The following is a 57,671-nucleotide window of genomic DNA, read 5'->3' on the forward strand; positions in this document are numbered from 1 at the left end:
AGACTTTAACTTAGACCAGTGTTGATCATTTAACATTGTACGAGGCATAGTGAGTAGTGAATTAAGTTTGGCGATTTAATTTTACTATCTCGCTATTTTTTATACAGTAAATGTCAACAGACTCTAATAATTGAATTTAAATTGAATGATAAAACTCATCTTAGCCTAACGGGCAAAGAAGATGATGCGGTCATTCATTTTGAAAAAATAAACTAATAAAAAAGCCCAAAATATTTTAATTATTTTAGGCTCCCTTACGACAATAACTTTTATTCCGCCGCTTCATTGGCTACACGCAAAATCTCTTAAACATTCAAGATCCATGCCCACCAAAACATGACCTTCCTTCTTTAAATTTAGAAGCCATACAAAAACACTTATTCCGAGCGCCATCAACATTTCCCTTATAAGTGCCTAGACAGCTTCTATAACACTGTTCACGTTCAGGCTCTTCAAACTTAACTTTTGACTGTGTGGCAGTATTCTGACAACCGAAGAGCGCTACAAATAGAAAACCAAACGTGAATAATAATTTCATCACTCCTCGGCTTCATTCGTCACGCGAAGCACTTCTTCCAGCGTCGTTTTACCTGCCAGCACTTTACGCAAGCCATCATCACGAATGGAACCCGAATGCTGACGTGCATAAGCTTCCACTTCAAACTCGGCCGCATTGCCGTGAATCAGGCGGCGCATCGGTTCATCTACAGGCACAATTTCATAAATGGCGGTACGGCCATTAAAACCTGTATGTGAACACTGCTCACAGCCTTTGGGTTTAGGCAGTTTTAACGCCGTATCATGCTGAATGTTTGCAAATAATTTAGTTTCAAAATCATCGGCTTCATGCCACGTCGCGCAATGTGCGCATAAAGTACGCACCAAACGCTGTGCAATCACCCCAATGAGAGAGCTGGACAATAAAAACGGCTCAATACCCATATCTTTTAGACGGGTTACGGCGCCAATGGCTGTATTGGTATGCAGGGTCGATAACACCAAGTGACCTGTCAACGATGCTTGCACCGCAATTTCTGCAGTTTCCAAATCACGGATCTCACCCACCATGACCACATCCGGATCTTGACGCAGCATGGCTTTTAAAGCGCGGGCAAAGGTCATATCCACTTTGGTATTTACTTGCGTCTGACCAATACCTTCCAATTGATATTCAATCGGATCTTCGGCAGTCAAAATATTTTTAGAACCGTCATTTAAGTCTGACAATGCCGCGTATAAGGTTGTGGTTTTGCCCGAACCTGTAGGCCCCGTAACCAAAATAATGCCGTGCGGACGATGCACTAAAACTTTTAAGCGCTCATAGTCATTGTTCATGAGACCCAAATGCGTCATGTTCAAACGGCCGGCCTGCTTGTCCAGCAAACGCATCACCACCCGCTCGCCATAAGACGACGGCAAGGTTGATACACGCACATCCACTTCACGGCCTGCTAAGCGCAGAGAGATGCGGCCATCTTGCGGAATACGTTTTTCGGCAATATCCAGTTTGGCCATGACTTTAATACGAGACACCAACAAAGGTGCAAGTTCACGGCGCGGCTGCACAATTTCGCGCAGCTGGCCATCAACACGCAGGCGCACTGAAAGTTTTTTTTCAAAGGATTCAATATGAATATCCGATGCGCCGACACGGATCGCTTCGGACAGCAAGGCATTGATCAAACGCACAATCGGCGCGTCATCTTCCTGATCCATCAAATCTTCCGCTTCAGGCACTGAATCTGCGAGGCTGAGCAAATCAGGATGATCTTCCAGACCCGCCGCGACCTGCTGCGATTCACCGGTATCGCCGGCAAAACTGGAACTGAGCAGCTGATGGAATTCCTGATCCGTGCACAGCTGATATTGCGCAGCATGCCCCAAATAGCGCCGGGCTTCCTGCAGCGCCAGCAAAGGTGTGCTTTCCCGGCGCACAATAAATGCCTGATTCCCTTCATAACGGAGCAATACGCCATGCCGTTTAGCAAAACTATATGGTATTTGTAATTGTTTGAGTACTTGCATCAAAGTTTATAATGATGAAAAAAGTATTTTGAGTGTACTCTAAGCATATGACAGCGTGAAGTCTGTTTTTTCAGGTTTTAATGATATAGGGAAAATACCATTGTCTTTAATAAGCGATGCTCTGCCGGCAGAAACGCCTAAACTCAAATGGTGGGGCGAGCAGCATTTTGAACTGAACCGTCCGAAATCCTGGCAATTCGGCTCTTTGCTGTTCCGCCTGACCCGCGGCCTGCAGGAATGGCGTCTGGAATATCACCGCCCAGCGGTGCAGTATGATTATGAACAGCAGTGGCGCAGCATTGACGATCCTGAATTCGCCTTTCCGCCGCCAGTGCATATTGAACGCTACATGTTTAAAAATACCCATGAAAATATTCAAATCATGCCGCGGCTGGCAGACCGGTCTGTGGTGATCCGTCCGGTCGATCCGATTTATATTCCGGCAGGTCAGCGCGGCACGCTGTATATCAGCACACCCTTATGGATTTCGGGTTTTGTTGAAGGTCAAAAAGATCCGCTGTTTGATATTCCAGTCATTTTACCCAAAGACACTTGGTTTGGCCCCAATAAGCGCATGGGCGAAATCTGCTATGCCACTGCGGTGGATGGCCGCACAGAGCTGCATCAGCTGAAAGTCCGCGCTTTTCGCGCCATTACCCCCATTGAATTTCACAACACCAGCCATGAGCAGCTGCGCTTTGACCGCATGAATGTGCCGATTCCGGCGTTGCCGCTGTTTTACAGCGAAAGTACCGGGCGCTTATGGACGTCGCAAATCAAAGTCCTGCATGAAGGCGCTGACCGCCCGCCGCGCATCCGCATTGAAAACCGCACCCCGCCGCATGCCGGTGAGGTCAGTTATGTGCATCCGCCGCGGGAATCGGCTGGAGCGCTGTTTAATATGTTTGATTCATTCTTCTAAGGGGCAGTCATGGCGAATACCAATATTTCGACGGAAATTACCAGCAGCCTCATGGGGATTGTGAAAAATATCAATACCGACCGCCTGACTGAAATTATTGTCGCAATCATTCTGGCCTTTATCGGTTTCTTAACCGCGCGTTTTGTTTCCAATGCCTTTATCCGCACCATTGGCGCGCGCTTCAATGCGCACCAGCGCCTGGTCTGGCGCCGCGGCATTTTTTATTTTATTTTTATGATTTTTGTGATGGCCAGCTTAAAAGAAGCCGGCTTTAAGCTCAGCGTCTTCTTAGGCGCTGCGGGCATCTTAACGGTGGCACTGGGTTTTGCATCGCAAACATCGGCCTCCAACTTAATCAGCGGGATCTTCTTGATCGGCGAAGGCTCTTTTGAAATTGGCGATACCATTCAAATCACTCTGATCCGCGGCCATACCATTGAAGGTGAAGTGATTTCCATTGACCTGCTGTCGGTGAAGCTGCTGACGCAGGACAATGTCTATGTGCGCCTGCCGAATGAGCAGCTGATCCGCGCTCCCGTGCACAATCTGTCGAAATTTCCGATACGGCGCATCCCGATTACCCTCGCCATCAACTTTCATGAAGACATTATTAAAGTCCGTGAAGTGCTGCTGGATGTCGCCAGCAAATATCCGCTGGTATTGGCTGATCCTAAACCCGCGGTCACCGTGACGGCATTCCGCGAATCATCCATTGAACTGCTGTTTGCGGTGTGGTGCCAGCAGGAAAACTTCCTCCGCGTGCGTGATGAAATGCAGGAACGCATCCGCAATGGCTTTGTGGATAATCAAATTGAAATCCCTGTACCGAAGATGGGCTTTGTCGACCGCCCTGCGGCGGCGGCGGTGCAGAATGAGGAACTGGATCAGTACGCCAATGCGCAAGAAATCAAGCGCGAACCGACCTTAAAATAATGCTGCAGATCTGAAATTCAGTGCTGAATGATGTTTTCAAGGCCCGCTCTGCTGCGGGCCTTTTAATGCACAATGCTCAAAGCAGATCGATTGGCCCAATCCATGCAGCCCATCATCCGCCATGTGCATCATCATTTTATTCACACAATGCCTGGCCTGTTCATGCCGCTTAATCGGAGTATTTCTGCGCCTCTGCTTCAGGCATCGGCGCAATATAGGCGATAATCAGCATGGCAAAACCGGCGCCTAAGAAGGAAATGACCCGGGTCAATGTGCCAATATGCGACAAATCGAACAGCACCAGTTTCAGCGTGACCAAGACCAAAATGCTGGCGCCGAAAATCCATAAGGAACGCAAATAGCGTTTGGCCGCCGTCAGCATGCAGACAAAGGCCAAGCTGACCCACAGCAAGGTAAAGCTCAGCTGCACCGCGGCGTTTTCCCACATCTCCCACACATTATAGGGCGTGTCCAGATAGACATGCAGGGCGCGCAAAACCACATAGCTGCTGAGCCAAAGCAGCCCCAGCATCATCAAAATGGCGCCGAGGCTTTTTTCCAAACCGGCTTTCATCTGCAGATTCAGCATCCAGATAAATCCCGCCAGCATGGCAATGCTCACCAGATCAAAAGGATTCAGCAGCGGCAGCCAGTACATTTGAAATGCCTGCCGGCTGAAGATTTGCGAAAAAATAATCCATAGCAGCATCAGCAGCAGCGTATTGCGCGACTGCCAAAACATTTGCCACGCTGTTTGGGGCTGCCGATAGCACCATGCGGCGAACAGCAGCGGCAAGATCACCACGCTGAAATACGGCATGCCGGGAATCAGCGTCAGACTGGTCAGCGCCAAACTCAGCATCACGCCCAAACTGACCCATTCTTTTTCCGCTTTCACCCCCAGCAGCGGCCGCAGCCACAGAACTGTCAGCAGCACGCCGCTCAAGGCATACAGCAGCCGGTCCTGCGGATGATGCCAAAGCATCACGCCCTCATGGCTTAAACTGACCGCCATATACAGCGCAATGCCGTACACAGGCATAAGGCCAATCCATTTCGGCAGCAGCCATGACCATTCCGCCCCGCAGCGCAGCAGCCATTCATTGAACAGGCTGTACACCGCTGCAATAATCAGCAGGCACCAAAATGCTTGACTGGGACTGTCAATTTTATCCATCAGCAGCACAAACAGCATGACCGTGGCCGAAAGCATCTGCATGCATTGAAAGGCGACCGTAGAGCTGCTCAGCTGTTTTTGAAAGGCCGTGCTGCTGTTGGCGATCAGCACCGCCAACAGATAACTGATGCACAGCAGCCAATAGGCATTGCTCGGAAAAATATTTTTGACTGAAAAATAATACAGGCTGGAAAAGCCCGCCATCATCATCAGCCCCATGCCCACATAGCGGCTCAGCGCAGAATGCCGGTATAGGCCATAGCTGAAGATCGCCGCACCCTCTACAGCCCAGCCTGCCACGCTCCACTGCTCATGCAATAAGATCGGCGGAATAAACGCAAAAAAGATCAGCATTAAACTGAAATAGCTTTGCGCGATGAACTGAATAGCCTGGCTGCGTTTAGACAGCAGATGCAGCGCCGCATAGATGCCGGCAAAGCTGAAGCTGAACAGCGCCTGTTGTTTCGGCTCATCAAAATACATCAGATATAAAAAGCCATAGCTGATGATCGGCGCGCCAAAAATCAGCGCCAAATCCAGCGCCGGTTTCAGCTGAAAACGGCTCAGGCTTTCTTTGGCCAGCAGCTGGCTAAAGCGGAATCCCAGCCAAATAAAGATGGCGGCATGCGCATAGACCAGCACGCTGAGCATCGCCTTGTCTTGCGCCTCGCCGCGATAAAAAGCATAAGCGCCGCCCACCAGCACGGTCATTAAAAATGAAATCTGATTCAGGACTTTCCACGGCCGGAAAGTGCTGAGCACCGCCACCGCCGCATTAATGCACAGATAATAAGCAATAAACTCCACCGCAGTGGCATTGCGCACCGGCAGAGTAAAAGGCGCAATATAGGCAATGCTCATCGCCATCAATGCCAATTCAATGCTTTGCTGCTTCAGGCTCAGCCAAACCGCCAGCGCAATGATGGCCGCAAAACAGATGCTTGCCAGCACGATGTTTGGAATCACCAGATTGTAATAGGCAAAAAACAGCGTCAGTGAAAGGCTGGCCAGGCCCAATCCTTCCAGCGCCAAGGCGAAACCGCGGTTGCGCTGCTGCAGCCCATAGCCCAGCAGCGTCACGCCAGCGCTGACCGCGGCCACAACCGCCAATTTCAGCGCGAGACTGAGCTGCCAATGCTCGGTGGCAAAACGCAGCAGCAGAATCACCCCGACGACCAGAACAGCAATGGCGGCTTTGAGTACCGGATTCCCTTGAAACAGCCACAGTTTCAGCTGATCGGTCAGGCTGACTGAAGTATCCGCGGCATTCTGAAGCACAGATTGCGTGTCGTCTGTTTCAGCCTTTTGCACCCGATGAGGATGCGCATGCAGCTGATGCTGCAAAGACAGCACATTGCGCTCGATGCGTTTCAGCCAGCGCAGAAAAAAGTAAATCCAAACTGAAATTCCCGCGCCGGTGAGGATGCCGATATGGCTGAAGCCGCCCACCAAAACCATGACCGATGAGATATACAGCGGAATTTTCGAGGTCGGTACCAAAGGCAAGCCCGCTTCCGCCGCCAGCTGATCAACCGGCTTCTGCAAATCATCGGCGTAGTGCATGACACTGACGGCAAAGGCGAATCCGCACAAATAGCTGAAAATTTTCCAATCCGAAAACCAGCATCCGACCGCGGCAATAATCAGCGCCATCAGCCAGATCATTCTGATTTCATTGTTGGGGGGATTCGCGTTATTTTGCCCGTTCAGCATGCCTGCTCTTCATGTCCTTTTCATATGATGATACCGCAGCGCGCGGCGGATATTTGGCTGCTTTATCAGATATTCCGTAACGGCGCCAAAAACCAGCCTTGCCAAAGCGCTTTTCTCCCTCAAATCCGCCGAGGGCAAGGTAAAGCGCCAAGCATGCAATCAAGCATCAGCGCGGAACGGAAAAATCACGTACAATGAAACCGTTCTCTGGATTAGGAATTTTTCAATGCCGCCATTTGTCTTGGTCGATGGGTCATATTTTTTATTTCGCGCCTTTCACGCATTACCCCCTTTAACCACGTCAACTGGATTGCATACCAATGCCATCCGCGGTGCGATTTCCGCCATTCAAAAACTGATGCGCCGCACGCAGCCGACACATATGGCGGTGATTTTTGATACGCCGGAACCAACCTTCCGTCATGAGCTGTCGCCAATTTACAAAGGCGACCGTCCAAGCATGCCGGAAGAGCTGGCTGAACAGATTCCTTATCTGCATGCGCTGATCCGCGCGCTGGGCATCCCGTTGCATATGCTGCCGGGCGCAGAAGCCGATGACATCATTGGCACCTTGGCCAAACGCGCAGAAGCCAAAGGCTATCAAGTGCTGATTTCCACCGGCGATAAAGACATGGCGCAGCTGGTGACGGACAAAGTGACGCTGGAAGACAGCTTTAAAGATAAGCCGATGGATGTGAACGGCGTCTTTGAAAAATTCGGCGTTTGGCCGAATCAGATTATTGATTACCTGACCCTGATGGGCGATGCTTCTGACGGCATTATGGGCGTGCCGGGTGTCGGCGCAAAAACCGCAGCCAAACTGCTGACTGAATACGGTTCAATTGGCGGCATTTTGGAAAATGTCGATAAGATTAAAGGCAAAGTCGGTCAAAATATTAAAGACAATGTCGAAGGCATTGCGCTGGATCATCAATTGGCCAGCATTGTATGCGATCTCGACATGGGCCTGACCTATGATGACCTGAAATTGGCTGATCCCAATATCGAACAGCTGCGCAGCCTGTATACCGAACTCGAATTCCGCAATCAGCTGCAGTCGCTGGATCACCCGAATAATCCAAATGGCGCAACCTACAAGCAAAATTCCAAAGCGATTATCAAAGAAGCCCGTGCAGAAGAAAAAACCGTTACTGAAGATCAAGCTTCTGTAACCAGTACCGATGATGTGCTGGGTCAAGCCAATTACCACACCGTTTTAGCGCAAACGGACTGGGACAATTTATTTAAACGCCTCAGCACTGAAAAGCGCTTTGCCTTTGATACGGAAACCACCAGCCTGGATTACCGCATCGCAGAAATTGTCGGTTTCTCGGTGGCTTTTGATGCGCATGATGCCTATTACGTGCCGCTGGCGCATGACTATGAGGGCGCGCCTGAACAGCTGAACCGCGACGCCATTTTGGCGCAGATCAAACCGATTTTAGAAGATAAAAGCGTCGAGAAGATTGGCCATCATTTAAAATACGATGCGCATGTACTGGAAAATCACGGCATTGAACTGCAAGGCTGGTATTTCGATACCATGCTGGCATCGTATGTACTGAACTCCGTGGCCACCCGTCACGGCATGGATGATGTGGCGCGCTTATATCTCAGCCACCTGACCACAACCTATGAACAAGTGGCTGGCAAAGGTGCGAAGCAAAAGACCTTCAATCAAATTGAATTAGAAACTGCCTCGCATTATGCCGCTGAAGATGCGCATGTGACCTTCCGCCTGTACGAAGTCTTGGATGCCAAACTGCACAAACATCCTGAACTGGTGAATATTCTGCACAATGTGGAAATGCCGGTGGCGCGTGTGCTGACCATGATGGAAGAAAACGGCATCGAGCTGAATTTGGACTTTTTGGATCAGCTGAGCAGCGAATTTGCCAAGACCATGCAGGATTTGGAAAACCAGATCACTGAATTGGCTGGCCAATCCTTCAATGTCAGCTCACCGAAACAGGTCGGTGAAGTTCTGTTTGATAAGCTCGGCTTAAAAGGCGGCAAAAAAACCTCAACGGGCCAATACAGCACCAGTGAAAGTGTCTTGGAAAAAATCGAACACCCGATTACGGATCTGATTTTGCAATACCGCGGCCTGTCGAAGCTGAAAAGCACCTATACCGATGGCCTGCTGAAACAAGCCAACAATGAGACGCACCGCGTACATACCAGTTACCATCAAGCGCTTACTGCGACTGGCCGCCTATCATCCACCGATCCGAACCTGCAGAATATTCCTGTACGTGAAGATATCGGCCGTCAAATCCGTAAAGCCTTTATTGCGCCTAAAGGCCGCATCTTGCTGGCAGCCGATTACTCGCAAATTGAACTGCGCTTAATGGCGCACTTCTCACAAGACCATGCCTTGGTTGATGCCTTTAAGCACGGTCAGGACGTGCACCGCCGCACCGCTGCAGAAGTTCTGGGCATTGCCTTGGAAGATGTCACCAGCAATCAGCGCCGCCAAGCCAAAGCCGTCAACTTTGGTCTGCTCTATGGCATGTCTGAATTTGGCCTGACCCGCCAGCTGGGCTTCAGCCGAGAAGAATCACGCAGCTATATCGGCAAATATTTCCAGCGCTATCCGGGCGTACTGGAATATATGGAGCGCACCCGCCAAGTGGCGCGTGAACAAGGTTTTGTCGAAACTATTTTAGGCCGCCGTCTGTATACACCGGATATCAATGCCAGCAATAAAATGATCAAGCAAGGTGCGGAACGTGCGGCCATTAATGCGCCGCTGCAAGGCTCAGCTGCTGACATCATTAAAATGGCGATGATTGAAGTAGAAAAAATGCTGCCGAAAGATCAAGCCAAAATGCTGCTGCAAGTGCACGATGAATTGGTCTTTGAAGTGGATGAAGCCATTGCGGATGATTTAGCGGTGAAACTGGCTGATGTCATGCAGTCGGTGCTGAAAATTTCGGTGCCGCTGGTGGTTGAAGTCGGCAAAGGCAATAACTGGGATGAAGCCCACTAAGGTATTTGCTCCGTCCTCCTTCAAGGAGGAAGGCTGGGATGGAGGCCATGTGCCTCCTAGAAGAAACATCAACCGCTTTACCTAAAAATCTCAGCCGTAAAAAAAAGGACTCAATAGAGTCCTTTTTTAATATCTCAAGAAAGCGCTTATAGGCCAGTCAGCAGCACAATCGCCACTTCTTTCATAATGGTTTCCGCCAGCAGCAAAGCGAAGATCGCCACGATCGGCGATAAGTCAATCATGCCCATATTCGGCAGAATCCGGCGGAACGGCGCCAACAGCGGCTCTGCCAATTCCTGAATCACCTCAATATACGGCGAACGTGATTGGCTGAACATCACCACCCAGCTCAAAATAATTGAAGCGAAAATCAAGTAACGGCAGAAACGGATCAAATCCTGAATCATGGTCACAAAAGTCATGATGATGAGATGCACCGGGCTGTTTACCGCTGCGCCAGACAAATGCATCACGCCAAACATCTTCAAAATATACAGCACCACCAATAAAATTAATGCTGCCGTATTAACCCGGCCCTTACCGACGGTAGGGAAAATCCGGCTGAACATATCAACAATCTTTGTGGCCTTTGCCGTAGAAAGCACCACAGGATTGTAGGGACTGACTGCAGCCAATTGCATTAAAAACCGGAAAAACACGAGCAAAATTGCCACGTTAATAATAATGCCAAAAATCAGCGCAGAATTTGCACCCATACCAGATTATTCCTCAATAAAAACCAATTACTTGATGCTGTCACTTAAATCTTGCGCCAGCTCTTGGCTGCGTTTTTGCGCAGCAGCCAAAGCCGCCTGAATATTTTGCGAGATCTGCGCATGATCAAACACTTCAATCGCCGCCTGTGTCGTGCCGTTCGGTGAAGTCACATTTTTACGCAATTCCGCTGGGCTGCTTGAGCTGGTAATCGCCATTTGCGCTGCGCCCAAAGCGGTTTGCAACGTTAACGCCGTCGCCACTTTCTCATCCAGACCTAGATTTTTGCCTGCACGGATCATGCTTTCCATCATATAGAAGAAATACGCTGGCCCCGAACCGGAAACTGCGGTTACTGCATCAATTTGCGCTTCAGAGTTTACCCAAATTGTCAGGCCAGTTGAAGCCAAAACCTGACTGGCCAGCTCGCGGTCTTGCGCATTCACGGCATCCGATGCAAATAAGCCGTGCGCGCCGGTTTGCACCAATGCAGGCGTATTTGGCATGACGCGCACAATGCGGTCCGTTTCCAGAATCTTCGCAATCGTGGCAATTTCTGCACCCGCAACTATCGAAATCACCAGCTTGCCTTCCAGCTTGCCTTGCAGCGGTTTTAAAATATTGGCAAAAACCTGCGGCTTCACAGCAAACAGCACAATATCGGCATCACGGATGGCAGCGGTATTGTCATCCGTCACATGCACGTCTTTTGCAGCCAAAAACTCACGGACTTTCTCAACAGGATCTGAAACTGTAATGCGTGTTGCAGGCAAACCGCGTGCAATTAAGCCGCCAATTAAGGCTTGAGCCATATTGCCGCCGCCGATAAAAGTGATATTACAATTTAGAACTGCGCTCATGATGAAGATCCGATCTTACTGTTATCTGAAGAAACTAATTTTGGCTGCCACCCCGCCTTAACGCAATAGGGCGACTCGGCCAGCCAGAAGCCGTTTGGCGTAAAAGCGCCTAGCATAACATTATCTATGCTTAATATTTGAATTCGATGACGCAGCCACGGAAAAATTTGCGCCTGCTGAATGGCCTTTTTTAACGGCCATGAACCTGAACGCCCATGCAGATGAAGCCTCTCTCCGCCTTGGCGCTGCGTCAGCAGCAGATCCTTGTCCAATAATTCAAAAGACAGGCCAAAGCCGTCCTCGGCCTGGATCTGAAAACGGCCCGCCAAGGCATTGAAAATCTGATTCAGCTGGATTTTCACACACTGCGGCGCGGCCTGTTCATGCTGAGACGCGGCATATGCCGATGCCGCCAAGCGGTGCAAACCGCCCGCAAAACGCAGGTAATAATAACCATTCCAATGCAGGGCCGCCTGCGCATCGGTTTTAGATTCCATCACTTCATCAATCAGGCGCTGCACCATCTCAAAGGCTGGCCGGTATTGATCCTGCCCTTTCATCCAGGCCGACAGCAGCTGCCGCTGTCTAGACTTCGACAGCGCCTGCAGTCTATCCAGCTGCAGCCTGTCCGAGGTTCCACATGAAACCAGATCCTGCGCCAGCACATCTGCCAGAATATCTTCAGCATCCTGCATTAAATAGCTGCTGCGGCTCATGGCCTGCTGCATTTTCGGGTAGCGGGACTGCAGCATCGGCCACAGTTCCGCTCTGGCCCACGCGCGGTCATATTCGGTATTCAAGTTGCTCGGGTCCTGAATATTTTGCACATTCAATTCGGCGGCCCATTGGCAAATCTGCTCACGGGAAAGATTCAGCAGCGGACGCCAGATTGTCATGCCAGCACGCTGATCCAGCTGGCGCATGGCCGCCAAGCCGTGAATGCCCGCACCAGACAATAGGCGCAGCATCAGCGTTTCCGCCTGATCCTGCTGATGATGCGCCAGCACCAAAACCTCATGCGGCAACAGATGCTGCTGATAGGCTTGATAGCGGGCGGAACGCGCCTGATTTTCCAGATTGCCTTCGGCAACCGCCACCTTTTGCACAATGCAGGGAACATTCAGCGCAGTGCAGGACGCGGCCACAAAGCGGCCCCACTCTGCACTCGGTTGCTGCAATTGGTGGTCAATATAAATCGCGCGGATTTTTTGCGGGTACAGCAAAGACATCAGGCGCAGAAGCAGCATGGAATCCACGCCGCCGCTGCACCCGATTAAGAAGGAAGCCTGTTCAGAAAAATCTTCTGATTGGCTTAAGCAGTCAGACCTAAATTGTCGCTGCCAAATTTCATTAAACGCTGATAACGCGCTTCGCATCGTTCTTTTGCATCCATTGGCGTTAATTCATCCAAAGCCTGTTTCAATACAGCTTTCAAATTCTGCATCACTTGTTCAGGATTCAAATGCGCGCCTTCGCCTTCATCAACTACATATTCAACAATGCCGATTTTTTGCAGTTTGTCCGCAGTCAATGCCAGCGCTTCGCTCGCCTGTTCCGCTTTTTCTGCAGTTTTCCACAGAATAGACGCACAGCCTTCCGGTGAAATCACTGAATAAATACTGTGAGACAGCATCACGACACGGTCAGCAACACCAATACCCAATGCGCCGCCTGAACCGCCCTCACCCAGCACAGTCGCAATCACCGGCACTTTCAGGCTCGACATTTGCGCCAAACTGGTCGCAATCGCTTCGGCCTGGCCGCGCTCTTCCGCGCCAACGCCTGGGTATGCGCCCATGGTATCAATAAAAGTGAAGACCGGCAGATTAAAGCGTTCCGCCATATCCATCAGGCGCTGCGCTTTGCGGTAGCCTTCCGGGTTGCTCATGCCGAAATTGTGCTGCAGCTTTTCACGTGTGCTGCGGCCGCGGTGCTGACCCACAACCATCACAGGCTGACCATCCAAACGCGCTAAGCCGCCAATCATTGCGCCATCATCACCAAATAAGCGATCACCATGCAAAGCGTCAAATTCAGTGAAGATTTCACTGACATAATCCAAATATTGCGGACGGTCCGGGTGACGTGCAATTTGAACTGTAGTCCAAGCTTTAGACTGCGCTGCTTTATTTTTCATAGGTCGACCATTATCCCTGAATTAACCAATGTGTTAATCGATAAACTGTTCCGACTGGATATTCAACTCAATATCCCAATGCTTGAACTGCAGCTGTTCATCATGCAAGTCCGCCACAAGCAAAGGCCATTGTTTGGCATCGCCAGAAACACTAAGCTGCCATTGTTGCGCATTGTCAACACTCAATTCAATGGCAGGAAGCATCTCATCGCTGCGGCTGTGATTCAGCAAAACTGCTAAACGAAGCAATAGACATAAGTGCACAAGTTTGCTACCGCCGACTTTCATCACATCCACGCGGGCATCGCTGCGCAGCTTGCGGCGGTGATGCGCGACCAAATGTGACAAATGGTTCTGATCAATTTGCGAGAAACCCGGAATATCCGAATGCTGCAGCAAATATGCGCCATGGCGGTGATAGCCGCTATGGCTGATCGCCAAGCCGATTTCATGCAAATAGGCAGCGCGGCGCAGCAAGTCACTGTCATCACTGTTTAAATTCAGCTTTTGCGCGACATTGTCAAACAGCTGCTGGGCTGTTGCAACAACCCGTTCAGCCTGTTTCGCGTCGGCATTGTAACGGCCGAGCAAAGCATGCACCGAACGGTCGCGGATATCTTCATGCTGGAAACGGCCCAGCAGGTCGTACATCACCCCTTCACGCAATGCGCCGTCTGAATACACCAGCCTATCAATCCCCAAGACATCAAAAACGGTGAATAAAATGGCAATACCGGCTGGCAAAACTGCTCGGCGGTCTTCTTTTAAGCCATCAAATTCCATTTCTGAGACATGCTTATATTTAAGCAATTTATCTTTGAGCTTTTCCAGGCCGTCCCGGGTCAGCTCTTCTTTGTCATTGCTCCAGCCCATATTCACCGTGATCTGGCGGCACGCTTTAATGGTGCCGCTGGAACCGACAACGGTATCCCAGCCTGCCGCTTTATAAGTATTGGCAATGCCGGACAGCTCTTTGCGGACAGCATTGACCGCTTTATCAAAACTTTTTTGACTGATTTCACCATCGGTAAAAAAGGCTTTGGTAAAGGCCACGCAGCCCATCTGCACAGATTCTGTATGAATCGGCTCAAACTCTTCACCGATAATCAGCTCTGTCGAGCCGCCGCCAATATCAATCACTAAACGGCGGCCGCTGTTGGCCATGGTGTGCGATACGCCTAAATAAATCAGCCGCGCTTCTTCGCGGCCCGCGATAATTTCAATCGGTTTTGGTAAAATTTCTGCCGCTTTTTGAATGAATTCCTGTCCGTTTTTGGCTTGGCGCAACGCATTGGTCGCCACAATGCGCAGCCGGTTCGGCTGCACCGAACCCAAACGGCCGACAAAACGCGCCAAACAGGCCAAACCGCGCTGCTGGGCGGCTTCAGTTAAATTTTTATTTTCATCCAGTCCTGCTGCCAGCTGAACTTTTTCTGACATTGAAGCGACTTTTTTGACTTCGCCATGATCAACGCGCGCAATCGCCAAGTGAAAGCTGTTTGATCCCATATCAATGGCAGCAAGCAATTCTTCATCAATCAAAAAATCAGACATGATTCAAACAACCTATACAGAATTGTGCTTAGAGTAATTCACAACCATTCAATTTAAAAGCCATTTATGTGTCAGAGATATAGACAAGCTGAAATTCCAGCATAGATGACAATTGTGTTACACGATCACAGCCATCGTGAGCATCAATTAGACAATTCCGCATTAAAAGCTGAAAATTTACATAACCCTCTACATTGTTCAAGATGGCTATGTAATACTTATCAGTATAGAGTCATCTTAAAAATTATTTTGGAGCAGAATCCATGTCAGGCAATATTGTAAATACAACTGATGAAAACTTTGAAACAGACGTACTGAAATCTGAAGTGCCAGTATTGGTCGACTTCTGGGCTGGCTGGTGCGCACCTTGTAAAGCTATTGCGCCAGTGCTGGAAGTGCTTTCTGCTGAATACGAAGGCAAAGTTAAAGTTGTGAAAGTAGATGTGACGTCATGCGAAGCGACTGCTGTAAACTACAATATCCGCAACATTCCTGCTTTGCTTATGTTCAAAAATGGCGAAGTGGTTGCCACTCAAGTGGGCGCTGCGCCAAAATCTAAATTGACTGCGTTCATTGAAGAAAATATCTGATTCAGCCGCAGCCGAAGCTTCAGAAAATACGCTATTCAATAGCGTATTTTTTTTGCTGATAAATTGACAAACCCTTGATTCTCTCTTATATTGCTAGCTCAAGGAATAAAGGATCTTAAATCCTGCCATTTTCTTACAAGACACAACACATAAGATCGCCGCTCGGCAATAGAAATTGTTTTTACACACTTTTCTTCGAACAATGACTCAGTCCTCTGAATTGTTATTGTGCAAATACAATCGCGTAATTTAATTGTTTGCATGCGGCTCAATGTTGCTCCCTTTCCATCCCGTACCCTAGAATTTTTGATTCTTATCTGACACCTATGAATTTAACCGAACTCAAGAAAAAACCGATTGGCGAACTCATCAAAATTGCCGAGTTTATGGGCCTTGAAGGAATGGCGCGTAACCGCAAGCAAGACATTATTTTTGCCATCTTAAAACGCCATGCAATGAATGGCGAAGAGATCTTTGGTGATGGCGTTTTGGAAATTCTGTCAGATGGTTTTGGCTTCCTGCGCTCTGCAGCCGGCTCTTATCTTGCGGGCCCTGACGACATTTATGTCAGCCCTTCGCAAATCCGCCGCTTCAACCTGCGCACAGGCGATACCATCACGGGAACCATCCGCCCGCCGAAAGAAGGCGAACGCTATTTTGCCCTATTAAAAGTTAATCAAATTAACTACGACACACCAGAAAACTCACGCAACAAAATTCTGTTTGAAAACTTAACGCCATTATTCCCAACTGAGCAATTGGTGATGGAACTGGGTAACGGTACTACAGAAGATTTAACAGCACGTGTGGTTGACTTGGTTGCGCCGATTGGTAAAGGCCAGCGTTCTATTATTGTTGCACCGCCCAAAGCGGGTAAAACCATGCTGCTGCAAAATATTGCGCAGTCGATTGTCCGCAATAACCCAGAATGCTTCCTGATTGTTCTTCTGATTGATGAACGTCCTGAAGAAGTAACTGAAATGGAACGCACCGTCCGCGGTGAAGTGATTGCCTCTACATTTGATGAATCGCCAGCGCGCCACGTGCAAGTGGCTGAAATGGTCATCGAAAAAGCGAAACGCTTGGTAGAGCACAAAAAAGATGTGGTGATTCTGCTGGATTCGATTACCCGTTTGGCCCGTGCTTACAACACTGTTATTCCTTCATCAGGCAAAGTGCTGACCGGCGGTGTGGATGCGCATGCGCTGGAACGCCCAAAACGTTTCTTCGGTGCTGCACGTAATATTGAAGAAGGCGGCTCATTGACCATCATTTCTACTGCATTGATTGAAACCGGCAGTAAAATGGATGAAGTGATCTACGAAGAATTCAAAGGTACCGGTAACCAAGAGATCACGCTTGACCGCCGCATTGCGGAAAAACGCGTGTTTCCTGCCATGAACATCAAGAAATCCGGCACACGCCGTGAAGAGCGCCTGATGTCAGAAGACAATCTGCGCAAAGTATGGATTCTGCGCAAGCTGCTTCATACGCAAGATGAATTGGCTGCAATGGAATTCCTGCTTGACCGCATGAAAGAAACCAAAACCAATGATGATTTCTTTGATCAAATGAAGCGTAAAGCCACAAATAACTGATCATTGTCCATATTTAAAATGAAGAGCCATCTATAACGATGGCTCTTTTTATTTGGTTGACAGCGTTTACACATTAAAACAATTGCCGCCCCAGTTTGTTAACTTTTTTTCAAGTAAATGATTATAAATATTTTTTAAGGAAAAACCTGAGCAGTTTTAGGGGCTTATTTAGCGTTTATCCAATATATTCCTTTTGATTGATTGTTATTTTCTGTTAAAAAAAGCGATTTTTTAACCACTTTTTTGCATTTTAACGCATGGAGACAGTAGAAATTCAAAATGCGCAGTGATAGCATATCGGCATACCAGTTAGGCTGCATCTGCATTGTTATTTCCTAATAAGAATTAGGCATGATAAAAGCATCAAACAGTGCTAACTCAGGTTTTTTTTAATCTCATATTTAGAGAGTGATGCCATGTTATTCAAAAAAATCGCTATTGCTGCTGCAGTTGCTACTACTTTAGCTTTCGTTGGTTGCGCTAAAAAAACTGAAGAAGCTCCTGCTGCATCTGAAGCTGCTGCATCTGAAGTAGTTGCTGCTTCTGAAGCTACTACTGCTGCTGCTTCTGAAGCTACTGCTGCTGCTTCTGAAGCTACTGCTGCTGCATCTGAAGCTACAGGCGCTGCTTCTGAAGCTGCTGCTGCTTCTGAAGCTAAATAATCTAACTGATTATTCAGCACAAAAAGAGGGCCTTTCGGCTCTCTTTTTTATTGCCTGCGATTTCTGACCGCTGCCAGCCTTTAAATGCAACAGCACTTTTAAACATGCAGCTGATCTAAAGCCCGCGACTCCATAGCATGAACTGATTCATAAGCGCCCTATTCATTTCCACAAGCGATCCTATCAGCACGATGACATGTCAGCGCGTTCTTATACCCTTTAAATCAATCATAAGCACAAAAACACATATCTCAGGCGCACAGATCAGCCTCAGTCAATTCAAGGCAAAAAAAAGCAGATCAATCGATCTGCTCATTTCCTACGCGCTGACGGAATTTCTGTCCTGCGCGGAAGGTCACTACACGGCGGGCAGAAATCGGAATTTCTTCACCCGTTTTAGGATTTCGGCCTGGACGCTGACGCTTATCACGCAGTTCAAAGTTGCCAAAACCTGATAATTTAACCTGTTCTCCGGAGATCAGCGCTTGGCTGATCTCATCGAAGAATAGCTCGACCATTTGTTTCGCTTCACGACGGTTTAAACTCGTGAGCTCACTTAAATGATCAGCCATTTCTGCTTTTGTTAATGCTGTCATGAAGCCCTCAATGTCGCCTGATAAGTGTTTTCCAACACCTGAAGAATGTTATCCATTCCGGATTTAATTTCAGCATCTTCCAATGTACGCGATGGGTGCTGCCAAAGCAGTGCAAATGCCAATGAGCGCTTGCCTTCTTCAACACCTTGACCTGTATACACATCGAACAGCCAAACGGAATCTAAAAGCTCACCGCCGGTTTTTTCGATAAGTTGCTGAATTTCGCTAACATTAATCTTATCACTAATTAAAAGCGCAATATCACGTCTAACCGATGGAAAACGTGATAATTCTGTAAAATTAGATACATAAGTTTGCAAAACAGCCGATTGATCCAGTTCAGCCACCCAAGTTGCGCCTAAATCCAGCTCATCTTCCAGCGATGGATGCAGGCGGCCGAGATAACCGATTGATTTTCCATCGGCTAAAATCTCTGCAGATTGCCCTGGATGCAGCCAAGCGCGCTCAGAACGCACATATTCAACTTTCACACGGCCAGCAGCCAAGACTTCTTCAACATCGCCTTTAAAGTCAAAGAAATCCATTGGCGCCGCTTTGCCATGCCAAGTTTCAGCGCTGCGCGCACCGGTGGCAATCATGGCAAAGGTTGGAATCTGCTTCAGATCATGAATGCTTGCTGCACCTTTATAATCAAAGCGCAAGCCCAGCTCATAAAAACGCACGCGGCTTTGCTGACGGTTGACGTTGTACTGCACGCATGGAATCAGGCTGGATAACAATGTTGAACGCATCACAGCAAGATCGCTTGAAATTGGGTTTGCCAATGCCAGCGGCTGACCTTGCGGATTCAACTGTTTTTCAAGCTTCGCATCGGCAAAGCTGAAGCTGATTGCTTCCTGATAGCCTAAAGTCACCGCAGTTTGACGCAATTGAGCCAATTCAAACTGATCTTGGTATTTCGCCAGTTTCACATCAATCACCGGCAGGCTCATTTGGATATTGTCATAGCCGTGAATACGCGCGACTTCTTCAATCAAGTCTTGGTAAATCGCCATATCAAAACGGTGAGATGGCGGAACAACCGTCCACTCGCCTTCAGCTTTGACTGCAACCTTGCAGCCTAAACGGGTTAACGCATCAGTGATGAAGTCGCTTTCCACTTTATAGCCAAGCAATTGATCTACTTGCGCTTGATTGAGTTCAATGGCTTCACGTTTCGGCAGCAATTCCACTTTTTCAGCCACTGTAATTGGACCAAACTCACCGCCGGCCAAATCAGCAATGAGCTGAGAAGCACGGTGCATGGCCGTCATCGGCAATTCAAAATCCACACCGCGTTCATAACGCTGTGAGGCATCGGTATGCAGGCCAAAGCTGCGGGCGCGGCCAGCAATATGCAATTGGTCAAAGAATGCAGATTCGAGGAAAATTTCAGTGGTTTCATCGGATACCGCTGAAGACAGACCGCCCATAATGCCGGCAATCGCTAATGCTTTGTCGTTATCCGCAATCACCATGACATTTTCAGAAAGTTCAACTTCCTGTTCATTCAGCAAAGTTAGTTTTTCTGCAGCTGCGGCCTGACGGACATGCACCGAACCATTCACTTTACCGCCGTCAAATGCGTGTAAAGGCTGGCCCAATTCCATCAAGACATAGTTGGTAATATCGACCAGAATGCTGTGCTGACGAATGCCAGCACGCACTAAAGCGCGCTCCATCCATTCCGGTGTCGGCGCTTTAGTATTGACGTTTTTAATCACACGGCCCAGATAGCGCGGGCAGCCATCGGTTTCCAATACCACTTGTTTGGCATCAGTAATAGTCGCTGCCACTTCTTTAATTTCAGGTGCAGTCACTGGCAGCTGGTTAATCACGCCAATTTCACGCGCAACACCGCGAATGCTGAAACAGTCGCCGCGGTTTGGCGTGATGCTGATATCAATCACATTATCGTCAAGATCAAGATATTCACGGACATTCACGCCGACTGGCGCATCTGCTGGCAGTTCCAGCAGGCCGTCAATTTTATCTTCCAAATCAATTTCAGACGCGCCGCACAGCATGCCTTGAGATTCAACACCGCGCAATTTGCCTTTTTTAATTTTGAAATCGCCCGGCAGCACAGCACCAATAGTCGCGACCGGCGCTTTCATGCCTGCACGCACATTGGGCGCGCCGCAGACAATTTGCAATGGCTCGCCTGAGCCGATATTGACCGTGGTTACACGCAGACGGTCTGCATCCGGATGCTGAACGACTGTCAGCACTTCACCGACTACGACACCTGTAAACGGTTTCGCCGCCGGATCCATATCATCGACTTCTAAACCGAGCATAGTCAGCTGTTCAGACAATGTTTCGCTGTCAATTGCCGGGTTAACCCATGTACGCAGCCAATTTTCGCTAATTTTCATTTCGTTAAAAACCTATTAATTCTAAATTTCTAATCCCCCTCTAACTCCCCCTTTAAAAAGGGGGAGAACCACTCAAGTCTTTGCTTCGAGAAGTTCCTCTCCTTTTATAAAGGAGAGGTTAGGAGAGGATTAATAAAAAAATCTGTTTAAGCAAATTGGCGCAAGAAACGCACATCATTTTGGTAGAACATGCGCAAGTCATTAATGCCGTAACGCAGCATCGCAAAACGCTCTACGCCTAGACCAAAGGCAAAGCCTTTGTATTTGTCCGGATCGATGCCCGCAGCGCGCAGCACATTCGGATGCACCATGCCGCAGCCTAAAACTTCCAGCCATTTGCCGCGTTCATCCATGATATCCACCTCTGCGCTTGGCTCTGTGAACGGGAAATAAGATGGACGGAAACGCACTTTCAAATCTTTTTCAAAGAATTCATTCAGCAAATTCACCAACAGGCCTTTCAGTTCTGCGAAGCTGGTATTTTCAGCCACGTACAGACCTTCAATTTGATGGAACATTGGAGAATGCGTTTGGTCTGAGTCACAGCGGTACACGCGGCCCGGGCAGACAATACGGATTGGCGGCTGAGTGGTTTCCATAGTGCGGATCTGCACGCCCGAGGTATGGGTGCGCAGCAAATGATTGGCATCAAAATAGAAAGTATCATGCATCGCGCGCGCAGGGTGATGGCCTGGAATATTCAGCGCTTCAAAGTTGTGATAGTCATCTTCAACTTCAGGACCAGTTGCCACGGTAAAGCCGGCTTTGGTAAAGAACTGGCAAATGCGCTCTTGCACTTGAGTAACCGGATGAATGCTGCCGATGGCTTGACCGCGGCCCGGCAAAGTAATATCAATGGTTTCGCTCGCTAATTTTTGTTCAAGCGCCGCTTTTTGTAATTGAGTTTGGCGCTCAGTTAAAGCCGCGTTCATCGCTTCACGGACTGCATGAATGGCAGCGCCTTGAACCTTGCGCTCTTCTGGGTCCATTTTACCCAATGCTTTCGATTGTTCCGCGAGCTGGCTTTTTTTACCCGTAAATTGCACTCGAACTTGATCAAGTGCAGCAAGGTCTTGAGCTGCTGCAATCGCAGCGAGCGCTTCAGTGGTCAGGGCTTCCAGTGACATAGTAACTCTCAAAGCAACAATTTAAAAAATATAAAACCCCATATTCTAACAGTTTTTGAGCGTGAGGATGAAGCGCTATCGCAAGTAAAAATTGCATTAGCATCAAGAATTAAAAAAAGGATAAGATAAGCGCATTATCAATGAGATCAATCAATATGGCACTCGATCAAATTTGGAAGCAGCAGCTGGCTTTAGTTACTTATGGAAATGAATTTCTCACCCAGAATTTAAGTTTTCAGCGCTGGGTGCAGCATGCCATTTTTGATCAGCACCGTTTCCTGTTTCGGGATTTAATGTCGCAGCATTTGCTGGCGCAGCATTTTCAAATCTGGCTGGAAGGCTTAAAAAAACAAGGGGTGCAGCGCATCAGCCTGCACAGTTCCGGTATTTTGAATGATGAGCAGAACCCGAATGCCAATGTCGAACTGCTGCCGATTGCGCATTTTATTGTCAGCCATGCCGGCAATAAAAAACAGGCCTGGATTTTCGGCAAAGAGCTGGCGGAATGGTACAGCGCAGATAATGATTATGAAGCGCCGGCATCACAGCAGTCAGAAGTCCGCATGGAAACCTTCTGGCGCTTTGAGCTGAATGCCAAGCTCGCCAAACGCATTGATGCTGATCTGCAGCAGCCGAACTGGGATGATATTCAGGCCTATACCGACAATGAACTGTTTGACAGCAAATTCGCCGCCGGCTTTACCGACCCGGCTCAGCTGGATCTGCCTTATTATGGTAAAGCGCTGACCGCGGATGAAACCGAGTCTGTGCCGCTGGCGCTGATGCCGACAGATTACCCGGCCGACTATGCGCATAAAACCCTGCGCCGCTTGGATGCGCTGGCTGAATTTATTCAAGACAAAATTCAGCATCCTTATCACGGCAGCGGAGAAGTCCTCAGCCCGGAAGAACAGCTGAATGTCCGCCATTTCTCGCAAAAACTGGATGATTTGAGCGCTAAATTCATTGTCAAAACAGCCAATCACTACAAAACCGCGCACTTAACAGCGAAAGAACTGGATTCACCATTTGACAGCAGCAGCGCGCCGCAGATCAAAACATCACAGTCCAAAGCCAGCGCGCATCACAGCGAGCATAAATCTGGAAAAACCGGGGTCTTTGCCTTAATTGTGGTGACTGTGCTGATCTGCCTATTTGCTTATTATTTCGGGCTGTAGCTTTTTAGTCTCTGGAAAGGCTTTAAAAAAGCACCCCATGGGTGCTTTTTTATATCTTTTAAAGGATATTTAAAAAATCTGATTTAAGCGGTAATCAAATAATTAAACGGCCTGATTTTTATTTGCACTTTATGTTCATCCGCATGCTGATTGATATAGTGATTGACCGAAACCACTTCTCCCTCCAGCTGCGCATCCGGTCCATATAAAATTTTCACGGATTCCCCTTGTCTCGGAATCATTTCCAAATTCACCGTAATACTGCCCTGTCCCAGGCCTGTAATCTCTGCCAGCATTGTTATTGTCCTTATGGATAAAGCCTTTTTTTATTAAGCAGTCTGGCAGCACGGGATTAAAGCTGATTTATGTAACAGCATCCGCCATTCTGTTCAGCAATATTTAAACTGAAGCAGCCGCGGCATCCAGCCCAGCAAGGAATGCATCAATTTCTTTTTGACTTTTTAAATGAATCCACCGGATATGCTGATATTCCGGCGCATTCATCATCTGGATGTATTGCTGCCGGTTTTTACGATGCGTGCTGATCATCCACCACACGATTGAATCTCGACCAAACATCCGCCGCAGGCTTTCCTGATTATTGGAATCGGCCCATAAATCCCGCTTATGCCGCGCCCGATGAAACGCACGCTTCACGGCGCGGTATAAATTGACCGGAAATGGCAAATCCAGCCAAATCACTGTGTCTATTTCAGCCCATTTGACCGGTATCGCCCGTGTGTAGTTGCCATCAATCACATAGCCCTGATGCGCCTTTTTCACTTCAGACTCAATTTTGGCAAAGAACACTTCGTCCGGGCACTCCTGCCAGTCATCCAGCCAAAATAAATTATCCAGCTCAATATAATGCAGGCTCAGCTTCTGCGCCAACGCCCGGGAGAACGTCGATTTGCCTGTGGCAGAGGTGCCAACAACATTAATTTTGTTCATTTCAGCCATTTGAAATACTGCCCTCAGGTCACTGGATCAAGCGCATCTATATTAAAGCGGCGTCAAGCCTCCATTCAGTAATACACGAAATCCGCGCTGCATGCCATGATTAATCTTTAATCATCTTCATAGTCCAGCTCATCTTCATCAAGGTTAATGAAATCCGGTTCAGGCGTCTGCGTAAATTGAACAGCCTGAATAAAAACTTCACGATTTAGCACGGCTTTGGCGATACGGTGCATGCCATCCATGACTCGGCCAGACGCACATAAAATAATGGGATAGCTTAAATCAGCAGCTTGCACCAGCTGCATATGTTCAATGATTTGCTGCGTTGTTGGCGCAGTATGAGGAAACCAATACGGCTCCGTTAATTCTTGAATATCAGCCAAAGAAACCCTCTGAATCGGTAAATTCCGACTTAGCTCTACTAAGTGATGGACATCCCAAATATAAGTATCGTCATCGATATGGCGAAAATGGTACTGTTTACGCATCAAGCGGTTACCTTCAAATCAAATTATCGTTATGATGCTTAACGATGAAAAATGAAAATATAATCATTCAATATGATAGATCACTACGGGCAATTTATTCTAGGATTGCAATATAACGCTCAACGCTTTTTTGACAATAAAATTTCCGATTGCGGCATTTCACATCCATGGTGCGATCAATCTTGCGCTATTTGCTTCATCCGCGACGTTCAAACCAATGCTTTGCTGCATGACTCCGTTGATCATCTTGTTGCATATTTCGCTGAACATCATACGAGACAATGCTCACTTTATCCCTTTGATCTGCTTTTTGATCATGCAGAACTTCATCCACATCATCATTTTGAATTTTTAAAAGCCAATTACCCGATTGCCGTTTTCCACAACAATTTAAATCAAGCCTTCGCGCTTGTTCAAATACAATATGAAAAGAAAATTTTAGACATCAAGCCGATTGGCGACCCTCGGGAGTTTTGGGGTGTCCATTCAACACAAGATCACCGCCAATTGGGACTGTTCACGATTATTGAACTCAATCAGCAGCAGCGGAATGAATGCTTCTGCATTGATCAAAACTCGAGCTGGAGCCGTTTAATCAACAGCATTCAGCAGGATTTATTTGAACATCCGTTTTCAGCCCGCATCAAGCCTCAATTTAAGTTCATCCAGAATCTCTATTTTGATGGCCATCATCATGGCTCGACGCCGCTTCTAGCCGAGCCGCAGCAGTCACCTCAACCGGGATTAAGCCTGATTGCAATGCTCAATACACTTGAAGCTGAAATCAAGAGCTTCAAACAAGCAAAAACTGACAATTCACCGTTCCATTTTTTGACAGCCGAAGAACAGCAGCAGCTGCTGGATTATGAGAACAAATTGTCTGAATGCCGTGTCGGTGTCATTTGCTTTACCGCCAATCATTTAAATCAAGAAAATCATCTAAGCAATGATGAGCAGGCATTATTTCTAGAACTGCAAAGAAAATACCCCAAGCCGGATTATTCCGATTCAGCTCCAGTTCTGCCTTCCTCTGCGGCAAGTACAGCAAACGATAAAAAGCCTGCACACCCTTGGGCTGCCTTATTTGCCTTAATTTTAATTTTTGCGCTTCTATCCGCTTTGCTGTATGGCTTGTATTTGCTTTTTAAGCAATTTGAATTGATAAAATTCATTGCAATCACGATTGGCATTATGGTCTTTTTAGCCATCTGGTCGAAAAAATAAACTGTCCAATACTCTGCAGCCATAAAAAAAGACCGCTCAAAGCGGTCTTTTTTTATTCATCGAAAGATGATTAAGCAGCCAATGCGCCTTTAGCTTTTTCAGCTAAAGCAGCAAATGCAACTGCATCATGCATAGCGATGTCAGCAAGTACGCGACGGTCGATGATAACTTGAGCTTTTTTCAAGCCAGCGATCATACGGCTGTACGACAAGCCATTTTGACGAGCACCAGCATTGATACGCGCAATCCATAGAGCACGGAATTGACGTTTCTTCTGACGGCGGTCACGGTAAGCATATTGACCTGCTTTGATTACCGCTTGGAACGCTACACGATAAACACGTGAACGCGCGCCATAGTAACCTTTAGCACGAGCAAGAATTTTTTTATGACGGCGATGAGCCTGTACACCACGTTTTACACGAGCCATTTATAAATCTCCTTAGATGTATGGGCACATACGACGAACTGAAGCAACATCACTTACGTGAACCATTACACAGCCGCGCAATTGACGAATACGCTTAGCAGATTTTTTGGTCAAAATGTGGCGTTTGAACGCTTGGTGACGCTTAAAACCGTTAGCAGTCGGCTTGAAACGCTTTGCCGCGCCGCGGCGAGTTTTCATCTTAGGCATAACAACCTCTTTTGAACACCTGTTCGGCTCGTTTGCACCATTGCAAAAACGACCTGCAGGTAAGGGAGCAGGTATTCTAAAGCATCTCTGATCAAAACAAAAGCATCATCGGAAATTAAAATTCAGCTGCCGGCGCTTTCATGCTGTTTTCGAGGCAGATTGCATGACGGTTTTATCAGCCATCTGCAAACAGCCTTTATCATCCCGCTTCGCTTAAAATAAATGCCTATTATCATGCTTGAGCAAGATGCCTTTGCCGCCCTGCGCTGCCGCAACCTTTTCCATGATGCATCGGCATCAGTTCTGTTTAATGCAAGCCAAGTGAATCCCGGAAATGATTGCAGCTTCTTCCTCAATCGCATCACCAAAATCCTCTGTTTCTTGGCCTGACAGGCTTAACGGAAGCCAACTCTTTTATTGCGTTGTCTGATAAAGACGCTATTTTGCAGATCGGTTCCGCAAACAGATGATTATGAAAATCTGCTGATATTTTAATCTTGCTGCCGCTGATGCTTTGACTGCTGTTTTATGGGAAAACCTGAGCGCCGTTATGTGGGCTTGATTGAGCGGCTGCATGACGATTGATGCTGCCGCGATCAGCTCGGCAAAAAACCAAGGTTTATTGGGCCTAGGCATCTCTTCTGGCGCAGAAAAATAGACGTTATTTTAGATTTAGACTTGCCAGTATTTCCAATTCAGGAAATACTGCGCTTCAATATTGGCCACTCATTCCCTTCAAGCCTTTGAAGCCCTGAAATTATGAAAAAAATTCTGTGCTTATCTCTATTGATGAGCTTCCCGCTGAGTGCGGCCCATAATGCATCTGCCAAAAAAGTTCAAACACTGCCGACGGAAACCATTGAAGTGCTGCCGGCACATTTAACCACACGCATCCAATGGTCTAAATTTCCTCAACCGCATTACAGCAATGACGATTTAAAAGGCAAGCACCGTGCTGCGATTATCCGCGTATTTGCAGATGAGGACGGCGCAGTGCAAGAAGCAACCGTAGAAGAAAGCACAGGCGTTAAAGGCCTGGATCAGATCCTGCTTCAAGCGGTAGAAAAGGCGCAAGTGAAGCCGCATGTCAATGAGCAGGGCAAAGCCTCGCCGCAAATCGGCTATCAAGCGTTTAACCTGAAGCTGACGGATAAAAACATCAAAAGCTGTGATTACACCTTCAGCTCTAAAGTCTGGCAGGCGCAGCAAAATGATAAACGCACCGCTTTTCAGTATGTGCAGCAGCCTCAGCTCGCTGTCGATAGCGAACAGTTAAAAGGCCATGACCGCTGGGTAAAATTCAGCTTTAAAGCAGACAAGCACGGCAATGTGAAAAAAGTGAAAATCAAGCAAGGTTCTGGCGTTTATGCACTGGATCAAACCGTGGTTCAAGCGCTATCTGCCAGCAAAGTTGCAGTGAAGCGCACAGCCAGCACCTTATGGATCTACAAAAAATCCAGCTTTAAAGATGAAATTCAATTTAAGCTGAATGAATGCCAATAGTCTGAATCAAAAATCTGCGGGCTTAAATTCAAATGAAGTCCGCTCTATCAGGCTCAACAATAAAAATAATAAAAATTATGCCTTCTTCAGCCGATTGCTCAGGGGATGCCAGCCGCATATCAAAACAGCGGCTCCCTTGCCGCCCCCATCTCAAGCAAACAGCTCAATACCGCAAACGCTGCAGCTGACTGTCCGCATGCATATCAATTCCAAAGGCAAAATTGAAAAAGCGTAGATCTTCACATCTTCCAGTCAGCCGGCAATTGATAAAAGCTCTTAGAAGCCGCTCAAAGAGCCCAAATCAGTCCAATACTGTTAAACAAGGCGGCAGAATCGTGGATCAGCCTTTCGTCCTGAAGCAAAAATGAGCTAAGAGTTTTTAATCAAAAAGCTGCAAGCAATCTCTGCGGCTGCACAGCGCTAAGCCACATTAATAAAAATCAAATAAATACAAAGATAACGGCCAATTTTAGCAATGCTGACCAACGTCAAAAAGCGCCAAAAATTTTCTTTCAGCAATCCTGCAATCAGCGTAATCGGATCGCCAATCATCGGCGCCCAGCTCAGCAGCAATGACCAATAGCCGTATTTTTGATACACGCCCTGCGCCTGCAGCATCTTGGCTTCAGAAACAGGAAACCATCTTTTATTTTTATAATGTTCTATTTTCAGGCCCAGCCACCAGTTCACGCATGAGCCTAATATATTGCCGATACTGGCCGCAGCAATCAGCGCCAAAGCGCTCTGCTGCCCATTCGCCAGCAGGCCCAGCAAGACCGCTTCAGACTGCAGCGGCAGCAAAGTCGCGGCGCCAAAGGCCGACAGAAACAGCAGCCACAGCGCCATCCGCTTATTTCAAACCCAGCTGCTTTTTGGTTTTGCGGTATTCCGCAGTGGACCAGAAGATCATCACCGCAATCGCCAGCACCCGTGACCAGGTATAGCGCGAAGTCACCGGCTGCAATATTTCGCGCAGTACAGCTTGATCCCGAGTCTGCGCCGCTTCCGCCAGCTTTTGAATATGCACCGCTTCAGCAATAAACAGCATCAGGCACACAGCCACACCGGCAATAATGGCAAAATACACCCGGGGATTTTTTTCAACAATACGGGTGAGATTTAAAAAGAAGTTCTTCATGCCTTTCATTCCATAAAAAAACCACCTCATAGCAGGTGGTTTTGCTTGCATTGGATTATTTTAGCATAAGGCTCAGGCAGCGCCCTATGCTTTAAAACAGCGGCCCATGGCGCAGTTTTTTCGGCTAGACTTGTATCGCCAAGGCCTTTTGCACTGCTGGGCGCGCCGTCAAGCGCTCCACATATTCTTTCACGTGCGGATAGTCTTCCAGCTGAATCTGCTGCCATTCATAGCGCAGCGCCCAAGGCAGAATCGCCATATCGGCAATGGAATATTCTCCAGCCACATATTTTTGCCCAATCAGCTGATTATTCAGGACTTTATATAAACGCTTGGTTTCATTGACATAGCGGTCGGTGGCATAAGAAATACGCTCTGGCGCAAAGCGGCTGAAATGATGGTTTTGCCCCAGCATCGGGCCAAAGCCGCCCATCTGCCACATCAGCCACTGCTCCACTTCAACGCGCTCAAATTCATCTTCTGGATAAAACAGGCCTGTTTTACGGCCTAAATACTGCAAAATTGCGCCAGACTCAAATACTGAAATCGCTTCGCCGCGCGGCCCATCCTGATCCACAATGGCTGGAATTTTATTGTTCGGCGAGATCTTTAGAAAATCCGGCTGATACTGATCATCCTCGGAAATATTGATGGGAAAAATCTGATAATCCAGTCCCATTTCTTCTAAAGCAATGGTAATTTTATGTCCGTTGGGTGTGCCCCAATAGTACAAATCAATCATGCGCAAATCCTATAGCTTTTCTCTTTTTAGTTCAGACTGTCGAGTTTTCATACATGTTTATAGCATGATTTTATAGCGGAAACATTAGCTAAAGCTGAAATTGGAATCTTAAAAAATGCATAACAGCTCAATTATTTTTTCAATTATTCTCAAATTGCGAGATTTTCCTCTTGAACCTGATTCAATTCAATCAAGCGCGGCTTAAACGGTGCATGAGCTATCCGCCGCTGCTGATTCTTAACGCGTCCGCCTTAAACAGGCAAAAAAAAGCACTGCAAATGCAGTGCTTTTTTTTTGCAATGGTTGCTTACTTTTTCTTTTTAGGACCAAGCAGCATACCCATTTGACGGCCTTCCATTTTTGGAGTTTGTTCAACAACACCGTAGTCAACCACATCAGCTTCAATTTTTTGCAATTGAGCCAAACCAAGCTGTTGGTGTGCCATTTCACGGCCGCGGAAGCGCAAAGTAATTTTTACTTTGTTGCCTTCTTCAAGGAACTTGATAATAGCGCGCAGTTTAACGTTATAGTCACCAACATCCGTACCAGGGCGCAGCTTGATTTCTTTCACCTGTACTTGATGCTGTTTTTTCTTCGCTTCTTTCTGCTTTTGCTTTAGATCAAACAAATGCTTGTTGAAGTCCATAATCTTACAAACTGGCGGCTCAGCATTGGCAACGATCTCTACAAGATCAAGCTCAACGGCTTCAGCAGCGCGAACTGCTTCAGCAAGGCTGACAATGCCTTTTTGCTCGCCATTTTCGTCTACAAGACGGACTTCTTTTGCACGAATTTCATCATTCAAGGCAGGACGGTTTGATTTGTTACCGCCCTGTTGATTACGGTCAGGCTGTTTAATCGCTGTTACTCCACAATGTACCGGCCGCGTTCGGCTACGGCTGCTTTTACCAGGTCAACGAAAGCATCAATTGACATAGTACCCAAATTTTTTCCAGAGCGGGTACGGACGTTCACAGTACCTTCCTCAACTTCACGGTCCCCAAGAACCAATAAATAAGGAATGCGCTCTAATGTGCGTTCACGAATCTTAAAGCCGATTTTCTCATTTCTCAAGTCTGAAATCGCGCGGATACCGCTTTCTTTAAGTTTAGCGACGACTGACTCACATGCTTCAGCCTGTGAATCGGTAATATTCATCACACATGCTTGGATTGGTGACAGCCAAGGCGGCATGAAACCAGCATAGTGTTCAATAAGTATACCAATAAAACGTTCAAAACTGCCAAGAATTGCGCGATGAAGCATGACAGGCTGATCGCGGTCATTGTCTTCAGTCACATAAGATGCGTCTAAACGTTCCGGCAAGTTGAAATCGCATTGAATTGTACCACATTGCCATACACGGCCTAAGCAGTCTTTCAAAGAGAATTCAATTTTCGGACCGTAGAATGCGCCTTCACCCGGCTGCAGTTCCCACTCTAAGCCGGCAGCATCTAAAGCATCTGCCAAAGATTTTTCCGCCATATCCCAAAGCTTGTCATCACCCACACGTTTTTCTGGACGTGTCGACAATTTCATTTGCACTTCTTCAAAGCCAAAATCTTTATACACATCTAAAGTCAGCTTAATAAAGTCTGCAACTTCAGTTCCGATCTGTTCTTTGGTACAGAAAATGTGCGCATCATCTTGAGTAAAGCCGCGTACACGCATAATGCCGTGCAATGAACCTGATGGCTCGTTACGGTGGCATGAACCAAACTCTGCCAAACGGATCGGCAGGTCACGGTAAGATTTCAAACCTTGGTTGAAGACTTGCACGTGACATGGGCAGTTCATTGGCTTCACCGCATAGTTGCGGTTTTCTGAATGCGTGGTAAACATGTTTTCAGCATAGTTTGCTGCATGGCCTGATTTTTCCCAAAGCGTGAAATCCACCACTTGCGGTGTGCGGATTTCTTCATAACCATTGGCTTGTTGCACTTTACGCATGTACTGTTCAAGCACTTGGTAAATGGTCCAGCCATTTGGATGCCAGAACACCATACCCGGCGCTTCTTCTTGCATATGGAACAAGTCTAAGGCTTTACCGATTTTACGGTGATCGCGTTTTTCTGCTTCTTCAATACGCTTGATATACGCAGCCAGCTGTTTTTTGTCTGCCCAAGCTGTACCGTAGATACGCTGCAGCTGTTCGTTTTTCGCATCGCCGCGCCAGTAAGCGCCGGAAATTTTAGTCAGCTTGAACGATTTTAAGAATTTAGTATTTGGAACGTGCGGACCGCGGCACATATCCAAATAGTCTTGATGGTAGTACAGGCCCATTTCAGTTTCGTCAGGCATGTCTTCGATCAGACGCAGTTTATATTCTTCGCCGCGCGCAGTGAACTCTTTGATCACTTCGTCACGTGGGGTCATTTTTTTGATGACATCATAATCTTGGTCGATGAGCTTTTTCATGCGCTCTTCGATCGCTGCCATGTCGTCTAAAGTGAATGGACGCGGCATCCAGATGTCATAGTAGAAACCTTCTTCAATGACTGGACCAATTACCATTTTTGCTTCTGGGAACAATTGCTTAACGGCATGACCCACTAAGTGTGCGCAAGAGTGACGAATGATGTGAATACCATCTTCATCTTTCGGCGTGATAATTTGCAGGCTGGCATCTGCTGTAATTAAATCAGACGCATCAACTAAACGATCGTTTACACGACCTGCAACTGTATTTTTTGCAAGACCAGGACCGATGCTTTGAGCAACTTCCATCACAGATACGGCATGATCAAATTGTTTTTGATCGCCATTTGGCAAAGTGATAATTGGCATAAAAAATCCTTAAGGAGTGATGCCCCGTACAATAGAGCATATCACCGCGAGATTATGATCGAGGGAAACCCTCAAAAGATAAAAACGGTGGATAAATAAAATTCGACCTAAATTTTACACGTCTTGACCCGTTTAATAAACCGTTAATGCGGCTTAATCCACACATATACCCAATACTGGGGAGATCTGCGTGAAAAAATGAGTCGTTTGCAGCGCTGCGCTCCTGCCAATTTTTAAATCAAATCTATTAACCTCAAAGATTTTTTAACAAACTTAAATGAGTGCAATTCAAAGCAATGCATTCAATAGGCTATTCACGAAAATTCTCCCAGGCCAATAAACAGCCATTTTCATAGGCATACAGTGCAGCAAATTGCGGAATGATGCTTTCGCTTTGCGTGGGTCTTAAAAACACATAATCATCGACATGAACTTCAGCTGCTTTCGGAATCTGCACCAACTCTTGGTTGCTACTGCGCCCATACAGCAGATGCGGCTTGCTCCCCTTGGGATAAACATAATTTGCGCGCCAATATCCGCCATAAATAAATGCAGCCTGATTTCCTTTAGCGCATCGATCCAGCCATTCCAATTGCGGCAAGCTGGCATGTGGCAGCAATTTTAATATCGGTGCGGCAATCCATAAAGCAGATTGAAAGGATTCTAAACTGGCTAAATCAAAATCTTGCGGCTTGAGCAGCATCGAGCCAAAGGAAACTTCATTGCAGACACTGTGCTGACAATGAAACCGAAAACTTGGACTGCCGCCGCCATTCCAGCATAAATTATCATGGTACAAATCTGGAAAATCGCTGCGGATAAATTCCTTGAATTGTTGATAACTTTGCTGTGATTGTTGATAAGTTTTATCTGCCGTTTGAATGATCGCGGGGATTTTCGAAACATGAGCATCGTAGCCCATTAAACCGGAAAATTTTAACTGCGCAGGATGCTGCCGAATCAGGGTTAATAGCTCAGCCAGTTCTTCTGTGGTTTTCACCCCGCCGCGATGCAAACCGACATCAATTTCAATATTGATGTTCAAGCACAATTCATACTGCACAGCCAAATCCAAATACTGCTGCAACCGCGCTACGCTATCAATCAGCCATTGCACTTGTGATTGGGTGCGTTTTAATTCTAATACTTCTAGATTTTTCAGCGCCTGAATCGGCATCGGCTTGCCGAACAAAATATCTGCCTCAGGGAAAACGCTGAATAATGTATTTAAGTGCGGCAAATGAAACAGCATAAAACGCTGCGTATCTAACTGCATACTGCAATACTTTAACAATGCCAAACACGCCAATGATTTCACCACCAAACGTGCGTGCAATTCTTGAGGCAGCTGTTGCTGCGCAAGCTGTAAATTTTGATTGAGCGCCTGAATATCCACAATCAACTGCGGCATTCCTGTACCCGCTTGCTGAAGCAACTGATTCAATTGCTGAAAATATGCATCCATATCTACGTCCCGATGTACTGTTCCAATCCTTTTTCTAGCTTAAAAATTCCAAGCCTATAAAAATACGATGCCTATAAAAACAGCTGCTGCAGATAAAGATTAAGCCATTTTTGCTGTGGATCGAGCTTCTGTCGAATCCGCATAAAATCATCCCATTTTGGATACAGCTCACGCAGCTGTGCCGCCTTCAAACTATGCAATTTACCCCAATGCGGACGACCGCCATATTTGAGCAATATGGGTTCGACCAAATCAAATACAGCGTGATAGTCCTGCTTATAAAATTGATGAATCGACAAAGAAACCGAGTCTTGCTGGTAAAAAGGACTGAGCCAAATGTCATCGCCTTTGACCAGCCGATATTCAACGGGAAAGAACATCGGAACTTTGTGCTGTCGCAAAGTATGTAAAACTTCCTCAAAACACGCCATCCCCTGCTGCACAGGGATTTGATATTCCATTTCATTAAATTTGGTATTGCGTGCAGAGGGAAAAATGCGGCTCGACCAATCTACTACGGTCACCGGTTTAACGAAGACACCAAGCAACTTCTGTAGCCACGGATTGAACCTTGGACACAATCGGGTCAACTCGGCACAAAAGCTGAGGATCAGGTCTTCATCCAGCCAGTCTTTTGGACGGCTAATACTGGCTTCATCAGTTTCATCCAAGGTTTTTAAAATTACCTGATTGGCATGGCTAAAAGCCCAAAACTCAATATGGCGATGCTGATGCTGCCACTGCTGCATATTTTGCATCACATCACTGAGTGCACATAAACGAGTATGCTCTTTGAGTTTATACATGGGGCGGTTTTGCAGCTGGATCTGCGTTAAAACTCCCAAACTACCAAGCGCGACACGCCCTGCCTGAAATATCTCCGAATTTTGCTGCGCATCACATTGAATCAGCTCACCATGCGCTGTCAGCAATTCAAAGCCTTCTACCAAGGCAGATAGGCATGGCAGTCCCAAACCGGTGCCATGCGTTCCCGTTGCAATTGCGCCTGCGAGACTCTGCCGATCAATATCTCCTTGATTGATCAACGCCTGATTAGACGCAGCAAGCTGTTTTCCCAAATCAAATAAGCGCGTTCCACCTTGCACCGTACTCTGGCAACCATCGGCATCAATCTCCGTCACACCAGTGAAATGATCCAAATTGAGGAGCAAATCATCGGTTTTGGCCAAGGCGCTAAAGGAATGACCTGCCCCGACCACCCGAAGTTTGCCATGTGATTGAATTACGTGAATTAACTGATCTAAATTTTTTGGTTGCTCAAATTGTGGAACCGACTGCTGTGAACCTGACCAGTTTTTCCATGGCCTGATTTGCGGATTGATTGCCTGTTGATTCGTGATCTGTTGATTTGCCATGCTGATCCTTGTAAACATTTTTTGTTGTATTCATGCTTGGTCATATTATTTTTAATGCGTACTGCAGCCTAAATTCAGGCGCTATGTCAGTGCCGTTTTACTGCATTGCTTCTAGAGTATCGCAATCGCTCAATCTTCTCAAATCGGCTAAATACCCTTTAAAAGCGCTAAATACACAATTATTTGTAAGTAAAATTGAGTTCTTAATTCAAGTTGCTTTGCATGATTTCATGTGCAGATCAGTCGCTCTACTCACTTTTACCTCAATGATTCAGCATACACATTCAGTATCGAAAACGGATAAACAGCACTCGAAAACCGCCTGATTTTCAGCTAATTTATTTAAGTGAATAAAGCAATTTTTAGAACCACCGCGTTCATTTCCACCCACTCAGTTATTTTTATTAGATGAATTATCAATTGCTTATGTTTTTAGTGCAAATACTCGACTAAAGCATAAATGCAGAATATAGCCCTACTGAATTATTGTTAAGTCAGATTGAAAACAAATATACATGGACTTGGAGTATCACAATGGTTAGCGCATACGATGAATTGCCACGGACCCCGGCGAATTTTGTTGCACTTTCACCTCTACGTTATTTAGAGCGTGCAGCTTATATTTATCCAAATCAGGATGCCATTATCCATGGTGATCGTCATATTTCATGGCGCCAAACCTATAACCGCTGCCGCCAATTTGCGCATCAATTGCAGCAATTGGGCATTGGTAAAAATGATACGGTTTCGGTCCTTTTACCGAACGTGCCAGCCATGGTTGAAGCGCACTTTGCGGCACCCATGGCAGGTGCCGTGCTCAACACCTTAAATACGCGTCTGGATGCAAAAACCATTGCTTTCATGCTTGAGCATGCAGAAACCAAAGTCCTGTTAGTTGACCCAGAATTTACCCAAGTCGCAACCGAAGCGCTGGCTCTAATCGATCAAGAGATTTATGTGATTGATGTGGCGGATGCTGAATTTGAAGGTACAGCCAGCCCAATTGGCCAAATTGAATTTGAAGACTGGATTGCACAAGGCGATGCCGACTTTGAATGGCACTTGCCATCAGACGAATGGGATGCAATCAGCTTAAGCTATACCTCAGGAACAACAGGCAACCCGAAAGGCGTGGTCTATCATCACCGTGGTGCTTATATCAATGCAGCCAGCAACATCATTGCCTGTGGTATGACGCCACGTGCAACGTATCTTTGGACACTACCTCTGTTCCACTGCAACGGCTGGTGCTTTGCATGGACTATGGCGGCCAATGGCGGCACCAACGTCTGCCTGCGCAAGATTGATCCTGAACTGATTTTTAAATTGATTGCAGAACACAAAGTTGATTACTTCTGCGGCGCGCCAATCGTGTTGTCGATGCTGATCAATACACCAGAAGAGAAAAAAACGCCATTTGATCACCGCGTTGAAGTGATGGTGGCTGGTGCTGCGCCGCCTGCGGCGATTATTGAAGGGATGCGTAATATTGGTATTAATGTCACGCATGTCTATGGTTTGACCGAAACCTATGGCCCTTCTGCACTGTGTGCCTCACAAGCAGGTTGGTCAGACCTTTCCATTCAAGAACAAGCACAATTGCACTCGCGCCAAGGCGTGCCTTATCCGCTGCAGGACGGCATGAAAGTGATTGACCCTGAAACCATGCAGCCTGTTCCGCATGACGGCCAGACCATGGGCGAAATCATGTTCCGCGGCAACATCGTAATGAAAGGCTATCTGAAAAACCCTGAAGCGACCGCTGAAGCTTTTGCCGGCGGCTGGTTCCATACCGGCGACTTGGCGGTGTGCCAGCCTGACGGCTATGCCAAGATTACTGACCGCTCTAAAGATGTGATCATTTCCGGCGGTGAAAATATTTCCTCACTGGAAGTCGAAGAAGTGCTGTATCAGCATCCGGCAGTGCTCACAGCAGCGGTGGTGGCCAAGCCGGATCCGCGCTGGCAGGAAGTGCCTTGCGCCTTTATCGAGCTTAAAACCGGCAAGACAGCAACGCCTGAAGAGCTGATGGAATACTGCAAGCAGCATCTTGCGCGTTTTAAAGTACCCAAAGATGTGGTGATTACTGAGATTCCGAAAACATCAACCGGCAAACTTCAGAAGTTCGTACTGCGTGAATGGGCCAAAGAACGCGCCAGCGGTGAATTCAGTTAATTCAGATGAATTTCCAGCAATAAAAAACGGCTCTATGAGCCGTTTTTTATTGCTTGTCTGCGCATGATGCATGCTCGATCAGCATAGCATCAGCAGCCTGAAATCAATTGTCCGAAATCAGCGCAACCTGCTGCACATAGTTGAACATCTTCAGCTTAGAAGCTTTGATCTCTTCTTCTGACGCTTCATTTTTCATGTCGCGCAGAACACGGAGCAAATGCTGGCGCAGCGTATGGCGCTCTGTCGCATTATAGACTTTGCTGAATTCATTGATTGCAGGATCGCCATCTTTGATAATGCGCTCCACCCAGCGCTGCAGCTGCGCAGTTTTTTTCACGCCTTGTTTGGGTGTTAAATAAGACAAAATCACCGTTTCATCTTCATTGCGCAGCAATTTGCCGACACGCTGAAATTGGCGGCGGCGCGCTTCATGAGAAGTAATGGCTTGCGCATCTAAAATTGCTTCAATCAGACGCTCTTCAACAGGAAGATTTTTGATTTGCTTCGGGCTCAGCTCTGCCAGCTGCTCCCCTAAAGCCGCCATGCGCTGCACAGCCTTCTTCTGTTCAGTTTTACTCGCACGCCCTTCTAGAGAATCAAAGTCATCTTCAGTATAGCGGTTTGGTCGACGTGCCACGTTTAATCTGCCTCGTAAAATTTTGCTGCGAACAGTGCCTGAACTTCAGATAAAGCTTTTTCTTCATCTGCACCGTCAATCACTATTCTTAAAGTTGTACCCTTGCCCGCACCCAGCATGAGCAGGGACATAATATTTTTCGCATCAACCAATTTATCACCCTTGCCGATCTGAATCGATGAGCTGAATTTTGTGGTGACTTCAATCAGTTTGCCAGACGCACGCGCATGTAAACCTAGTTTATTAATTACGTCAACAGTTGTGTCTATCATGACCAGTGCTTCATTTCTCTATGTAAGACCTGAATAGACCATTTTGCCTCAAGGGCTTTTTTTAGTCTATCCACAATATAAACAGAACGATGCTGCCCGCCGGTACAGCCAATCGAGACTGTCATATAGTGGCGGTGCCCCTCTGAAAAGGCCGGCAGCCATTTGTCCAAAAAGTGATAAATATCCTTAAACATTTCTTCTGTCTGCGGACTTTGTTCTAAAAAATTCTGTACCGGCTTATCCAAGCCCGAATATTTTCTTAACTCTAAATCCCAATGCGGATTCGGCAAATGCCGCACATCAAATACATAATCGGCATCCAGCGGAATGCCATGCTTAAAGCCAAAAGACTGCAAAATCAAGATCAGCTGATCCGCCTGCCCCAGCTTGCTCAGCAAAATATGCTTTAAATCGTGCACGCTTTTATCAGTAGTATCAATATGCACAGTTGAGCGCAATTGAATCGGCAGCAGCAGCGACTTTTCTTCCTGAATGCACTCATTCAGGCTTTTAAAGCGGCTGGATAATGGATGCGGGCGGCGTGACGCGCTGAAGCGTGAAATCAGCTCCTGATCGCGTGTGGTCAGATAGATGATATCCACCGTGCCATGGCGCTGCAGCTGCTGAAAAACCAAGTCAAACTCTTGCAGGTCGGCCCGCGTGCTGCGGACATCCACGCCCAGCGCCAGCTGTTCAAGATTATTTTCTTTGTCCAGCTTTTCGACGATTTCAGGCAGCAAGGCCAAAGGCAAATTATCTATACAGTAATAGCCAAGATCTTCAAGCACCTGCAGCGCAGAACTTTTTCCAGAACCAGATTGACCTGTAACAATTAAAATGCGCTTCATTGCATGGCTGCCTTTTTATAGCATTTATGATGCAGGATATTTAACCTGCAGGTTATCGATAAGGCGGGTCGCGCCAATTTTTGCCGCTACAAACAGCACAACATCTTCATTAAATTGTTCAATTTTTTGAAGTTCTGTTGTCCGTGCCTCTACATAGTCCACAACAAAGCCAGCAGCTGTCAATGCTGATTTCATATCTGCTAACACTTCTGACAGCGCTTGGCCTGACAGCAGCGCCTGCTCTGCGGCTTTCAGTGTTTTATAGATCGTTGGCGCAACCGCACGGTGTTCTGCACTTAAGTAACCGTTGCGTGAACTGAGCGCAAGGCCGTCTTCCGCACGGGTAATCGGCACGCCGATCACTTCCAGCGGAATGTTCAGATCACGGACAAACTGGCGGATCACCGCCAGCTGCTGATAATCTTTTTGACCAAAGAACGCATAGTTCGGCTGCACAATATTAAACAGCTTGGTCACAACTACAGCCACGCCGTCAAAATGCCCCGGGCGCTGCAGGCCGCATAGATCATTGGTAATGCCGCCCACCGAAATATTGGTCAGGCGCGGCTTGCTGCCATACATTTGCTCAACAGTCGGCGCAAAAACGATATCGCAGCCGGCTTCAGCCAATAAGCGCTGATCCTGCTCCAATGTGCGCGGGTAATTGTCAAAATCTTCATTCGGGCCAAATTGAATCGGGTTCACAAAAATGCTGACCACAACAACATCGCAAAGCTTGCGCGCTTCACGCACCAAATTTAAATGCCCTTCATGCAGGTTGCCCATGGTCGGCACGAAACCGATAATTTTACGTGCAGTGCGTGCAGGCAGCAATGATGCAGCTAAACCTTGAATGGTAGTTTCAGTTTTCATGTTTTACAGCTCAATCTGGAAAGTATGTTCTTTGGCTGGGAATGTCCCATCCATCACCGCGTTGTGATAAGACTTGAAGGCATCGACAATAGCCGTTTCACCGGCCTGCTCTTTCATAAAATTGCGGACAAATTTAGCGATATGGCTGAAGTTCAAACCCAGCATATCTTGAACCACCAGCACCTGTCCGTCAGTTTCTGCACCCGCGCCAATGCCAATCACTGGCGTATTCGGGAACAGCGCGCTGATTTCTTTGCCCACTTGCGCAGGAACGCATTCCAGCAATAGCACTGCCGCGCCCGCATCCACCACCGCTTGACAGTCGGCAATCAGCTGATCAGCCGCTTCACGGGTACGCGCCTGCACTTTATAGCCGCCAAACACATGCACCGACTGCGGTGTCAGCCCCAAATGCACACAGACCGGAATGCCGTTGCGGGTCAGCACCTGAACGGTTTCCGCCAGCCATGCGCCGCCTTCCAGCTTCACCATATGCGCGCCTGCCTGCATAATGGTTTTAGCGCTGATTAAAGCATCATTCAGCGTGGCGTAGCTCATGAACGGCAAATCGGTCAGAATAAAGGCATGGCTGTTGCCGCGGCGCACCGCTGCCGTATGATAGGCCATATCTTCGACCTGAACGGGCAATGTCGAATCATGACCTTGGATGGTCATACCCAAAGAATCACCCACCAAAATGGTATCAATCTCAGCGACTTCCATAGCTTTCGCCATGCTTGCATCATAGCAAGTCAGGCAGGAGAATTTGCGGCCTTCCGCTTTAAATTTTCTTAAGTCACTTAGACTAATCATCTAGATGTTCCTCTGATGGCCCTATCTCAGGGTCATTAAAACTTTAAATCTTTGCCCAATTTCCAGCATCCAGCACCTCAAGCGACGGATGTTCTAAAATCGGCAAATCTTTTAATAATTGTCCTTTCAGCTGCAATCCTGCATCCAAATCCAGCAGCGGGATCAAAACAAAATCACGCTCCATCACCCCAACATGCGGGACCGTCAAGCGCTCATTTTCAATCTGTTCCTGTCCATACATCAGCAGATCCAAATCCAGCGTGCGCTCGCCCCAGCGGCGCAGGCGGACACGGCCCGATTCCTGCTCAAAGCGCTGCAGCTCATCCAGCAATGCCAGCGGCGCCAGATCAGTCGTCAGCTGCACGACTGCATTTAAGTAATTGGGCTGATCCTGCGGCCCCATGGGCGGGCTTTGATACAGCTTAGAGGTTTTTACCGCCCCTAAGGATCCCAGCTTATGGACCGCATCGGTCAAAATCTGCAGCGAATCTCCTAAGTTGCTGCCCAGCCCGATATAGCTCACCGTGCTCATTGCGTTGGCCCAAAAACCACTTGGCTTAAATCACGCTGCACGCGCTTGCGTTTTAAAATCGGGTGATCAGAACTGATTCCATCAGCAGTATTGGATGCTGCAAATGGGCGGCGCTCGCCTGATGCTGTTTTGGCTTTGCGTGCACGGCGGCTGCGCGGTTCAGGCTCATTCACCAACGGTTCAATTTCAGCCTGCTGCACAGCAGCATTCACTTTGCTTTCTTCCGCGGCAGCATGGGATGCTTTGCGGCGGTTCTTCGCGCGCTGGCGGTTATAGTCTGCAATCGCGCGTTCACGCTCATCAATAGACAGCGTCTGATAGTTTTCCCACCAGGTGCCCATGCCTTGCGTGTCGCTATCGCCTGATTTTTCACGCAGCAGCAAAAAGTCAAAGCCGGCGCGGAAACGCGCATGGCTGGACAGCGCTTCAATTTGCTGCGGTTTTGGATTCAGCAAGCGGGTTTGCATTTCCCAAACCTCGCGGATGAAGGTTTCAGCAAAACGCGGAATAATGGTGCGTGTCGCTTGACGCTTCAGCACATCCAAACCGGCTTGAGCACGGGCTTCTGCTGGCACGACACCTTTGCTGGCATAAAAATCACAGCGCTCCAGGAACGGTTTCCACAGCAGCACGGCATAGAAAAATGCCGGGTTAATGGTTTTGCCAATTGAAATCCGCTGATCGGTATTCTTCGCAGCGCGTTCAATGAACGGGGTAATTTCAGGCTTAATATCTGCAAACAGCTGGCGCCAAATGCCAAAATCGATCAGCATCGGCATCACGCGGTTGAGATGCCCCATGGTAAAGAGTTTCTGCGACTCATCGTACAGGCGGTGCGGAGAGACATCACGCAGCAGCTGGGTAATTTCTGGGGTAAAAATATCCAGAATTTTTTCATCAATACTGAAATTCAGCTTGGCCGCAAAACGCAGCGTCCGCAGCATCCGCACCGGATCCTCTTCAAAACGCAGCATCGGGTCGCCCAGCAGGCGCAGGGTCTTATGATTGATATCATCGACCGCGTTGCAGAAATCCAAGACTTCATTTTTACGCGGCTGGTAATACAGCGCATTAATGGAAAAGTCGCGGCGGGCAAAATCCTGCTCGATGGTTCCCCAATTATTGTCGCGCAGAATCATGCCGGCAGATGAAGTCACCGCCTTCTTCGGCGGCGCGCGGAAGGTCGCCACTTCAATCAGTTCGCGGCCTGAATAGACATGAGCCAGCTCAAAACGGCGGCCGATAATGCGGCAGCGACGTCCGAAAACTTCTTTTACTTGAGATGGAGTGGCATTGGTGACAGCATCGTAGTCCTTCGGATTGAGACCCAACATCAAGTCACGTACACCGCCGCCGACGATATAAGCTTCATAGCCTGCCTTGGTTAAGGCATCAATCACATCTAAAATGGAAGAAGGTAATTGTGCGGTGGATAAACCGCATTTTGACGCGCGCAAAGTTTGCAAAAGACGCTGTCTCCTACGTCTGAACGTAAAATCTTAAGATGTTGCTAATCATATCTCTAACACAATCAAAGGGCAATTTGATTCTCCTGCTGCAAATGCAAAGCGCCGGCTTTTAATGCCCGAAAATACGGTTTTTTTCTGCCATGCTATAAGGCTAAACGCTCTTTATTCTTGGCAAAAATTGCAGGGCCAATGCCTTTGACCTCCTGAATTTGCTCAATGCTTTTAAACTTTCCGTTCTTGCTCCGGTAATCCACAATCGCTTCCGCTTTTTTCTGACCAATGCCGCTTAATTGCTGAAACTGTTCAGCGCTGGCCGAATTCAGCCGAATTTTTTGACTGTTTGCCGATGCAGATGAAACGGATTTGCTGTTTGCCGATGAAGATGAGGTTGAAGTTGACTGGCTCAAAGCAGGTTTCGATAAATAATGATTCTGCAACGCCGAAGCCGCGGGGCGCTGCTGATCTTGAGTTTTCAGCTGCCAGTCTTGGTTTTGCTGCTCAGATTTCCATTGCTGATAATTGCTGTTTACCGGCGATGCCGCATAACTCATGCCGATGCTGATGCCGAGCAAAAGCATCAGCACCATTAAAAGCTGGAATTTATTCAAGCTGCGGTTTTTCATATAAGGCCTGCTGTTTAAATTGTTGTTTTGCCTGATCCCAAAGCTGATCCATTTCAGTCAATGACAGGTCTTCTATCTTTTTATTATTCAATTCTGCCTGCTGTTCAATGTAGGCAAACCGGGTGCGGAATTTATGGACAGTGCCCAATAACGCCATTTCACTCGAGATGCCCAGTTTACGGCCTATATTCACCAGAGAAAATAAGCAGTCGCCAAATTCTTCCATCATTTCGTCGGAATTCTGATCTTTAAGCGCTTGTTTAAATTCATCTAATTCTTCTTCTAATTTGACATAGGCATCTTCGGCACTGGCAAAATCAAAACCGATCGCAGCGGCATTTTTTTGAATGCCTTCCGCCTGCTGCAGCGCGGGGCCGTGCTTGATTTGATCTAGCCGTGACTGCGGCTTGCCGGCTTTTTCCTGCTGCTTAATCTCTTGCCACAATACTGCGACATCTTCCGCACTCAGCTGGCTGAATTTTTCTGCTTCAAAAACATGCGGATGGCGCCGCACTAATTTTTTACAAATCGCCTGCACCACATCTTGAAAATCAAAAGCCCCCTGCTCGCTGTACATTTGCGACTGGAACACCACCTGCAGCAGCAAATCCCCCAGCTCATCCCGCACCTCTTCCGCTTGGCCATCACGCACGGCAGCTTCCACCTCATAAGCTTCTTCTATCGCATACCGCGTTAAAGATTCCGGCGTCTGCTGCTGATCCCACGGGCATTTCTGACGCAATTCACGCATGATATTCAGCAGCTGTTCCATTCGGCACCTCGATAATTCATTTGGATTTTTTAAACCTGTCTCTTTTTTCGGCACCAGAATTTGCTATGCTCTGAAACTGGATAAATAAAAAGACAGCGAGAAGAATAACATGCCCAGCATCTTGATTAGCGGCGCAAGCCAAGGCATCGGCGCAGCAGCAGCCAAATTATTTTACAGCCAAGGCTATAAAGTCGGCATTTATGACATTAACGCCGTCCAAGCGCAGCAGCTGGCCGAGCAGCTGGGGCCCAATGCCAAAGCAGGACTATTGGATGTCGCCAACATTGAGCATTGGCATGCCACCTTAGCGGAATTCTGCCAATGGGCCGGCGGACTGAATATCTTAATCAATAATGCAGGCGTGCTGTATTCCGGCGCGTTTGAAGAAACCGATATCGCCGCGCATCACCGCACCATTGATATTAATGTCAAAGGGGTCATCAATGGCTGCCATGCCGCGCTGCCGTACCTGAAGCAAGCCCGTTCCGCCCGTGTCATCAACCTGTCCTCCGCCTCCGCGATCTATGGACAGGCCGATTTAGCCAGCTATTCCGCCAGCAAATTTGCCGTGCGCGGCCTGACCGAAAGCCTGGATATTGAATGGCAAAAGTACGGCATCCGGGTATTGGATGTCATGCCGCTGTTTGTGCAAACGGCAATGGTAAAGGATATGGATGCCGAAAGCATCCGCAAGATGGGCGTCAATTTGACACCGGATGACGTTGCCGAACAGATTTACCGTTTAGCGACCCTGAAAGCGCATGCCTTGACTCCAACGCACCGCCCAGTCGGGCTAAAAACCAAAGTGCTATTCAGCCTATCCAAAATCAGCCCGCAGTTTATCAACCGCATGAGCAACTTGTGGATTGCTCAGAAATAAGCGCAAATCTTCAAATTTATTTTTATGTTTTGATGTTTTCAATGCAACGCGCATGATGTGCAGCTGATAAAAAAACCCGCAGAAATGCGGGTTTTTTTAACTCAACACAGCCATCAGCCGCGTTTAAATTTCTTTTCAGCCTTCTTGAATTTCTGCACATAACGGCGCTTACGGGCTGCTGTACGTTCATCCAGTTGCGATTTACGGCCTTCAAACGGGTTTTCAGAGGTTTTGAACTCAATCTTCACCGGCGTCCCTTCCAGCTTATACACTTTACGGAACACGTTTTCTAAATAGCGGCGGTAATCGGCTGGCGTTTTATCGACCTTATTGCCGTGCACCACGATTGTCGGCGGGTTTTGTCCGCCCATATGCGCATAGCGCATTTTAATGCGGCGGCCCTGCACGCTCGGCGGCTGATGCGCATCAGTTGCATCATTCAGGATCTGCGTTAATTTCGCTGGCGATACTTTTAAATGCGAAGAATCATAAGCGCGGTGAATGGACGGATAAAGATCACCGACACCTGTGCCATGCAGTGCTGAAATCAAGTGGATTTTAGCCCAAGGAATAAAGTCGAAACGGCGCTCCACATCCAGCTTGCACTGCTTGCGGTCATAGTCGGTCATGTTATCCCACTTGTTGATGGCAATGACCATCGCCCGGCCAGCTTCCAGCGCATAGCCAATCAAGTGCAGGTCCTGCTCCACAATACCATCACGGGCATCGACCACAATCACCACCACGTGTGCATCTTTCATCGCTTGTAAAGTTTTCACAATTGAGAATTTCTCAATCATTTCATCAACTTTACCTTTACGACGCACACCCGCGGTATCAATTAAAGTGTATTTACGACCATCACGTTCGAATGGAATATAAATCGAGTCACGTGTCGTGCCCGGTTGGTCAAATGCCACCACACGGTCTTCACCCAGCAGGCGGTTGACCAGCGTCGATTTGCCCACGTTGGGACGGCCGATAATTGCTAAACGCAGGCCGGTGTCTTTATCGTGCTCATCTGGATTTTCATCTTCAGGCACATCCGCCAGCACTTCTTCTAGCATTTGCTGTACGCCGCGGCCATGGCTGGCAGCCACTTGCATCGGCTCGCCCATGCCCAGCTTATAAAACTCGACCAGCGCAGCTTCTGCATGCACGCCATCAACTTTGTTGGCGACCAAAAAGACTTTTTTGCCTAAAGTGCGCAGGTCACGGGCAATCTGCTCGTCAGACGCCAGCAATCCAGCGCGGGCATCCACCACAAGAATGATCATATCCGCTTCATGAATCGCAGTTTTCGATTGCTCTGCCATGTAAGAGTCAATACCACCTTCTGTTTCGCCGATACCACCAGTATCAACCACAATGAAGGATTTATTTTGATAGGTCGCATCACCGTATTTACGGTCACGAGTCAGACCAGCAAAGTCAGCAACGAGAGCATCACGGCTCTTGGTAATCTGGTTAAACAACGTTGATTTTCCGACGTTCGGACGACCAATGAGCGCAATTACGGGTTTCATAGATTAACCTTTATTCAAGATCAGCCAGTTTGGTCTGGTCTGAACAATCAGAAACAATGGAAGAAAAATTTAGCCAAAATAAATAAAACACGGGGCATTGAATGCTCAATCCCCCGTGTCAAAAAAATACGGTGCGCCTATTTTAACATAAGCTGCAAAAATTAACGATTCTGCCAGACACTCATTGCGCCTTTGCGTGTAGACACGTAAAGCTGATTGTCAATGACGCGCAATGTCCGCACTTCACCGCTGGTTTTAGAGCGGCCGATAATCGTGCCTGTGCTTGGATCAATCAAGTGCAGCACGCCATCCAGGTCACCCACCACCAAATCATTGCCCAGCATGACCGGATTGCTCAGCTGGCGGTTCAGCAGCTGGTCATTTTCCCACAGTTTTTGCCCTGTGGTAATTTCATACGCGGTGATTTTACCGTCCGTTTGTGCAACAAACACGCCATTGCCCTTCACTTCCGGACGCTGAATGCTGCTGGCATCCTCGCTCCACACCACTTGCTGGGAAGCCAAATCCAGAACGGTCACTTGGCCTTGATAGCTCGTGGTCACCACAAACTGGCCTGCCACCGCAGGTTCGCCATCTATATCAATTAAACGCGAAATATCTGAACGGCCATCCGAAACGGCAACACGGCGCTGCAGTTTAGGCGTGCCGCTGATTGCATCAATGGCATACAGATAGGCATTTGCAGAAGCAATCAGCACATTGCGGGCATCCAAAGCCACTGGCGCCGCCTGGCCGCGCAGGCTGAACTGAACATTCGGCAGGCTGTAGGTCCACGCCTGTTTGCCTGTTTCCACTTCATGGGCAAATATGGTACCGTCATTCGCCACGGTAATCACCCGGCCGGCTTGAATTAAAGACGGCGCAAGAATGGCGCCAGACAGCTGCGCTGTCCATTTGGTCTCGCCTGTTGCCTGATCCAGCGCAAACAGCTGGCCTTTTTGATTGCCGACCACCACAATGCCGTCTTTCGCTTCAACACCTGAGCTTAGGCCCAGTTTTGAAATTTTCTTTTGCCACAGGCGCTGCTTGCCTTGATAGGCTTCCACCTCACCCTTTGGATTGATCACAAAAATGACGCCGTTATCTACATCCAAGCGCATGCGCAAAGGATCGGCTTCATCTGTAGAAGCGACATTTTGAGAAAATACAGGAACCAGTGTTTTCCCCTGCTGAAGCTTCGGCAGCGGATTCGGTTTAGCCTCTTCGACTTTAACGCCTTTATTGGCGCAGCCTGCAAGCGCAAGCGTTAAAACTGTCAGTGCACACGCAATTTTGTATTTTCTATTCATTCAGCTTCTTCCACGTGGGTCTCTAAAATCGGGCGTTCGATTTCAGGATCATCGACTAAAACGCCTACACTTTCGAGTTTAATTTGTAAAATTTGACGTTCTTCTTTACGTTCAAGCAATGCATTCCATGCACTTTGATATACTTTTTTCGCATTTTCAAGATCATTTTTAGCAACATAGATGTCGCCGCGCGCTTCATCCGCAGTCGCTTTAAATGCAGGATCCTTCACAGCGTCCAGCGTTTTCAGCGCGTCATCATATTTCTTTTGCGCCAGCTGCGCATAAGCCAAACGCAGCTTAACAATTTGCAGCAAACCGTCATCGCTAATTTTAGCATTTTCGACTTTCTTCAAGGCTTTTTCAGCGCCGGCATAATCGGCTTTGTCATAAGCCAATTTCGCCATCACCAGCTGCGCTTGAACCGCTTGCGGCGAATCCGGCGCTTCTTTCATAATGCTGTCAGCAGAAGTCGACAGCTGTGAAAATGCATCGCCTTGCGCAGATCGGGCGCTGTCCATCAGCTGCTGCACTTTGGCGGTTGCCGTCTGTGACTCAGCCAAAGTTTTCTTCTGCCAATATTCCCAGCCGAAAAAGGCAATCAACGCAATTAAAATCCCGCTCACGATGGCAGAGCCGTATTTCTTCGTGAAAGATTTTAAATTATCAAGTTGCTCATCATCACTTAGCGCGTTCATTTGACGACCCTTTCCTTATGTTTTATGGCTTATTTTGAAGAAATTTTATCAATGATAAATGGCACAATGCCGCCTACCGCAACTTCAGCTTGCTCCGCAGTTGCCAGCTCTTTAACCAGCACCTGCTGCGCTTCCAGCTCACGCTCACCGAAAATCAGCGCATATAAAGCGCCCGCTTGGTCGGCTTTTTTCATCTGCGACTTCATTGAGCCTTGTGAACCGACTTTCAGGCGGATTGCACTGTTTGCAGCTTCCAGCTGATCACGGATCTGTTCTGCCAGCACCAGCGCCTTGCCTTGCGTCGCTGGATCTGAAACCAGGAACACTTCGCAGTCACGCACTGGCGTATTGTCTTCGACCTGTTCCAAAAGCAGAAGCAAGCGCTCCATGCCCATCGCAAAACCGACTGCAGGTACCGTTTGATCCACTTTGCCTTTCAGCTGGCCAACCAAGCCGTCATAACGGCCGCCAGCGCACACGGTACCTTGCGAGCCCAGCAGCGTTGTAGTCCATTCAAAAACAGTTTTGTTGTAATAATCCAAACCGCGGACCAGTTTCTGATTGATCACAAACTTCACGCCGGCATCGCTCAAATACTGCTGCAATTGCGCGAAATGATTCATGGTGCCTTCCCCCATGAAATCATGCAGTTTCGGCGCATTTTCCAAAATAGATTGAGTTTTCGCGTCTTTCGAATCCAGAATACGCAGCGGATTCGTTGTTAAACGGCGCTGTGAATCTTCATCTAAATCTGCTTTGTGTGTTTCTAAAAACTCAACCAAGGCGGCACGGTAAGCGGCGCGCTCATCCAACTCACCTAAAGTATTCAGTTCCAGCTGCACTTTGTCGGCAACGCCCATGCGCTTCCATAAACGCGCAGTCATCAAAATCAGTTCAGCATCCTGATCTGGTGTTGATACGCCGAATGTTTCCACGCCAAACTGATGGAATTGGCGGTAGCGGCCTTTTTGCGGCTTTTCATAGCGGAACATTGGGCCCACATACCAAACGCGGGGCGCAGCGCCGCGCAGCAGATTGTGTTCCAGCATAGCGCGCACGCAGCCCGCAGTGCCTTCAGGGCGCAAAGTCAAAGATTCAGGTGGATTGCCTTTATCCAAGAAGGTATACATTTCTTTTTCGACGATATCGGTTGCATCGCCGATAGAACGTTTAAACAGATTGGTCTGCTCAACGATCGGCAAGCGGATTTGCTGATAGCCATAAGCATCCATTAATGATGCTAAATGCTGCTCAAGACGTCTCCACGCAGGGGTTTGCGTTGGAAGGATATCGTTAAAACCTTTAATTGCGACAATTGAACTCATGATTTACTGCGTATAATTTCTTTAGATTTTGCTTCTTCAAGCGCCTGAACACGTTGACGAACCATTGTTTCGATTTCATCAACCAACTGATTTGTGTCAATTAAATGACTTTTCTCGCCATTACGATACACCAGCGAACGCGGACTTGCACCTACCACGCCGATATCCGCTTCTTTCGCTTCACCAGGGCCATTCACTTTGCAGCCAATCACAGACACATCCATTGGCGTGCGGATGTCTTCCAAGCGCTCTTCCAAAGTCTGCATCACTTTAATGACGTTGAATTCCTGACGCGAACAGCTTGGGCAGGCAATAAAGTTAATGCCGTTGGAGCGCAGGCCGAGTGATTTTAAAATATCAAAACCGATTTTAATTTCTTCTTCCGGTTCAGCCGCCAGCGAAATACGCATGGTATCGCCTATGCCTTCCATCAGCAGGCCGCCCAGCGCAATGGCTGATTTCACAGAGCCTGTACGGTAAACGCCGGCTTCCGTCACGCCCAAATGCAATGGATTGTCAATTTGGGCAGACAGCAAACGGTACGCGTCCATGGTTAAAAACACATTCGATGCTTTAACGGAAACTTTAAATTCGTGAAAATCCAGACGGTCTAAGATATCAATATGGCGCATTGCCGATTCAAGCAAAGCTTGGCCTGTCGGTTCGCCGTATTTCTTTTGAATATCTTTTTCCAGTGAGCCGGCATTGACCCCGATACGCATGGAGATATCGTTATGGCGCGCAGCAGCAACGACTTCCCGAATTTTGGCTTCTGAACCGATATTGCCAGGGTTAATGCGCAGGCAGTCTGCGCCTAAATCAGCAACTTTCAGCGCGATTTTATAATCAAAATGAATATCTGCCACCAGCGGAACAGTGACACGCTTGCGGATTTCGCCAAAGGCTTCAGCCGCTTCCATCGTTGGCACAGAAACACGCATGATGTCTGCACCGACATCCACACAGCGCTGAATCTGCGCAACGGTTGCATCTACATCGCAAGTTTCTGTATTGGTCATGCTTTGGATGCTGATGGGCGCATCACCGCCCACATACACCGAGCCCACGCGGATTTTTCGGGTTGGACGGCGCTGAATTGGATTTACAATCATGATTTCACTCTACCCCTGGCCATTAACGTGATAAACGGAAATCTGCTTTGCCGTTTACGGTATATGGCGACAATGAAATGCTTTCATTATTTAAGCTTAATGACACAGCATCCGCATCATCCAAACGGATTTGGAACGGCGCTTCGCCATTTAAATTCAATGCAGACGCCTGACGGCCTGTCGCCAAGACCTTGCCTGTCGCATCGACAATATGCACAGAAGTCGGAGTGCTGAAGTTCAGGCTCAGCTGATCGCCAGAAACGGCCGCAGCGCCATTCATATTGAGAACCTGCACTTCAGGCGTTTCCTGCACCGCTGCGCTTTCCGCATCTGTGCTGCCGGACATGTTCTGCACGACTGAAACCAGAATGCCGATCACGGCAATCACCGCAATAACCAGCAAGCCGCGCTTCAGCCATTTGCGGTTGCGGTCACGGTTTGAACCCGGCAGTTTCCCCATAATTTTAATCGGAGAATTATTCAGCGCATGATTCGGCAGAAGGCCAGTATCATTGGCATAAATATCATCAAAACGCTGAATGATGCTGGTGGCATCGACTTTCAAATATTTTGCATAGGTCCGGTAATAGCCTTTAATAAAAGTCGCTTCCGGCAATGCTTTATAATCATCCTGTTCAAGCGCCGTCAGGGCTTTCACAGGAATATTCAATTCCTTCGCCGCATCTTCCAGCTCAAGCTTTTGAGCAATACGGATTTGACGCAAGTACTCACCCGGACGCTGTACATTTCCTAACGCATTGGGAGCTGCGCTCGAAGCATTCGATTGCGGTGAATTAGGATTTACTTCCATACGGCCTCAGTACTGTACTGTAATTGCAAATAACGCTGGTATTCAGGACTTTCCGGGTACAGCGCACGCAGCTGATTCACCAGCTCCTGCGTTCCCATTTTATCCCCATTCGCACGCGCGGTGCGGATACCAACCCAAAGCGCGCGTGCGCCCTGATTTTGTTGCCCTACGCCGCGTACAAATTGTTCATACATTTGGGTTGCGGCATTGGTTTGCTGGTTCAAATAAAAGATTTCCGCCAACTCTAACATTGAAACATAGGAATCACGATTAATTTGCAGCGCCTGCTTGAATGTTTTTTCAGCATTCGCTTTATCACCCAATTTCACGTAAATTTGGCCGGCATTTTCAAGCGATTGAGCCCGCTGATCATAGCCCAAAGTAGAACCAGCGATATTCAATTGTTCAAGCGCATCATTATAGCGCCCAACCTGATACAAATACGTACCATAGTTGTTACGCGCCTGCGCATTTTTAGGGTCTACCGAAATCGCTTTGCGGAAATAGCCATCAGCTTTTTCCATATTCAGCTTGCTGCCTTCCTGCTGCAGCAGCACGCCCATCATCATATTCGCCTGCGCATCACGCGAATTCTGCTCCAGCGCTTGATCCAGCGTACGTTTTGCCGCATCCAAATCGCCAGTTCGCAGAAATTCACCTGCCATTTGAGCACGTACTTTGGCTGCTTTTTCCGGATCTTTTTGTCCTAGAGTTTGAGTTGTCTGGCATGCTGTCAACAAAACTGCAGACAGGCATAAAGATGTCATAAAAGCAAATTTATACGTTAAGGTTCTCAATTGGCTGCCTCTTATTATCCTTCTGAGCGCAGAATCTCATTTTGCTGCGCTACTTTTTTCTTCCACTGTTCCGCACGGCGGGTACGGTCAGCAACTTGCCCCACAAGCTGTCCGCACGCAGCATCAATATCATCGCCGCGTGTCTGACGAATCGTACACACAAAACCGGCATCAGACAAAGTTTTTTGGAAAGAAATAATCCGATTCCGGCTTGAACGGCCATATGGCGCGTGCGGGAACGGATTAAATGGAATTAAATTAATTTTGCTCGGCAGATTTTTCAGCAGTTTCAGCATTTGCTGTGCATGCTCGGGCTTATCATTCACCCCATCCAGCATCACATATTCAATGGTCACATGCTTGCGTGAACTTTCATTGCCGTCTTTGGCGATATAGCGTTGGCAAGCAGCAATCAGCTGTTCCAATGGATATTTTTTATTGATCGGCACCAATTCGTTGCGCAATTCATCATTCGGCGCATGCAGGGAAATCGCCAAAGCCACATCAATATCCTGCGCCAATTGATCAATTTTCGGCACCACACCTGAAGTCGATAGCGTCACGCGGCGCTTAGACATGCCGTATGCAAAGTCATCCAGCATGATGCGCATAGAATTCAATACCGCATCGTAGTTCAGCAACGGCTCACCCATGCCCATCATCACCACGTTGGTTACTGAACGTTCACGCTCCGCCACTGGCACATCTTCCATATATGAATAGTTTGCCATCCACAGCTGGCCAATGATTTCCGCTTGGCTTAAATCGCGCTGAAAACCTTGCTTTCCAGTCGAGCAGAATGAACAGTCCAGCGCACAGCCTACTTGTGAAGAAATGCACAAGGTCTTGCGCGCGCCGGTTTTGTCGTCAGCAGGAATCAGCACGGTTTCCACCAATGAACCCGCGCCATCACCGACACGGAACACCCACTTACGCGTGCCGTCTTTCGAATAGTTTTTATGCACCACTTCCGGCGCTTTAATTTCACAAATCTTTTCCAGTTTTTCACGCAATTTGCCTGAGATATTGGTCATCTCAGCAAAATCTGTGACAAAGAACTGGTGAATCCATTTCATCACCTGCCCGGCACGGAATTTCTTCTCGCCCATGTCTTCGAAGAATTTTTCCATTTGCGGACGCGACATGCCGAGTAAATTCACTTTCTCCACAGCATTTTGCTGTGCAGGAGCGGATGGAGATTGCTGCTGTTCAGCCGAAACTGCAGAGACAGCGACTACTTCAGTACTCATGTGTAATTACCTAAACCATGTCTAAAGATGAAAGGAGAAGCTCAATAAACGAGCAAAGTTTTATTCAGGGAATAAAAAAACCAGATAAGTATAATAACACTTATCTGGTTTGAATACTTCGAATTAACGAGTACGCGGAGCAATCTCAGTTTGAGCGAAGAAGTAGTTAACTTCACGGTCAGCAGATGCTACAGAGTCAGAACCGTGAGCAGCGTTTTCGTCGATGCTTACAGCGAAGTCAGCGCGGATAGTGCCTGGAGCAGCTTCTTTAGGGTTAGTTGCGCCAAGGATGTCGCGGTGAGCAAGAACTGCGTTTTCGCCTTCAAGAACTGAAACAACAACTGGACCAGAAGTCATGAATGCAACTAGGTCAGCAAAGAAACCGCGTTCTTTGTGCTCAGCGTAGAAGCCTTCAGCTTCAGCTTGAGTCAAGTGTTTCATTTTAGTTGCAACAATTTTAAGGCCAGCTTTTTCAAAACGGGCAAAGATGTCGCCGATGTGGTTTTTAGCAACTGCATCTGGTTTTACGATAGATAAAGTACGTTCGATAGCCATGATAGGCTCCTTGAGTCAATTTGACAGGAAAATTTGGCGCATTATACCGAATAATGCGCTATTTTCTGCTTTTAAGATGTAAAAAAATTGCTTTTTTCGACGCAATGTCAGCTTGCTTCGTCAATCCAAGCCATTTGAATCGCTTCAAGCAAACCTTCTGTCGATTTTTCAGGGTTGTCTGAGAAATCCGGCAGCGCGCATACCCATGCATGCAAATCGGTAAAGCGGACCCACTGCGGATCCACATCCGGATGCGCGTCATAAAGCTCAATCGCAATATCGATAGTATCTGTCCAGCGTAAACCCATAGGTTTTCCCAACATCGTTTGAATAATGCCGTACTTTAACAAATTTCCGAAAACTGCGCGATTTTTGCCGCCTGATTTTTACAATGCGGCGTTTACAGCGCAATATTAAATACTGGCGCAGACAATACAATTGCGCTCGCTACTGTACCGCCAATTAAAGCACCAACCGCCACATCGCTGGGATAATGCAGCCCCAGCACCATGCGCGACAGCGCCACCAGCACGGTAAATGGCAGCATGAACAGCAGCAGAATCGGCTGCACATAGCCCAGCACCGTTGTCGCCATCACCGCATGCAGCGTGTGCCCGGATGGAAAACTGAAATGATCCAGCGGGCGCTCGCCCAGCCGGATCACCTGATGCACTTGATAAGGCCGCGGACGCACTGTTTTCTTTTTTAATACCTTATAAATGCTGGTTCCGACTGAGCCGCCAAGCAGCATATACAGCATTTGCAGGCCAAACATCAGCCCCTGCAAAATCCACACCGCGCCCAGCATGACATACCAAAACATGCCATCGCCCAAACGGCTGATGATTTTAAAAAATTGCGTCACCCGTTCTGAGCGTGAGAAAGTGTTGAGGTAAATACAGCCTTTTAAATCGAGATCAAGCATTCTTATTTTTGCATTTTTAAATTTCATTGTTCTCTCCTCGAGTGCCGCTGCTGTGCTCAGTCCATCAAGTCTTGGCCTGCGCCGCAGAGTACAGCGCCTGTTCGAATTGCTGGACGGGATGCCGCCAGCCCACATCCTGAATATCGCTTCTTGCATTCAGCCCCATCTGCTTCAGTGTTGGCCTGTCCGGCAGCCGCTGCATAAATCCGATAAATGCGGCAGCATCGCCCAATGCGCATAACCACCCAGATCTCAGATGCCGCACATGCTGCTGCGCGCAGGCATAGTCATAAGCCACCACAGGCAGGCCGCTGGCCATCGCTTCCAGCACTACATTGCCAAAGGTTTCAACTTGACTGGCAAACACAAAAGCATCTGCGCTCGCATATGCTTCTGACAGCTTGGCGCCGCTTAAGCTGCCGGTAAAAATCACACGCAAGGATTGCCCTAAACGCTGCAGTTTTTCGCGCTCCGGCCCATCGCCGACAATCACTAAAACCGCCTTTTTCGTACTGTTTTTTTGCATGGCCGCAAAAGCATTCACAATCAGGTTCACTTCTTTTTCAGGAGACAGCCGGCCTACATACAGCAGCACGGCGGTTTGCTCATCCGCGCCCCAGCGCTGGCGCAATGGCGCAGAATAATGTTTAGGGTTAAAGCAGTCCACATCCACCCCGCGGCCGACCACGGCCATTGGGCAAAGCACCCCTAAATCCTGCAAAGACTGTGCCGTATTTTGACTGGGCACACAGGTCAGCTGGGTATTGTTGTGAAACCAGCGTAAATAATGCTGCACCGGCTTCATTAAAAACGCCAAATCAAAGAAGCGGCTGAAATCCTGAAAAGCCGAATGGAAACCGCTGGAAACTGGAATATTCTTGCTTTTGGCGGCCTGCAGCGCGGCCAAACCCAGCGGGCCTTCAGTCACAATATGCACCACATCTGGAATAAACTCGTCTATTGCGCCCGATACTTTCAAATACTGCGGCCAGCCAAATTTAAGGCTCGGATAGCGCGGAATAGACTGCGCCAGCACCAGACACTCTTTATTTGGAACGAAATGGCTGCATGCCTGCTTTTGCTGCGGACGGATCAGGAGAATTTTGTGGCCCTGCCGCTGCAGCCCTTTGCACAATTGCAATAAAGACAAGGCGACACCATTGATTTCTGGCGGCCAGGTTTCGGTGACAATCGCGATTCTTAGGCGCGGGCGGACCAGCTCATTCAAAACACGCTGATCGTGCTGAATATGCTGCGCATTTTTATTTTTAATATAAAACTTAAAACTTTCTGGAAAATCTTGTTGTTTTAAATGACCAAATACGGATGCCTGTTCCATATCCTACCTATCATTTGAGTTTTAGCAGAAGTTTAGGGGATATTTCTTTCATTTTGATGATGCTTCGATGACAGTTCAGCGATACTGCCCGCATTTCCGCTGCTGAGAATCCCAGAGAAATACCATCGCTGGATTCATCCAGACACGGAATAAAAAAAGCCGCCAATGCTTGAGGCTGGCGGCTGCTGACCATTCGGGCTTGATCACAAAAAAACTTTTAAATACGCCTCTGTATTGTTGATGCTTTTAAAAAAATAAGCTGATGTATAAATCATCTGTATAGTCACCGGCAGGCGTCAGCGCAGTCGGCTTTTCCACCAATTGAACAGTCACAATGTATTGATCCAAGCCGGATTGAGTCATTGGCGCGCCCCAGTGCGAACCGGAACCTCCTGAAATATTCATTTGAGTTTGCAACCGGCCAAGGCGTCCATTGGTTAAATAACTTTTGCCGGATGTGCCCTGCGCATTTCGCGTTCTAAACTGAATTGCATATTTCAAATCACAATTCACCTTAAAAGATAAGGCTGAGCGGGTTTGCGTACTCGCATTCAGCTGCAGCTGGCTTGAGGTCATCCGGTCAATTTGACATTGCTGCGCATGTCCGCTCATCGCAATCAGCAAGCCGGCACACCCTAAGATATATTTAATTTTCA

Annotated in this window: 57 protein-coding genes (1 of these 57 running past the window's edge); 12 read left to right on the forward strand and 45 right to left on the reverse strand. The window is 47.8% G+C overall.

Features of this window, described 5'->3' with window-relative positions:
* Positions 1–537 precede the first annotated feature (537 nt).
* On the reverse strand, positions 538–2,025 hold the full coding sequence (gspE, locus tag ACE3T3_RS08100; protein ID WP_374665785.1) for a type II secretion system ATPase GspE: 1,488 nt from the start codon (positions 2,023–2,025) through the stop codon (positions 538–540).
* A 100-nt stretch (positions 2,026–2,125) separates the two neighbouring features.
* Between gspE and ACE3T3_RS08105 the strand changes: the two genes are divergently transcribed.
* Positions 2,126–2,947 carry a hypothetical protein gene (locus ACE3T3_RS08105; protein WP_374665787.1) on the forward strand — a complete coding sequence of 274 codons (822 nt, stop codon included), beginning with the start codon at positions 2,126–2,128 and terminating at the stop codon, positions 2,945–2,947.
* A 9-nt stretch (positions 2,948–2,956) separates the two neighbouring features.
* Entirely contained in the window at positions 2,957–3,880 is a 924-nt protein-coding gene (locus ACE3T3_RS08110; RefSeq protein ID WP_374665789.1) for a mechanosensitive ion channel family protein, read from the forward strand.
* A 169-nt stretch (positions 3,881–4,049) separates the two neighbouring features.
* On the opposite strand, the gene ACE3T3_RS08115 is transcribed toward ACE3T3_RS08110, so the two are convergent.
* Both ACE3T3_RS08115 and ACE3T3_RS08120 read right to left on the reverse strand, forming a co-directional pair.
* Positions 4,050–6,770, reverse strand: a complete 2,721-nt coding sequence (locus tag ACE3T3_RS08115; protein WP_374665791.1) for a DUF2339 domain-containing protein — start codon at positions 6,768–6,770, stop codon at positions 4,050–4,052.
* Entirely contained in the window at positions 6,751–6,921 is a 171-nt protein-coding gene (locus tag ACE3T3_RS08120) for a hypothetical protein (protein ID WP_374665793.1), read from the reverse strand. The genes ACE3T3_RS08115 and ACE3T3_RS08120 overlap by 20 nt, the downstream gene beginning before the upstream one ends.
* Before the next feature lie 75 nt (positions 6,922–6,996).
* Here ACE3T3_RS08120 and polA point away from each other — a divergent pair, with 75 nt between their 5' ends.
* Positions 6,997–9,762, forward strand: coding sequence for a DNA polymerase I (polA, locus tag ACE3T3_RS08125; protein WP_374665795.1), 2,766 nt, complete (start codon positions 6,997–6,999; stop codon positions 9,760–9,762).
* Positions 9,763–9,908: 146 nt separating this feature from the next.
* On the opposite strand, the gene ACE3T3_RS08130 is transcribed toward polA, so the two are convergent.
* The 5 genes from ACE3T3_RS08130 to ppx are packed head-to-tail and all read right to left on the reverse strand — an operon-like array spanning position 9,909 to position 15,027.
* Positions 9,909–10,478, reverse strand: a complete 570-nt coding sequence (locus ACE3T3_RS08130; protein ID WP_374665797.1) for a YggT family protein — start codon at positions 10,476–10,478, stop codon at positions 9,909–9,911.
* Between the two features lie 27 nt (positions 10,479–10,505).
* Positions 10,506–11,336 carry a pyrroline-5-carboxylate reductase gene (gene proC / locus ACE3T3_RS08135; protein ID WP_374665799.1) on the reverse strand — a complete coding sequence of 277 codons (831 nt, stop codon included), beginning with the start codon at positions 11,334–11,336 and terminating at the stop codon, positions 10,506–10,508.
* Complete coding sequence (gene tilS / locus ACE3T3_RS08140) at positions 11,333–12,712, reverse strand: tRNA lysidine(34) synthetase TilS (protein ID WP_374665801.1); 1,380 nt, start codon at positions 12,710–12,712, stop codon at positions 11,333–11,335. The genes proC and tilS overlap by 4 nt, the downstream gene beginning before the upstream one ends.
* Positions 12,649–13,473, reverse strand: a complete 825-nt coding sequence (locus ACE3T3_RS08145) for an acetyl-CoA carboxylase carboxyltransferase subunit alpha (protein WP_374665803.1) — start codon at positions 13,471–13,473, stop codon at positions 12,649–12,651. The genes tilS and ACE3T3_RS08145 overlap by 64 nt, the downstream gene beginning before the upstream one ends.
* Positions 13,474–13,506: 33 nt before the next feature.
* A complete protein-coding gene (ppx, locus tag ACE3T3_RS08150) occupies positions 13,507–15,027 on the reverse strand; it encodes an exopolyphosphatase (protein WP_374665805.1) in 1,521 nt (506 codons plus the stop codon).
* Positions 15,028–15,290: 263 nt separating this feature from the next.
* On the opposite strand from ppx, the gene trxA reads away from it, so the two are divergent.
* The 3 genes from trxA to ACE3T3_RS08165 all read left to right on the forward strand — a co-directional run bounded on the left by trxA (position 15,291) and on the right by ACE3T3_RS08165 (position 17,877).
* Positions 15,291–15,617, forward strand: a complete 327-nt coding sequence (gene trxA, locus ACE3T3_RS08155; RefSeq protein WP_374665807.1) for a thioredoxin — start codon at positions 15,291–15,293, stop codon at positions 15,615–15,617.
* A 326-nt stretch (positions 15,618–15,943) separates the two neighbouring features.
* Positions 15,944–17,215, forward strand: a complete 1,272-nt coding sequence (rho, locus tag ACE3T3_RS08160; protein WP_374665809.1) for a transcription termination factor Rho — start codon at positions 15,944–15,946, stop codon at positions 17,213–17,215.
* 416 nt (positions 17,216–17,631) lie between these two features.
* Positions 17,632–17,877 (forward strand): hypothetical protein, encoded by a 246-nt coding sequence (locus ACE3T3_RS08165; RefSeq protein ID WP_374665811.1) that lies wholly within the window; start codon positions 17,632–17,634, stop codon positions 17,875–17,877.
* A 299-nt stretch (positions 17,878–18,176) separates the two neighbouring features.
* On the opposite strand, the gene ACE3T3_RS08170 is transcribed toward ACE3T3_RS08165, so the two are convergent.
* The 3 genes from ACE3T3_RS08170 to pheS all read right to left on the reverse strand — a co-directional run bounded on the left by ACE3T3_RS08170 (position 18,177) and on the right by pheS (position 21,978).
* Positions 18,177–18,473: an integration host factor subunit alpha gene (locus tag ACE3T3_RS08170; protein ID WP_004649746.1), complete on the reverse strand. Its 297-nt coding sequence runs from the start codon at positions 18,471–18,473 to the stop codon at positions 18,177–18,179.
* Complete coding sequence (gene pheT, locus ACE3T3_RS08175; protein WP_374665813.1) at positions 18,470–20,851, reverse strand: phenylalanine--tRNA ligase subunit beta; 2,382 nt, start codon at positions 20,849–20,851, stop codon at positions 18,470–18,472. The genes ACE3T3_RS08170 and pheT overlap by 4 nt, the downstream gene beginning before the upstream one ends.
* A 146-nt stretch (positions 20,852–20,997) precedes the next feature.
* Entirely contained in the window at positions 20,998–21,978 is a 981-nt protein-coding gene (pheS, locus tag ACE3T3_RS08180) for a phenylalanine--tRNA ligase subunit alpha (protein ID WP_374665815.1), read from the reverse strand.
* Between the two features lie 155 nt (positions 21,979–22,133).
* On the opposite strand from pheS, the gene ACE3T3_RS08185 reads away from it, so the two are divergent.
* Complete coding sequence (locus tag ACE3T3_RS08185) at positions 22,134–23,156, forward strand: hypothetical protein (protein WP_374665817.1); 1,023 nt, start codon at positions 22,134–22,136, stop codon at positions 23,154–23,156.
* 83 nt (positions 23,157–23,239) lie between these two features.
* Here the strand turns inward: ACE3T3_RS08185 and ACE3T3_RS08190 are convergent, their stop codons facing one another.
* From ACE3T3_RS08190 to ACE3T3_RS08200, 3 genes are all read right to left on the reverse strand, one after another.
* Complete coding sequence (locus ACE3T3_RS08190) at positions 23,240–23,452, reverse strand: hypothetical protein (RefSeq protein WP_374665819.1); 213 nt, start codon at positions 23,450–23,452, stop codon at positions 23,240–23,242.
* 103 nt (positions 23,453–23,555) lie between these two features.
* Entirely contained in the window at positions 23,556–24,107 is a 552-nt protein-coding gene (locus tag ACE3T3_RS08195; RefSeq protein ID WP_374665960.1) for an adenylate kinase, read from the reverse strand.
* 116 nt (positions 24,108–24,223) lie between these two features.
* Positions 24,224–24,604 (reverse strand): hypothetical protein, encoded by a 381-nt coding sequence (locus ACE3T3_RS08200; protein WP_374665821.1) that lies wholly within the window; start codon positions 24,602–24,604, stop codon positions 24,224–24,226.
* A 72-nt stretch (positions 24,605–24,676) separates the two neighbouring features.
* Here ACE3T3_RS08200 and ACE3T3_RS08205 point away from each other — a divergent pair, with 72 nt between their 5' ends.
* Entirely contained in the window at positions 24,677–25,828 is a 1,152-nt protein-coding gene (locus ACE3T3_RS08205; RefSeq protein ID WP_374665823.1) for a hypothetical protein, read from the forward strand.
* 70 nt (positions 25,829–25,898) lie between these two features.
* Here ACE3T3_RS08205 and rplT read toward each other — a convergent pair whose 3' ends face one another.
* Positions 25,899–26,258: a 50S ribosomal protein L20 gene (gene rplT, locus ACE3T3_RS08210; RefSeq protein ID WP_005182440.1), complete on the reverse strand. Its 360-nt coding sequence runs from the start codon at positions 26,256–26,258 to the stop codon at positions 25,899–25,901.
* A 12-nt stretch (positions 26,259–26,270) separates the two neighbouring features.
* Positions 26,271–26,465, reverse strand: coding sequence for a 50S ribosomal protein L35 (rpmI, locus tag ACE3T3_RS08215; protein ID WP_065994397.1), 195 nt, complete (start codon positions 26,463–26,465; stop codon positions 26,271–26,273).
* 234 nt (positions 26,466–26,699) lie between these two features.
* On the opposite strand from rpmI, the gene ACE3T3_RS08220 reads away from it, so the two are divergent.
* Complete coding sequence (locus tag ACE3T3_RS08220; RefSeq protein WP_374665826.1) at positions 26,700–26,855, forward strand: hypothetical protein; 156 nt, start codon at positions 26,700–26,702, stop codon at positions 26,853–26,855.
* Between the two features lie 369 nt (positions 26,856–27,224).
* Complete coding sequence (locus ACE3T3_RS08225; RefSeq protein WP_374665828.1) at positions 27,225–27,968, forward strand: TonB family protein; 744 nt, start codon at positions 27,225–27,227, stop codon at positions 27,966–27,968.
* 420 nt (positions 27,969–28,388) lie between these two features.
* Here the strand turns inward: ACE3T3_RS08225 and ACE3T3_RS08230 are convergent, their stop codons facing one another.
* The 7 genes from ACE3T3_RS08230 to ACE3T3_RS08260 all read right to left on the reverse strand — a co-directional run bounded on the left by ACE3T3_RS08230 (position 28,389) and on the right by ACE3T3_RS08260 (position 35,476).
* Positions 28,389–28,814: a YqaA family protein gene (locus tag ACE3T3_RS08230; protein ID WP_374665830.1), complete on the reverse strand. Its 426-nt coding sequence runs from the start codon at positions 28,812–28,814 to the stop codon at positions 28,389–28,391.
* Positions 28,815–28,818: 4 nt separating this feature from the next.
* The gene (locus ACE3T3_RS08235; RefSeq protein WP_374665832.1) at positions 28,819–29,106 is read right to left on the reverse strand and encodes a hypothetical protein; all 288 of its coding nucleotides are present in this window, start codon (positions 29,104–29,106) and stop codon (positions 28,819–28,821) included.
* A gap of 124 nt (positions 29,107–29,230) precedes the next feature.
* Complete coding sequence (locus tag ACE3T3_RS08240) at positions 29,231–29,848, reverse strand: glutathione S-transferase N-terminal domain-containing protein (protein WP_374665833.1); 618 nt, start codon at positions 29,846–29,848, stop codon at positions 29,231–29,233.
* Positions 29,849–30,155: 307 nt separating this feature from the next.
* The gene (gene infC / locus ACE3T3_RS08245; protein WP_374665962.1) at positions 30,156–30,707 is read right to left on the reverse strand and encodes a translation initiation factor IF-3; all 552 of its coding nucleotides are present in this window, start codon (positions 30,705–30,707) and stop codon (positions 30,156–30,158) included.
* 5 nt (positions 30,708–30,712) lie between these two features.
* A complete protein-coding gene (gene thrS, locus ACE3T3_RS08250) occupies positions 30,713–32,635 on the reverse strand; it encodes a threonine--tRNA ligase (RefSeq protein ID WP_374665835.1) in 1,923 nt (640 codons plus the stop codon).
* Between the two features lie 310 nt (positions 32,636–32,945).
* Positions 32,946–34,100, reverse strand: coding sequence for an alanine racemase (locus ACE3T3_RS08255; RefSeq protein ID WP_374665837.1), 1,155 nt, complete (start codon positions 34,098–34,100; stop codon positions 32,946–32,948).
* Positions 34,101–34,171: 71 nt separating this feature from the next.
* Entirely contained in the window at positions 34,172–35,476 is a 1,305-nt protein-coding gene (locus ACE3T3_RS08260; RefSeq protein ID WP_374665839.1) for a D-arabinono-1,4-lactone oxidase, read from the reverse strand.
* A gap of 534 nt (positions 35,477–36,010) precedes the next feature.
* Between ACE3T3_RS08260 and ACE3T3_RS08265 the strand changes: the two genes are divergently transcribed.
* Positions 36,011–37,651, forward strand: coding sequence for an acyl-CoA synthetase (locus ACE3T3_RS08265; RefSeq protein ID WP_374665841.1), 1,641 nt, complete (start codon positions 36,011–36,013; stop codon positions 37,649–37,651).
* A 103-nt stretch (positions 37,652–37,754) separates the two neighbouring features.
* Here ACE3T3_RS08265 and yjgA read toward each other — a convergent pair whose 3' ends face one another.
* The 9 genes from yjgA to mazG form a co-directional block, all read right to left on the reverse strand.
* The gene (yjgA, locus tag ACE3T3_RS08270) at positions 37,755–38,288 is read right to left on the reverse strand and encodes a ribosome biogenesis factor YjgA (RefSeq protein WP_374665843.1); all 534 of its coding nucleotides are present in this window, start codon (positions 38,286–38,288) and stop codon (positions 37,755–37,757) included.
* A gap of 2 nt (positions 38,289–38,290) precedes the next feature.
* Positions 38,291–38,560 (reverse strand): HPr family phosphocarrier protein, encoded by a 270-nt coding sequence (locus ACE3T3_RS08275; RefSeq protein ID WP_005007517.1) that lies wholly within the window; start codon positions 38,558–38,560, stop codon positions 38,291–38,293.
* Positions 38,557–39,408 (reverse strand): RNase adapter RapZ, encoded by an 852-nt coding sequence (gene rapZ / locus ACE3T3_RS08280; protein WP_374665845.1) that lies wholly within the window; start codon positions 39,406–39,408, stop codon positions 38,557–38,559. The genes ACE3T3_RS08275 and rapZ overlap by 4 nt, the downstream gene beginning before the upstream one ends.
* A gap of 24 nt (positions 39,409–39,432) precedes the next feature.
* Positions 39,433–40,281 carry a pantoate--beta-alanine ligase gene (gene panC, locus ACE3T3_RS08285; protein ID WP_374665847.1) on the reverse strand — a complete coding sequence of 283 codons (849 nt, stop codon included), beginning with the start codon at positions 40,279–40,281 and terminating at the stop codon, positions 39,433–39,435.
* A 3-nt stretch (positions 40,282–40,284) separates the two neighbouring features.
* Positions 40,285–41,094, reverse strand: a complete 810-nt coding sequence (gene panB, locus ACE3T3_RS08290; RefSeq protein WP_374665849.1) for a 3-methyl-2-oxobutanoate hydroxymethyltransferase — start codon at positions 41,092–41,094, stop codon at positions 40,285–40,287.
* Positions 41,095–41,137: 43 nt separating this feature from the next.
* A complete protein-coding gene (gene folK, locus ACE3T3_RS08295; RefSeq protein WP_374665851.1) occupies positions 41,138–41,626 on the reverse strand; it encodes a 2-amino-4-hydroxy-6-hydroxymethyldihydropteridine diphosphokinase in 489 nt (162 codons plus the stop codon).
* Complete coding sequence (gene pcnB, locus ACE3T3_RS08300) at positions 41,623–43,092, reverse strand: polynucleotide adenylyltransferase PcnB (RefSeq protein ID WP_374665853.1); 1,470 nt, start codon at positions 43,090–43,092, stop codon at positions 41,623–41,625. The genes folK and pcnB overlap by 4 nt, the downstream gene beginning before the upstream one ends.
* A 146-nt stretch (positions 43,093–43,238) precedes the next feature.
* Positions 43,239–43,718, reverse strand: a complete 480-nt coding sequence (locus tag ACE3T3_RS08305) for a ComEA family DNA-binding protein (RefSeq protein WP_374665855.1) — start codon at positions 43,716–43,718, stop codon at positions 43,239–43,241.
* A complete protein-coding gene (gene mazG, locus ACE3T3_RS08310; RefSeq protein ID WP_374665857.1) occupies positions 43,696–44,490 on the reverse strand; it encodes a nucleoside triphosphate pyrophosphohydrolase in 795 nt (264 codons plus the stop codon). Before mazG ends, ACE3T3_RS08305 begins: the two co-directional genes overlap by 23 nt.
* 109 nt (positions 44,491–44,599) lie before the next feature.
* Between mazG and ACE3T3_RS08315 the strand changes: the two genes are divergently transcribed.
* Positions 44,600–45,370, forward strand: a complete 771-nt coding sequence (locus tag ACE3T3_RS08315) for an SDR family oxidoreductase (protein WP_374665859.1) — start codon at positions 44,600–44,602, stop codon at positions 45,368–45,370.
* Positions 45,371–45,483: 113 nt separating this feature from the next.
* Here the strand turns inward: ACE3T3_RS08315 and der are convergent, their stop codons facing one another.
* From der to ACE3T3_RS08380, 13 genes are all read right to left on the reverse strand, one after another.
* Positions 45,484–46,896, reverse strand: coding sequence for a ribosome biogenesis GTPase Der (gene der, locus ACE3T3_RS08320; protein ID WP_374665861.1), 1,413 nt, complete (start codon positions 46,894–46,896; stop codon positions 45,484–45,486).
* A gap of 161 nt (positions 46,897–47,057) precedes the next feature.
* Complete coding sequence (gene bamB, locus ACE3T3_RS08325; protein ID WP_374665863.1) at positions 47,058–48,206, reverse strand: outer membrane protein assembly factor BamB; 1,149 nt, start codon at positions 48,204–48,206, stop codon at positions 47,058–47,060.
* On the reverse strand, positions 48,203–48,901 hold the full coding sequence (locus tag ACE3T3_RS08330) for a YfgM family protein (RefSeq protein ID WP_374665865.1): 699 nt from the start codon (positions 48,899–48,901) through the stop codon (positions 48,203–48,205). Before ACE3T3_RS08330 ends, bamB begins: the two co-directional genes overlap by 4 nt.
* Positions 48,902–48,930: 29 nt before the next feature.
* Positions 48,931–50,226 carry a histidine--tRNA ligase gene (hisS, locus tag ACE3T3_RS08335; protein ID WP_374665867.1) on the reverse strand — a complete coding sequence of 432 codons (1,296 nt, stop codon included), beginning with the start codon at positions 50,224–50,226 and terminating at the stop codon, positions 48,931–48,933.
* A complete protein-coding gene (ispG, locus tag ACE3T3_RS08340; RefSeq protein ID WP_374665869.1) occupies positions 50,223–51,338 on the reverse strand; it encodes a flavodoxin-dependent (E)-4-hydroxy-3-methylbut-2-enyl-diphosphate synthase in 1,116 nt (371 codons plus the stop codon). Before ispG ends, hisS begins: the two co-directional genes overlap by 4 nt.
* Before the next feature lie 22 nt (positions 51,339–51,360).
* Complete coding sequence (locus ACE3T3_RS08345) at positions 51,361–52,149, reverse strand: helix-turn-helix domain-containing protein (protein WP_374665871.1); 789 nt, start codon at positions 52,147–52,149, stop codon at positions 51,361–51,363.
* Positions 52,140–52,916, reverse strand: a complete 777-nt coding sequence (gene pilW, locus ACE3T3_RS08350) for a type IV pilus biogenesis/stability protein PilW (RefSeq protein ID WP_374665873.1) — start codon at positions 52,914–52,916, stop codon at positions 52,140–52,142. The genes ACE3T3_RS08345 and pilW overlap by 10 nt, the downstream gene beginning before the upstream one ends.
* Positions 52,917–52,960: 44 nt before the next feature.
* The gene (gene rlmN, locus ACE3T3_RS08355) at positions 52,961–54,196 is read right to left on the reverse strand and encodes a 23S rRNA (adenine(2503)-C(2))-methyltransferase RlmN (protein WP_374665875.1); all 1,236 of its coding nucleotides are present in this window, start codon (positions 54,194–54,196) and stop codon (positions 52,961–52,963) included.
* 123 nt (positions 54,197–54,319) lie between these two features.
* Complete coding sequence (ndk, locus tag ACE3T3_RS08360; RefSeq protein ID WP_035265623.1) at positions 54,320–54,751, reverse strand: nucleoside-diphosphate kinase; 432 nt, start codon at positions 54,749–54,751, stop codon at positions 54,320–54,322.
* Positions 54,752–54,858: 107 nt separating this feature from the next.
* Positions 54,859–55,059, reverse strand: a complete 201-nt coding sequence (iscX, locus tag ACE3T3_RS08365) for a Fe-S cluster assembly protein IscX (RefSeq protein ID WP_374665877.1) — start codon at positions 55,057–55,059, stop codon at positions 54,859–54,861.
* 92 nt (positions 55,060–55,151) lie between these two features.
* Positions 55,152–55,703, reverse strand: coding sequence for a phosphatase PAP2 family protein (locus ACE3T3_RS08370; RefSeq protein WP_374665879.1), 552 nt, complete (start codon positions 55,701–55,703; stop codon positions 55,152–55,154).
* Between the two features lie 37 nt (positions 55,704–55,740).
* Positions 55,741–57,015, reverse strand: a complete 1,275-nt coding sequence (locus ACE3T3_RS08375; protein WP_374665881.1) for a glycosyltransferase family 4 protein — start codon at positions 57,013–57,015, stop codon at positions 55,741–55,743.
* Between the two features lie 246 nt (positions 57,016–57,261).
* A protein-coding gene (locus ACE3T3_RS08380) for a hypothetical protein (protein WP_374665882.1) crosses the window boundary here: on the reverse strand, positions 57,262–57,671 show its 3' portion. Its footprint extends 1 nt past the window's final position; the window shows 410 of its 411 coding nt (coding positions 2–411); only part of the start codon is in view: it crosses the right edge, with 2 bases visible at positions 57,670–57,671; it ends in the stop codon at positions 57,262–57,264.

It is taken from the genome of Acinetobacter sp., from assembly GCF_041919735.1.
Classification (GTDB): Bacteria; Pseudomonadota; Gammaproteobacteria; order Pseudomonadales; family Moraxellaceae; genus Acinetobacter.

Coding starts and splice junctions, on each gene's coding strand:
- bamB (WP_374665863.1), bottom strand. CDS start 48,206: ATGAATAGAAAATACAAAATTGCGTGTGCACTGACAGTTTTAACGCTT.
- panB (WP_374665849.1), bottom strand. CDS start 41,094: ATGATTAGTCTAAGTGACTTAAGAAAATTTAAAGCGGAAGGCCGCAAA.
- pilW (WP_374665873.1), bottom strand. CDS start 52,916: ATGACATCTTTATGCCTGTCTGCAGTTTTGTTGACAGCATGCCAGACA.
- thrS (WP_374665835.1), bottom strand. CDS start 32,635: ATGCCAATTATCACTTTGCCAAATGGCGATCAAAAACAATTTGATCAT.
- ACE3T3_RS08205 (WP_374665823.1), top strand. CDS start 24,677: ATGATAGATCACTACGGGCAATTTATTCTAGGATTGCAATATAACGCT.
- ispG (WP_374665869.1), bottom strand. CDS start 51,338: ATGATTGTAAATCCAATTCAGCGCCGTCCAACCCGAAAAATCCGCGTG.
- ppx (WP_374665805.1), bottom strand. CDS start 15,027: ATGTCTGATTTTTTGATTGATGAAGAATTGCTTGCTGCCATTGATATG.
- ACE3T3_RS08200 (WP_374665821.1), bottom strand. CDS start 24,604: ATGCGTAAACAGTACCATTTTCGCCATATCGATGACGATACTTATATT.
- ACE3T3_RS08130 (WP_374665797.1), bottom strand. CDS start 10,478: ATGGGTGCAAATTCTGCGCTGATTTTTGGCATTATTATTAACGTGGCA.
- ACE3T3_RS08115 (WP_374665791.1), bottom strand. CDS start 6,770: ATGCTGAACGGGCAAAATAACGCGAATCCCCCCAACAATGAAATCAGA.
- rho (WP_374665809.1), top strand. CDS start 15,944: ATGAATTTAACCGAACTCAAGAAAAAACCGATTGGCGAACTCATCAAA.
- gspE (WP_374665785.1), bottom strand. CDS start 2,025: ATGCAAGTACTCAAACAATTACAAATACCATATAGTTTTGCTAAACGG.
- ndk (WP_035265623.1), bottom strand. CDS start 54,751: ATGGCTATCGAACGTACTTTATCTATCGTAAAACCAGATGCAGTTGCT.
- rlmN (WP_374665875.1), bottom strand. CDS start 54,196: ATGAGTACTGAAGTAGTCGCTGTCTCTGCAGTTTCGGCTGAACAGCAG.
- der (WP_374665861.1), bottom strand. CDS start 46,896: ATGAAACCCGTAATTGCGCTCATTGGTCGTCCGAACGTCGGAAAATCA.
- iscX (WP_374665877.1), bottom strand. CDS start 55,059: ATGGGTTTACGCTGGACAGATACTATCGATATTGCGATTGAGCTTTAT.
- ACE3T3_RS08145 (WP_374665803.1), bottom strand. CDS start 13,473: ATGAAAAATAAAGCAGCGCAGTCTAAAGCTTGGACTACAGTTCAAATT.
- ACE3T3_RS08185 (WP_374665817.1), top strand. CDS start 22,134: ATGGCACTCGATCAAATTTGGAAGCAGCAGCTGGCTTTAGTTACTTAT.
- ACE3T3_RS08265 (WP_374665841.1), top strand. CDS start 36,011: ATGGTTAGCGCATACGATGAATTGCCACGGACCCCGGCGAATTTTGTT.
- ACE3T3_RS08230 (WP_374665830.1), bottom strand. CDS start 28,814: ATGGCGCTGTGGCTGCTGTTTCTGTCGGCCTTTGGCGCCGCGACTTTG.
- ACE3T3_RS08110 (WP_374665789.1), top strand. CDS start 2,957: ATGGCGAATACCAATATTTCGACGGAAATTACCAGCAGCCTCATGGGG.
- ACE3T3_RS08370 (WP_374665879.1), bottom strand. CDS start 55,703: ATGAAATTTAAAAATGCAAAAATAAGAATGCTTGATCTCGATTTAAAA.
- ACE3T3_RS08190 (WP_374665819.1), bottom strand. CDS start 23,452: ATGCTGGCAGAGATTACAGGCCTGGGACAGGGCAGTATTACGGTGAAT.
- pheS (WP_374665815.1), bottom strand. CDS start 21,978: ATGTCACTGGAAGCCCTGACCACTGAAGCGCTCGCTGCGATTGCAGCA.
- pheT (WP_374665813.1), bottom strand. CDS start 20,851: ATGAAAATTAGCGAAAATTGGCTGCGTACATGGGTTAACCCGGCAATT.
- ACE3T3_RS08165 (WP_374665811.1), top strand. CDS start 17,632: ATGTTATTCAAAAAAATCGCTATTGCTGCTGCAGTTGCTACTACTTTA.
- ACE3T3_RS08260 (WP_374665839.1), bottom strand. CDS start 35,476: ATGGCAAATCAACAGATCACGAATCAACAGGCAATCAATCCGCAAATC.
- rpmI (WP_065994397.1), bottom strand. CDS start 26,465: ATGCCTAAGATGAAAACTCGCCGCGGCGCGGCAAAGCGTTTCAAGCCG.
- hisS (WP_374665867.1), bottom strand. CDS start 50,226: ATGAGTTCAATTGTCGCAATTAAAGGTTTTAACGATATCCTTCCAACG.
- rapZ (WP_374665845.1), bottom strand. CDS start 39,408: ATGAAGCGCATTTTAATTGTTACAGGTCAATCTGGTTCTGGAAAAAGT.
- ACE3T3_RS08170 (WP_004649746.1), bottom strand. CDS start 18,473: ATGACAGCATTAACAAAAGCAGAAATGGCTGATCATTTAAGTGAGCTC.
- ACE3T3_RS08305 (WP_374665855.1), bottom strand. CDS start 43,718: ATGAAAAACCGCAGCTTGAATAAATTCCAGCTTTTAATGGTGCTGATG.
- ACE3T3_RS08195 (WP_374665960.1), bottom strand. CDS start 24,107: ATGAACAAAATTAATGTTGTTGGCACCTCTGCCACAGGCAAATCGACG.
- tilS (WP_374665801.1), bottom strand. CDS start 12,712: ATGCGAAGCGCGTTATCAGCGTTTAATGAAATTTGGCAGCGACAATTT.
- ACE3T3_RS08220 (WP_374665826.1), top strand. CDS start 26,700: ATGCTTGAGCAAGATGCCTTTGCCGCCCTGCGCTGCCGCAACCTTTTC.
- ACE3T3_RS08345 (WP_374665871.1), bottom strand. CDS start 52,149: ATGGAAGTAAATCCTAATTCACCGCAATCGAATGCTTCGAGCGCAGCT.
- ACE3T3_RS08315 (WP_374665859.1), top strand. CDS start 44,600: ATGCCCAGCATCTTGATTAGCGGCGCAAGCCAAGGCATCGGCGCAGCA.
- ACE3T3_RS08375 (WP_374665881.1), bottom strand. CDS start 57,015: ATGGAACAGGCATCCGTATTTGGTCATTTAAAACAACAAGATTTTCCA.
- ACE3T3_RS08330 (WP_374665865.1), bottom strand. CDS start 48,901: ATGAACGCGCTAAGTGATGATGAGCAACTTGATAATTTAAAATCTTTC.
- ACE3T3_RS08240 (WP_374665833.1), bottom strand. CDS start 29,848: ATGATTGATTTGTACTATTGGGGCACACCCAACGGACATAAAATTACC.
- ACE3T3_RS08235 (WP_374665832.1), bottom strand. CDS start 29,106: ATGAAGAACTTCTTTTTAAATCTCACCCGTATTGTTGAAAAAAATCCC.
- polA (WP_374665795.1), top strand. CDS start 6,997: ATGCCGCCATTTGTCTTGGTCGATGGGTCATATTTTTTATTTCGCGCC.
- folK (WP_374665851.1), bottom strand. CDS start 41,626: ATGAGCACGGTGAGCTATATCGGGCTGGGCAGCAACTTAGGAGATTCG.
- rplT (WP_005182440.1), bottom strand. CDS start 26,258: ATGGCTCGTGTAAAACGTGGTGTACAGGCTCATCGCCGTCATAAAAAA.
- proC (WP_374665799.1), bottom strand. CDS start 11,336: ATGAGCGCAGTTCTAAATTGTAATATCACTTTTATCGGCGGCGGCAAT.
- ACE3T3_RS08255 (WP_374665837.1), bottom strand. CDS start 34,100: ATGGATGCATATTTTCAGCAATTGAATCAGTTGCTTCAGCAAGCGGGT.
- ACE3T3_RS08275 (WP_005007517.1), bottom strand. CDS start 38,560: ATGATAGACACAACTGTTGACGTAATTAATAAACTAGGTTTACATGCG.
- panC (WP_374665847.1), bottom strand. CDS start 40,281: ATGAAAACTGAAACTACCATTCAAGGTTTAGCTGCATCATTGCTGCCT.
- trxA (WP_374665807.1), top strand. CDS start 15,291: ATGTCAGGCAATATTGTAAATACAACTGATGAAAACTTTGAAACAGAC.
- ACE3T3_RS08225 (WP_374665828.1), top strand. CDS start 27,225: ATGAAAAAAATTCTGTGCTTATCTCTATTGATGAGCTTCCCGCTGAGT.
- mazG (WP_374665857.1), bottom strand. CDS start 44,490: ATGGAACAGCTGCTGAATATCATGCGTGAATTGCGTCAGAAATGCCCG.